The organism is Pseudomonas sp. 10-1B, from assembly GCF_000935045.1.
In the GTDB taxonomy this organism is placed as follows: Bacteria; Pseudomonadota; Gammaproteobacteria; order Pseudomonadales; family Pseudomonadaceae; genus Aquipseudomonas.
The window spans coordinates 1-55573 of sequence record NZ_JYKS01000052.1; the positions used below are offsets into that span (position 1 = coordinate 1).

The 55573-nt window shown below is 63.6% G+C and carries 58 protein-coding genes (1 of these 58 cut by a window edge); 14 read left to right on the forward strand and 44 right to left on the reverse strand.

Annotation, left to right across the window (positions count from 1 at the left end):
- Positions 1 to 191 precede the first annotated feature (191 nt).
- The gene (locus TZ03_RS23610) at positions 192 to 632 is read right to left on the reverse strand and encodes a GlcG/HbpS family heme-binding protein (protein ID WP_051100774.1); all 441 of its coding nucleotides are present in this window, start codon (positions 630 to 632) and stop codon (positions 192 to 194) included.
- Positions 633 to 889: 257 nt separating this feature from the next.
- On the opposite strand from TZ03_RS23610, the gene gcl reads away from it, so the two are divergent.
- The 6 genes from gcl to TZ03_RS23640 all read left to right on the forward strand — a co-directional run bounded on the left by gcl (position 890) and on the right by TZ03_RS23640 (position 8424).
- A complete protein-coding gene (gene gcl / locus TZ03_RS23615; protein ID WP_051100775.1) occupies positions 890 to 2665 on the forward strand; it encodes a glyoxylate carboligase in 1776 nt (591 codons plus the stop codon).
- 54 nt (positions 2666 to 2719) lie between these two features.
- Positions 2720 to 3502, forward strand: coding sequence for a hydroxypyruvate isomerase (hyi, locus tag TZ03_RS23620; RefSeq protein ID WP_051100776.1), 783 nt, complete (start codon positions 2720 to 2722; stop codon positions 3500 to 3502).
- Between the two features lie 158 nt (positions 3503 to 3660).
- Positions 3661 to 4551, forward strand: coding sequence for a 2-hydroxy-3-oxopropionate reductase (locus TZ03_RS23625; RefSeq protein ID WP_051100777.1), 891 nt, complete (start codon positions 3661 to 3663; stop codon positions 4549 to 4551).
- 154 nt (positions 4552 to 4705) lie between these two features.
- Positions 4706 to 5980, forward strand: coding sequence for a glycerate kinase (locus tag TZ03_RS23630; protein ID WP_051100778.1), 1275 nt, complete (start codon positions 4706 to 4708; stop codon positions 5978 to 5980).
- A complete protein-coding gene (gene pyk / locus TZ03_RS23635) occupies positions 5977 to 7392 on the forward strand; it encodes a pyruvate kinase (protein WP_051100779.1) in 1416 nt (471 codons plus the stop codon). Before TZ03_RS23630 ends, pyk begins: the two co-directional genes overlap by 4 nt.
- 150 nt (positions 7393 to 7542) lie before the next feature.
- Positions 7543 to 8424: an urea transporter gene (locus tag TZ03_RS23640; protein ID WP_051100780.1), complete on the forward strand. Its 882-nt coding sequence runs from the start codon at positions 7543 to 7545 to the stop codon at positions 8422 to 8424.
- Here TZ03_RS23640 and TZ03_RS32075 read toward each other — a convergent pair.
- Positions 8336 to 9079: an RHS repeat-associated core domain-containing protein gene (locus TZ03_RS32075; RefSeq protein WP_082056712.1), complete on the reverse strand. Its 744-nt coding sequence runs from the start codon at positions 9077 to 9079 to the stop codon at positions 8336 to 8338. The two genes, TZ03_RS23640 and TZ03_RS32075, sit on opposite strands and share 89 nt — an antisense overlap.
- A 358-nt stretch (positions 9080 to 9437) precedes the next feature.
- On the opposite strand from TZ03_RS32075, the gene TZ03_RS23645 reads away from it, so the two are divergent.
- The gene (locus TZ03_RS23645; RefSeq protein ID WP_051100781.1) at positions 9438 to 10436 is read left to right on the forward strand and encodes a sulfate ABC transporter substrate-binding protein; all 999 of its coding nucleotides are present in this window, start codon (positions 9438 to 9440) and stop codon (positions 10434 to 10436) included.
- Between the two features lie 190 nt (positions 10437 to 10626).
- Entirely contained in the window at positions 10627 to 12651 is a 2025-nt protein-coding gene (locus TZ03_RS23650) for a mechanosensitive ion channel family protein (protein WP_051100782.1), read from the forward strand.
- A 120-nt stretch (positions 12652 to 12771) separates the two neighbouring features.
- Here TZ03_RS23650 and TZ03_RS23655 read toward each other — a convergent pair whose 3' ends face one another.
- Complete coding sequence (locus tag TZ03_RS23655; protein WP_414860320.1) at positions 12772 to 13698, reverse strand: class I SAM-dependent methyltransferase; 927 nt, start codon at positions 13696 to 13698, stop codon at positions 12772 to 12774.
- Between the two features lie 155 nt (positions 13699 to 13853).
- Positions 13854 to 14753, reverse strand: a complete 900-nt coding sequence (locus tag TZ03_RS23660; RefSeq protein ID WP_051100784.1) for a DMT family transporter — start codon at positions 14751 to 14753, stop codon at positions 13854 to 13856.
- 133 nt (positions 14754 to 14886) lie between these two features.
- On the opposite strand from TZ03_RS23660, the gene TZ03_RS23665 reads away from it, so the two are divergent.
- From TZ03_RS23665 to TZ03_RS23675, 3 genes are all read left to right on the forward strand, one after another.
- Positions 14887 to 15324 carry an Lrp/AsnC family transcriptional regulator gene (locus TZ03_RS23665; RefSeq protein WP_051100785.1) on the forward strand — a complete coding sequence of 146 codons (438 nt, stop codon included), beginning with the start codon at positions 14887 to 14889 and terminating at the stop codon, positions 15322 to 15324.
- Between the two features lie 562 nt (positions 15325 to 15886).
- Complete coding sequence (locus tag TZ03_RS23670; protein WP_051100786.1) at positions 15887 to 17419, forward strand: NCS1 family nucleobase:cation symporter-1; 1533 nt, start codon at positions 15887 to 15889, stop codon at positions 17417 to 17419.
- A 16-nt stretch (positions 17420 to 17435) separates the two neighbouring features.
- Complete coding sequence (locus TZ03_RS23675) at positions 17436 to 18164, forward strand: aspartate/glutamate racemase family protein (protein WP_051100787.1); 729 nt, start codon at positions 17436 to 17438, stop codon at positions 18162 to 18164.
- Positions 18165 to 18284: 120 nt separating this feature from the next.
- On the opposite strand, the gene TZ03_RS23680 is transcribed toward TZ03_RS23675, so the two are convergent.
- The 5 genes from TZ03_RS23680 to TZ03_RS23700 all read right to left on the reverse strand — a co-directional run bounded on the left by TZ03_RS23680 (position 18285) and on the right by TZ03_RS23700 (position 22534).
- Entirely contained in the window at positions 18285 to 19478 is a 1194-nt protein-coding gene (locus tag TZ03_RS23680) for a D-amino acid dehydrogenase (RefSeq protein ID WP_051100788.1), read from the reverse strand.
- Positions 19479 to 19522: 44 nt separating this feature from the next.
- A complete protein-coding gene (locus tag TZ03_RS23685; protein ID WP_051100789.1) occupies positions 19523 to 20185 on the reverse strand; it encodes a hypothetical protein in 663 nt (220 codons plus the stop codon).
- A gap of 323 nt (positions 20186 to 20508) precedes the next feature.
- Positions 20509 to 20925: a hypothetical protein gene (locus TZ03_RS23690; RefSeq protein WP_236692890.1), complete on the reverse strand. Its 417-nt coding sequence runs from the start codon at positions 20923 to 20925 to the stop codon at positions 20509 to 20511.
- 289 nt (positions 20926 to 21214) lie between these two features.
- Positions 21215 to 21553, reverse strand: a complete 339-nt coding sequence (locus tag TZ03_RS23695) for an FKBP-type peptidyl-prolyl cis-trans isomerase (RefSeq protein WP_051100790.1) — start codon at positions 21551 to 21553, stop codon at positions 21215 to 21217.
- A 39-nt stretch (positions 21554 to 21592) separates the two neighbouring features.
- Complete coding sequence (locus TZ03_RS23700) at positions 21593 to 22534, reverse strand: DMT family transporter (RefSeq protein ID WP_051100791.1); 942 nt, start codon at positions 22532 to 22534, stop codon at positions 21593 to 21595.
- Positions 22535 to 22698: 164 nt separating this feature from the next.
- On the opposite strand from TZ03_RS23700, the gene TZ03_RS23705 reads away from it, so the two are divergent.
- The gene (locus TZ03_RS23705) at positions 22699 to 23592 is read left to right on the forward strand and encodes a LysR substrate-binding domain-containing protein (protein ID WP_051100792.1); all 894 of its coding nucleotides are present in this window, start codon (positions 22699 to 22701) and stop codon (positions 23590 to 23592) included.
- Position 23593: 1 nt separating this feature from the next.
- Here the strand turns inward: TZ03_RS23705 and TZ03_RS23710 are convergent, their stop codons facing one another.
- The 13 genes from TZ03_RS23710 to ccmA form a co-directional block, all read right to left on the reverse strand.
- On the reverse strand, positions 23594 to 24001 hold the full coding sequence (locus tag TZ03_RS23710) for a GFA family protein (RefSeq protein WP_051100793.1): 408 nt from the start codon (positions 23999 to 24001) through the stop codon (positions 23594 to 23596).
- A 184-nt stretch (positions 24002 to 24185) separates the two neighbouring features.
- Entirely contained in the window at positions 24186 to 24974 is a 789-nt protein-coding gene (locus tag TZ03_RS23715; protein WP_051100794.1) for a PhzF family phenazine biosynthesis protein, read from the reverse strand.
- Positions 24975 to 25025: 51 nt separating this feature from the next.
- Entirely contained in the window at positions 25026 to 25964 is a 939-nt protein-coding gene (locus TZ03_RS23720; RefSeq protein ID WP_051100795.1) for a 2-hydroxyacid dehydrogenase, read from the reverse strand.
- A gap of 211 nt (positions 25965 to 26175) precedes the next feature.
- A complete protein-coding gene (locus tag TZ03_RS23725) occupies positions 26176 to 26592 on the reverse strand; it encodes a hypothetical protein (RefSeq protein WP_051100796.1) in 417 nt (138 codons plus the stop codon).
- A gap of 12 nt (positions 26593 to 26604) precedes the next feature.
- Entirely contained in the window at positions 26605 to 27801 is a 1197-nt protein-coding gene (gene ccmI / locus TZ03_RS23730) for a c-type cytochrome biogenesis protein CcmI (protein ID WP_051100797.1), read from the reverse strand.
- Complete coding sequence (locus TZ03_RS23735; RefSeq protein ID WP_051100798.1) at positions 27794 to 28270, reverse strand: cytochrome c-type biogenesis protein; 477 nt, start codon at positions 28268 to 28270, stop codon at positions 27794 to 27796. The genes ccmI and TZ03_RS23735 overlap by 8 nt, the downstream gene beginning before the upstream one ends.
- On the reverse strand, positions 28267 to 28803 hold the full coding sequence (locus TZ03_RS23740; RefSeq protein ID WP_051100799.1) for a DsbE family thiol:disulfide interchange protein: 537 nt from the start codon (positions 28801 to 28803) through the stop codon (positions 28267 to 28269). The genes TZ03_RS23735 and TZ03_RS23740 overlap by 4 nt, the downstream gene beginning before the upstream one ends.
- Positions 28800 to 30788: a heme lyase CcmF/NrfE family subunit gene (locus tag TZ03_RS23745; protein ID WP_051100800.1), complete on the reverse strand. Its 1989-nt coding sequence runs from the start codon at positions 30786 to 30788 to the stop codon at positions 28800 to 28802. Before TZ03_RS23745 ends, TZ03_RS23740 begins: the two co-directional genes overlap by 4 nt.
- Positions 30785 to 31240, reverse strand: coding sequence for a cytochrome c maturation protein CcmE (gene ccmE / locus TZ03_RS23750; RefSeq protein ID WP_051100801.1), 456 nt, complete (start codon positions 31238 to 31240; stop codon positions 30785 to 30787). The genes TZ03_RS23745 and ccmE overlap by 4 nt, the downstream gene beginning before the upstream one ends.
- The gene (ccmD, locus tag TZ03_RS23755; protein ID WP_051100802.1) at positions 31237 to 31413 is read right to left on the reverse strand and encodes a heme exporter protein CcmD; all 177 of its coding nucleotides are present in this window, start codon (positions 31411 to 31413) and stop codon (positions 31237 to 31239) included. Before ccmD ends, ccmE begins: the two co-directional genes overlap by 4 nt.
- Entirely contained in the window at positions 31410 to 32177 is a 768-nt protein-coding gene (locus TZ03_RS23760; protein ID WP_051100803.1) for a heme ABC transporter permease, read from the reverse strand. The genes ccmD and TZ03_RS23760 overlap by 4 nt, the downstream gene beginning before the upstream one ends.
- 46 nt (positions 32178 to 32223) lie before the next feature.
- Positions 32224 to 32901: a heme exporter protein CcmB gene (gene ccmB, locus TZ03_RS23765; RefSeq protein WP_013973563.1), complete on the reverse strand. Its 678-nt coding sequence runs from the start codon at positions 32899 to 32901 to the stop codon at positions 32224 to 32226.
- A complete protein-coding gene (gene ccmA, locus TZ03_RS23770; protein ID WP_051100804.1) occupies positions 32889 to 33521 on the reverse strand; it encodes a cytochrome c biogenesis heme-transporting ATPase CcmA in 633 nt (210 codons plus the stop codon). Before ccmA ends, ccmB begins: the two co-directional genes overlap by 13 nt.
- Before the next feature lie 265 nt (positions 33522 to 33786).
- Between ccmA and TZ03_RS23775 the strand changes: the two genes are divergently transcribed.
- Together TZ03_RS23775 and TZ03_RS23780 are read left to right on the forward strand one after the other, a co-directional pair.
- Entirely contained in the window at positions 33787 to 35343 is a 1557-nt protein-coding gene (locus tag TZ03_RS23775) for a flagellar hook-length control protein FliK (RefSeq protein WP_051100805.1), read from the forward strand.
- Positions 35340 to 35681 carry an EscU/YscU/HrcU family type III secretion system export apparatus switch protein gene (locus TZ03_RS23780; protein ID WP_051100806.1) on the forward strand — a complete coding sequence of 114 codons (342 nt, stop codon included), beginning with the start codon at positions 35340 to 35342 and terminating at the stop codon, positions 35679 to 35681. The genes TZ03_RS23775 and TZ03_RS23780 overlap by 4 nt, the downstream gene beginning before the upstream one ends.
- Before the next feature lie 4 nt (positions 35682 to 35685).
- On the opposite strand, the gene TZ03_RS23785 is transcribed toward TZ03_RS23780, so the two are convergent.
- From TZ03_RS23785 to fliL, 22 genes are all read right to left on the reverse strand, one after another.
- Positions 35686 to 36081: a DUF2802 domain-containing protein gene (locus tag TZ03_RS23785; protein ID WP_051100807.1), complete on the reverse strand. Its 396-nt coding sequence runs from the start codon at positions 36079 to 36081 to the stop codon at positions 35686 to 35688.
- A 1-nt stretch (position 36082) separates the two neighbouring features.
- The gene (locus TZ03_RS23790; RefSeq protein WP_003254393.1) at positions 36083 to 36562 is read right to left on the reverse strand and encodes a chemotaxis protein CheW; all 480 of its coding nucleotides are present in this window, start codon (positions 36560 to 36562) and stop codon (positions 36083 to 36085) included.
- A gap of 42 nt (positions 36563 to 36604) precedes the next feature.
- Positions 36605 to 37498, reverse strand: a complete 894-nt coding sequence (locus TZ03_RS23795) for a CheW domain-containing protein (RefSeq protein ID WP_051100808.1) — start codon at positions 37496 to 37498, stop codon at positions 36605 to 36607.
- Entirely contained in the window at positions 37498 to 38286 is a 789-nt protein-coding gene (locus TZ03_RS23800) for a ParA family protein (protein WP_051100809.1), read from the reverse strand. Before TZ03_RS23800 ends, TZ03_RS23795 begins: the two co-directional genes overlap by 1 nt.
- Before the next feature lie 182 nt (positions 38287 to 38468).
- The gene (gene motD / locus TZ03_RS23805; protein WP_051100810.1) at positions 38469 to 39326 is read right to left on the reverse strand and encodes a flagellar motor protein MotD; all 858 of its coding nucleotides are present in this window, start codon (positions 39324 to 39326) and stop codon (positions 38469 to 38471) included.
- 3 nt (positions 39327 to 39329) lie between these two features.
- Positions 39330 to 40070, reverse strand: a complete 741-nt coding sequence (locus TZ03_RS23810; RefSeq protein WP_051100811.1) for a flagellar motor protein — start codon at positions 40068 to 40070, stop codon at positions 39330 to 39332.
- Positions 40070 to 41194 carry a protein-glutamate methylesterase/protein-glutamine glutaminase gene (locus TZ03_RS23815; protein WP_051100812.1) on the reverse strand — a complete coding sequence of 375 codons (1125 nt, stop codon included), beginning with the start codon at positions 41192 to 41194 and terminating at the stop codon, positions 40070 to 40072. Before TZ03_RS23815 ends, TZ03_RS23810 begins: the two co-directional genes overlap by 1 nt.
- 46 nt (positions 41195 to 41240) lie before the next feature.
- A complete protein-coding gene (locus TZ03_RS23820; RefSeq protein ID WP_051100813.1) occupies positions 41241 to 43478 on the reverse strand; it encodes a chemotaxis protein CheA in 2238 nt (745 codons plus the stop codon).
- A gap of 12 nt (positions 43479 to 43490) precedes the next feature.
- Positions 43491 to 44279, reverse strand: coding sequence for a protein phosphatase CheZ (locus tag TZ03_RS23825; RefSeq protein WP_051100814.1), 789 nt, complete (start codon positions 44277 to 44279; stop codon positions 43491 to 43493).
- 20 nt (positions 44280 to 44299) lie between these two features.
- Positions 44300 to 44674 carry a chemotaxis response regulator CheY gene (locus TZ03_RS23830; protein WP_010955070.1) on the reverse strand — a complete coding sequence of 125 codons (375 nt, stop codon included), beginning with the start codon at positions 44672 to 44674 and terminating at the stop codon, positions 44300 to 44302.
- Positions 44675 to 44792: 118 nt separating this feature from the next.
- Positions 44793 to 45533 (reverse strand): RNA polymerase sigma factor FliA, encoded by a 741-nt coding sequence (gene fliA, locus TZ03_RS23835; protein ID WP_012273491.1) that lies wholly within the window; start codon positions 45531 to 45533, stop codon positions 44793 to 44795.
- Complete coding sequence (fleN, locus tag TZ03_RS23840; RefSeq protein WP_003254408.1) at positions 45530 to 46363, reverse strand: flagellar synthesis regulator FleN; 834 nt, start codon at positions 46361 to 46363, stop codon at positions 45530 to 45532. The genes fliA and fleN overlap by 4 nt, the downstream gene beginning before the upstream one ends.
- Before the next feature lie 93 nt (positions 46364 to 46456).
- On the reverse strand, positions 46457 to 47767 hold the full coding sequence (gene flhF, locus TZ03_RS23845; RefSeq protein WP_051100815.1) for a flagellar biosynthesis protein FlhF: 1311 nt from the start codon (positions 47765 to 47767) through the stop codon (positions 46457 to 46459).
- A gap of 11 nt (positions 47768 to 47778) precedes the next feature.
- Complete coding sequence (gene flhA, locus TZ03_RS23850) at positions 47779 to 49908, reverse strand: flagellar biosynthesis protein FlhA (RefSeq protein WP_051100816.1); 2130 nt, start codon at positions 49906 to 49908, stop codon at positions 47779 to 47781.
- A 400-nt stretch (positions 49909 to 50308) separates the two neighbouring features.
- Complete coding sequence (gene flhB / locus TZ03_RS23855) at positions 50309 to 51451, reverse strand: flagellar biosynthesis protein FlhB (RefSeq protein ID WP_051100817.1); 1143 nt, start codon at positions 51449 to 51451, stop codon at positions 50309 to 50311.
- 2 nt (positions 51452 to 51453) lie between these two features.
- Entirely contained in the window at positions 51454 to 52230 is a 777-nt protein-coding gene (gene fliR, locus TZ03_RS23860) for a flagellar biosynthetic protein FliR (RefSeq protein ID WP_041505734.1), read from the reverse strand.
- A 7-nt stretch (positions 52231 to 52237) separates the two neighbouring features.
- The gene (gene fliQ / locus TZ03_RS23865; protein WP_051100818.1) at positions 52238 to 52507 is read right to left on the reverse strand and encodes a flagellar biosynthesis protein FliQ; all 270 of its coding nucleotides are present in this window, start codon (positions 52505 to 52507) and stop codon (positions 52238 to 52240) included.
- Positions 52508 to 52528: 21 nt separating this feature from the next.
- A complete protein-coding gene (gene fliP / locus TZ03_RS23870) occupies positions 52529 to 53296 on the reverse strand; it encodes a flagellar type III secretion system pore protein FliP (protein ID WP_051100819.1) in 768 nt (255 codons plus the stop codon).
- Complete coding sequence (gene fliO / locus TZ03_RS23875) at positions 53296 to 53730, reverse strand: flagellar biosynthetic protein FliO (RefSeq protein ID WP_051100836.1); 435 nt, start codon at positions 53728 to 53730, stop codon at positions 53296 to 53298. The genes fliP and fliO overlap by 1 nt, the downstream gene beginning before the upstream one ends.
- Before the next feature lie 12 nt (positions 53731 to 53742).
- Positions 53743 to 54210 carry a flagellar motor switch protein FliN gene (gene fliN, locus TZ03_RS23880; protein ID WP_041506422.1) on the reverse strand — a complete coding sequence of 156 codons (468 nt, stop codon included), beginning with the start codon at positions 54208 to 54210 and terminating at the stop codon, positions 53743 to 53745.
- Between the two features lie 47 nt (positions 54211 to 54257).
- A complete protein-coding gene (gene fliM, locus TZ03_RS23885) occupies positions 54258 to 55226 on the reverse strand; it encodes a flagellar motor switch protein FliM (protein WP_051100820.1) in 969 nt (322 codons plus the stop codon).
- Between the two features lie 9 nt (positions 55227 to 55235).
- On the reverse strand, positions 55236 to 55573 hold the 3' portion of the coding sequence (gene fliL, locus TZ03_RS23890) for a flagellar basal body-associated protein FliL (RefSeq protein ID WP_051100821.1). It continues 160 nt past the right edge of the window; only the last 338 of its 498 coding nucleotides appear in the window; its start codon lies off the right edge, out of view; the stop codon is at positions 55236 to 55238.

A 55573-nucleotide genomic window follows, 5' to 3' on the forward strand; every position in this document is an offset into this window, starting at 1 on the left:
CCCACAGGACCTCCACAGATCCTGAACGCTGTGGTTTACCTGTGGCAACTGCCCTGACAGGGCTAGGTGGGCTGCTCTGCAGCCCATCGCTGGCAAGCCAGCTTTCACAGGACCTCCACAGATCTTGAATACTGTGGTGTACCTGTGGGAGCTGGCTTGCCGGCGATGAGGCCAGAACAGGCAATAAAGATTTAGGCTGCTACCCCGGCATCCGCCCGCAACCCCACCTCCTCGATCGCACTGATCGCACACTGCTCGTCGATATCCGACGTATCCCCGCTGATCCCGACAGCACCCAGCACCATACCGTCCTGATCACGAATCAGCACACCACCGGGTGCCGGCACCACCGGCCGCTCCCCCATCCCGTTCAGCGCGGCAAAAAACGCCGGCCGCTGCTGCGCATCCAGCGCCAGCAGGCGCGAGCCCTTGCCCAGGGCAATCGCGCCCCAGGCCTTGCCTGTGGCCACCTCCGGCCGGATCAGGCTGGCGCCATCCTCGCGTTGCAGCGCCAGCAAGTGCCCGCCAGCATCCAGCACCGCCACGGTCAATGGCGCGGCATTGATCTTGCGGCCCGCTGCCAGCGCGGCATTCACCAGGCTGACCGCGACTTTCAGGTTCAAAACGTTCATGGAAAGGTCCTCTTCTTGTTGTGAGAAGCCCTGAGGGCAGTTGAAAACCGATAGAACAAATAGAACACAACGAAATGTATTTTTGTATACAATATTTTGAAACGATCGTATGCGACAGCGCAAAACCCCGTTTTCACTGGCGCCCTGATGAAAGCCAGATCAACCGATGAAAACCCATTGACCTGAGCCGCCAGGCGTGAATACACTCTGTCGCAAAGCAAGTTGTATACAATTACAAAATCGATGAGGCACAAACCATGAGCAAAATGAGAGCAATCGATGCAGCCGTTCTGGTCATGCGCCGTGAAGGTGTAGATACCGCGTTCGGCATCCCAGGGGCTGCCATCAACCCGTTGTACTCGGCCCTGAAGAAAGTCGGTGGCATCGATCACGTCCTCGCTCGTCACGTCGAAGGTGCCTCGCACATGGCAGAGGGCTACACCCGCGCCAACCCGGGCAACATCGGCGTGTGCATCGGCACCTCCGGCCCCGCCGGCACCGACATGGTCACCGGCCTGTACAGTGCCTCGGCCGACTCCATTCCGATTCTGTGCATCACCGGCCAGGCGCCACGTGCCCGCCTGCACAAGGAAGACTTCCAGGCTGTCGACATCACCAACATCGTCAAGCCGGTGACCAAGTGGGCGACCACCGTTCTGGAACCAGGCCAGGTGCCTTACGCCTTCCAGAAAGCCTTCTATGAAATGCGCACCGGCCGCCCTGGCCCAGTGCTGATCGACCTGCCGTTCGACGTGCAGATGGCCGAAATCGAATTCGACATCGACGCCTACGAGCCACTGGCAATCAACAAGCCGTCCGCTACCCGCGTACAGGCGGAAAAAGCCCTGGCCCTGCTCAATGACGCCGAGCGCCCATTGCTGGTGGCCGGTGGTGGCATCATCAACGCCGACGCCAGCGACAAGCTGGTCGAGTTCGCCGAGCTGACCGGCGTACCGGTGATCCCGACCCTGATGGGCTGGGGCACCATCCCGGACGACCACGCACAAATGGTCGGCATGGTCGGCCTGCAGACTTCGCATCGCTACGGCAACGCCACCCTGCTGAAATCCGACCTGGTGTTCGGCATCGGTAACCGCTGGGCCAACCGCCACACCGGTTCGGTCGACGTGTACACCGAAGGCCGCAAGTTCGTGCACGTGGACATCGAACCGACCCAGATCGGCCGCGTGTTCACCCCGGACCTGGGTATCGTTTCCGACGCCGGCAAGGCACTGGACGTGTTCCTCGAAGTGGCCCGCGAGTGGAAGGCCGCTGGCAAGCTGAAGTGCCGCAAGGCCTGGCTGGAAGACTGCCAGCAGCGTAAATCGAGCCTGCAGCGCAAGACCCACTTCGACAACGTGCCGGTCAAGCCGCAGCGCGTATACGAAGAAATGAACCAGGTATTCGGCAAGGACACCTGCTACGTCAGCACCATCGGCCTGTCGCAGATCGCCGGCGCGCAGTTCCTGCACGTGTACAAGCCTCGCCACTGGATCAACTGCGGCCAGGCCGGCCCGCTGGGCTGGACCATCCCTGCCGCGCTGGGCGTGGTAAAGGCCGATCCGAAGCGCAAGGTCGTCGCACTGTCGGGTGACTACGACTTCCAGTTCATGATCGAAGAACTGGCCGTGGGCGCGCAGTTCAACCTGCCATACGTCCACGTGCTGGTGAACAACGCCTACCTGGGCCTGATCCGCCAGGCGCAACGTGGCTTCGACATGGATTACTGTGTACAACTGGCGTTCGAGAACATCAACGCCACCGACGCTGCCACCTACGGTGTCGATCACGTCGCCGTGGTCGAAGGCCTGGGCTGCAAGGCCATCCGTGTGTTCGAGCCGGCCGAGATCGCCCCTGCCCTGCTCAAGGCACAGAAAATGGCCGAAGAGTTCCGCGTACCGGTGGTGGTCGAAGTGATTCTCGAACGTGTGACCAACATTTCCATGGGCACCGAGATCAACGCGGTCAACGAATTCGAAGACCTGGCCCTGGTCGGCAACGACGCGCCAACCGCCATCTCGCTGCTGGACTGACCGCCTGACGCCCCCAGGCATACCCTGGGGGCCTTCATCGCAAGGAGACAACTCATGCCTCGCTTCGCTGCCAACCTGTCCATGCTGTTCACCGAACAGGACTTTCTGGCCCGCTTCAAGGCTGCTGCCGACGCTGGCTTCAGCGGTGTCGAATACCTCTTCCCGTACGACTTCAGCGCTGCCGAGATCAAGCAGCAACTGGAGGCCAACGGCCTGACCCAGGTGCTGTTCAACCTGCCCGCTGGCGACTGGGCCAAAGGTGAGCGCGGGATCACCTGCCACCCCGACCGCATCGAAGAATTCCGTGCTGGTGTCGACAAGGCCATCGAATACGCCAAGGTGCTGGGCAACACCCAGGTCAACGCCCTGGCCGGTATCCGCCCCCAGGGGCTGGACTGCGCGACCGTACGCAAGACCTTCGTCGACAACCTGAAGTACGCCGCCGACAAGCTCAAGGCCGCCGGGATCCGCCTGGTCATGGAAATGATCAACACCCGTGACATCCCCGGCTTCTACCTGAACACCACCAAGCAGGCCCTGGAGATCCAGGCCGAAGTGGGCAGCGACAACCTGTTCCTGCAGTACGACATCTACCACATGCAGATCATGGAAGGTGACCTGGCCCGCACCATGGAAGCCAACCTGCAACTGATCAACCACATCCAGCTGGCCGACAACCCTGGCCGCAACGAACCAGGCACCGGCGAGATCAACTACCGCTTCCTGTTCGAGCACCTGGACCGCATCGGCTACCAGGGCTGGGTGGGCGCGGAGTACAAGCCACTGACCACCACCGAAGCAGGCCTGGGCTGGCTGAAGACCCATAACGCAATCTGAACGGCTGAACGCTAGCTCCCTGTGAAACACGAAACCCTGTGGGAGCGGGCATGCCCGCGAACACCGGCATAGCCGGTGCCATCCACCGAGTCGCCTGTTTCGCGGGCATGCCCGCTCCCACAGCTTGAGACATCACAAATACAAAGAGGCATATTCTCATGGCTAAAATCGGTTTCATCGGCACCGGCATCATGGGCAAGCCCATGGCTCAGAACCTGCAGAAAGCAGGTCACAGCATCTTCGTTTCCACCCACCACGACGCAGCTCCCGCTGACCTGATCGCCGCCGGTGCCGTAGCCCTGGCCAACCCGAAAGAAGTTGCCCAGGAAGCCGAGTTCATCATCGTCATGGTCCCCGACACCCCGCAGGTCGAAAGCGTCCTGTTCGGTGAAAACGGCGTGGCCGAAGGCGTCGGCCCGAACAAGGTGGTGATCGACATGAGCTCGATCTCGCCTACCGCCACCAAAGTGTTCGCCGAGAAAATCAAGGCCACCGGTGCCGCCTACCTGGACGCCCCGGTGTCCGGCGGTGAAGTGGGTGCCAAGGCTGCGACCCTGAGCATCATGGTCGGTGGCTGCCCGAAAGCCTTCGAGCGCACCCTGCCGCTGTTCGAAGCCATGGGCAAGAACATCACCCGCGTCGGTGGCAACGGCGACGGCCAGACCGCCAAGGTCGCCAACCAGATCATCGTCGCCCTGAATATCCAGGCCGTTGCCGAAGCGCTGCTGTTCGCCGCCAAGAACGGCGCCGACCCGGCCAAGGTGCGTGAAGCACTGATGGGCGGCTTCGCCTCGTCGAAGATCCTCGAAGTACACGCCGAGCGCATGATCAAGGGCACCTTCGACCCAGGCTTCCGCATCAACCTGCACCAGAAAGACCTGAACCTGGCCCTGCAAGGCGCCAAGGAGCTGGGCATCAACCTGCCCAACACCTCCAATGCCCAGCAAGTGTTCAACACCTGCCAGGCCTTGGGCGGCGGTAACTGGGACCACTCGGCGCTGATCAAAGGCCTGGAGCACATGGCCAACTTCTCGATCCGCGACCTGTAGGAGCGGGCTTGCCCGCGATGAAGCATACGCTGTCTGACCTGCGACCACAGGTCAGGTAGTGACCAGAGCAACACCCGCCCCTGGTTCGGCCTGCACGGAGGCAGTTCCAGGGGCGTTTTCGATTCTGCAGAACAACAATAATTGGGAGCCTGCCATGTCGGTCGATCCGCAAAAACTTCTCCGCGAGCTGTTCGACACAGCCATCGCCGCCGCCCACCCCCGTCAAGTCCTCGAACCCTACCTGCCCGCCGACCGTAGCGGCCGGGTCATCGTCATCGGCGCCGGCAAGGCCGCAGCCGCCATGGCCGAAGTAGTCGAGAAGAGCTGGCAGGGCGAAGTCTCCGGCCTGGTCGTCACCCGCTACGGCCATGGCGCCAACTGCCAGAAGATCGAGGTGGTCGAAGCCGCCCACCCGGTCCCCGATGCCGCCGGCCTGGCCGTGGCCAAGCGCGTGCTGGAACTGGTCAGCAACCTCACTGAAGACGACCGTGTCATCTTCCTGCTCTCCGGCGGCGGCTCTGCCCTGCTGGCCCTGCCCGCCGAGGGCCTGACCCTGGCCGACAAGCAGCAGATCAACAAGGCACTGCTGAAATCCGGCGCCACCATCGGCGAGATGAACTGCGTGCGCAAGCACCTCTCGGCGATCAAGGGCGGCCGCCTGGCCAAGGCCTGCTGGCCGGCCACGGTCTACACCTATGCCATTTCCGATGTACCGGGCGACCTCGCCACGGTGATCGCTTCCGGCCCCACCGTGGCCGACCCGAGCACCTCGGCCGATGCCCTGGCCATCCTCAAGCGCTACAACATCGAAGCACCCAAAGCGGTCATCGACTGGCTCCACAACCCAGCCTCGGAAACCGTGAAGGCCGACGACCCAGCCCTGGCCCGCAGCCACTTCCAGCTGATCGCCAAGCCTCAGCAGTCGCTCGAAGCCGCCGCGGTCAAAGCCCGCCAGGCCGGTTTCAGCCCGCTGATCCTCGGTGACCTGGAGGGCGAATCGCGCGAGGTCGCCAAGGTGCACGCCGGTATCGCCCGGCAGATCGTCCTGCACGGCCAGCCGCTGAAGGCGCCCTGCGTGATCCTCTCTGGCGGCGAGACCACCGTGACCGTGCGCGGCAATGGCCGTGGCGGGCGCAACGCCGAGTTCCTGCTCAGCCTCACCGAAAGCCTCAAGGGCCTGCCGGGCGTGTACGCCCTGGCCGGTGACACCGACGGCATCGATGGCTCGGAAGAAAACGCCGGCGCCTTCATGACCCCGCACAGCTACGCCCGCGCCGAAGCCTTGGGCCTGTCGGCCAGCGACGAGCTGGACAACAACAACGGCTATGGCTACTTCGCCGCGCTGGATGCGCTGATCGTCACCGAGCCGACCCGCACCAACGTCAACGACTTCCGTGCCATCCTGATCCTCGAGACTGCCCAATCATGACGCCTGATAAAAAAGTCAAAATCCTCGCCACCCTTGGCCCTGCGATCAAAGGCATCGACGACATCCGCCAGCTGGTCGAAGCCGGGGTGAACATCTTCCGCCTCAACTTCAGCCACGGCGAGCATGCCGACCATGCCCTGCGCTACCAGTGGATCCGCGAAGTCGAGCAGCAGCTGAACTACCCGCTGGGCATCCTCATGGACCTGCAAGGGCCAAAGCTGCGCGTAGGCCGTTTTGCCGACGGCAAGGTGCAATTGCAACGCGGCCAGGCCCTGCGCCTGGACCTGGACAAAACCCCGGGCGACAGCCAGCGGGTCAACCTGCCGCACCCGGAAATCATCGCCGCCCTCGAACCCGGCATGGACCTGCTGCTGGACGATGGCAAGCTGCGCCTGCGCGTCACCGCCAAGCACAGCGATGCCATCGACACCGAAGTGCTGAACGGTGGCGAGCTGTCCGACCGCAAGGGTGTCAACGTGCCCCAGGCCGTGCTCGACCTGTCCCCGCTCACCGAGAAAGACCGCCGCGACCTGGCCTTTGGCCTGGAGCTGGGCGTGGACTGGGTGGCCCTGTCGTTCGTACAGCGCCCGGAGGACATCGTCGAGGCCCGCCAACTGATCGGTGACCGTGCCTACCTGATGGCCAAGATCGAAAAACCATCGGCAGTCGAACAACTGCAAGCCATCGCCGAACTGGCGGATGCGATCATGGTGGCCCGTGGCGACCTGGGCGTGGAAGTGCCGGCCGAAAGCGTGCCGCAAATCCAGAAACGCATCATCGGCACCTGCCGCCAGTTGGGCAAGCCGGTGGTGGTGGCCACGCAGATGCTCGAATCCATGCGTTTCTCGCCGGCGCCAACCCGTGCCGAAGTCACCGACGTGGCCAACGCCGTGGCCGAAGGAGCCGATGCGGTGATGCTGTCGGCCGAAACCGCCTCGGGTGACTATCCACTGGAAGCCGTGCAGATGATGAGCAAGATCATCCGCCAGGTGGAGAACGGCCCGGACTACCAGGCCCAGCTCGACGTTGGCCGGCCGAAAGCCGAGGCTACCGTGTCGGACGCCATCAGCTGCGCCATCCGCCGTATCAGCGGCATCCTGCCAGTAGCGGTACTGGTCAACTACAGCGAGTCGGGCAACTCGACACTGCGCGCGGCACGCGAACGGCCACGGGCACCGATCCTCAACCTGACCCCCAACCTGACCACCGCGCGCCGCCTGAGCGTGGCCTGGGGTGTGCACTCGGTGGTCAACGATCGCTTGCGCCAGGTCGACGAGGTGGTTTCCACCGCGCTGGAAATCGCCCAGGCGCAGGGCATGGCCAGCCGTGGCGACACCCTGCTGATCACGGCCGGTGTGCCTTTCGGCAAGCCGGGGTCGACTAACACGCTGCGGATCGAGACTTTGCTCTGAGATTGCCGGGGGCGCTTTGCGCCCCTGTGGGAGCTGGCTTGCCGGCGAATGGAGGGCAAAGCCCTCCCCCAGCACTGAAATACCAGACCTGCGGAAAACCCGAGGCCCAAAGAGGCCCACCGCTTCCCCATCCACCTCACTGACTGCCCCATGTACACCAAAGATTTCGTCAACCCGTGCCCCGACTGGGCCACGGCGCTGCTCAACGGCTTCAGCCAGGTGCTGCTGCTGCGCAACCCCCTGTGCGGCCTGTGCTGCCTGCTGGCCATCCTGCTGACCGCGCCCAACCTGGTCGGCGGCGCCCTGCTCGGCGCCCTGGCCGGCCTGCTCACCGCGCAACGCCGCGGCTACGACCGTACCGACCGCCAGGCCGGGCTGTACTGCTACAACGGCGTACTCATCGGCATCCTGATCAGCGCCGTGCTGCCCTGGTCGGCCATCCTGCCCCCACTGATCATCGCCGCCGGCGGCTTGTCCAGCATCATCACCCACCAATGGCGCAAGCGCGGCGGCAAGCTGCTGATCGCCTACACCGCCCCCTTCGTCATGCTGGGCTGGGCCACACTGCTAATCGCCAGCCCCTCGCCCAGCGGCTTCGTCGAAGCCGACCCGCTGTATGCCCTGGCCCGCGGCATAGGCCAGATCTTCCTGCTTGACCAGCCCTTGGCCGGATTGCTGATCATCGTCGGCATGTTCATTGCCAACCCCTACGCGGCAATGTGGGCGGTGATCGGCTCGGCCATCGGTGGCGGCGTGGCGCTACTCGTCGATCAGGCGCAGGCAGCATGGCTGGGCCTGTATGGTTTCAACGCCGCGCTGGCGGCGCTGGCCTTCAGCAGGCAAGGCGAAAAGCCCTGGGTGACGCTGCTGGCCATCGCCCTGGCCTTACTGCTGCAACCACTGTTCAAGCTGCTGCCAGTGGCCGGCCTGACCGCCCCCTTCGTCACCGCCTGCTGGCTGATGCACCTTGGGGTACACCTGAAAAACCAGCACCACGGTCGCCTAGGCGCACGCCCCCAACAACGGAACTGAGTGGACGCTCTATGTAGTTGTTCTCCGGAGCAAAAGTCCGTCGCGGCCCTTCCAAGGTCACATCAGGAAGCTCGGAGACTTTGTACACTTTGAAACCCGTTGTGATTGTTATCGCGGTGCTTTCAACCCCTTCCCTCCAAGGAATATAGAGATCTTTTCTGGCCAAATATTCACCTGGTGCCAAATGCTCGCGCCAAGCCACAGATGAAGAGACATCTACAGAAAATCCGGTAGCAGTCCTCTTGCCCTTGAAGGTGGTGGCGCCTTGTCCTTCAACGCGGATGACCGTAAATGAGTTGTTTTCCTTAAGCATCTTGAAAAACGGCTTGAGATGCTTCTTTGGAAGCCTGTGCTGCTTAAGCAGTGCCGTTAATCCAGTGCCCGCTCTGCCGCTTGAGTCCACCTTGTTCACTGGATCGCCATTGCAATACATATACGCATTGATTCCACCCTCCGCGAATGGGCTCAGCTCATCAGGGCTATTGAAGCGCATCAACCGCGTGTTTAGCTGGCGATAGCCATTGCCCAATGGATAATCGTGTTCGCAGACATCGCGCCAATATCCGCAGAACCCGAGCAGACGGCTAGAGCCACCCGATCGCTCATACCCGTAAGGACCATACACAACTGTCTCTACTCGAACGCGCGTGCTCATAAAGCCTCCTTTGTGCGAATGGCCAATTGTTGGAGAGTTTTTGGCCCCACAGTACTGGCAATTCTGTCAGGTGCTCTCCACTGCTCTCTCTCGTATGGCTATGGCTCAAGCAGGCCAATTAGCTGTTTCCCAAACAGTGATGTTGCCTGTTCTGGCCCTATCGCCGGCAAGCCAGCTCCCACAGGTACTGCACAAGCTTCAAGACCTGTGGCGTACCTGTGGGAGCTGGCTTGCCGGCGATAGGGCCAGAACAGGCAGCGGCATAACCAAAGTGCTTTTTGTTCTTTAACCCACGCAAACCCTCCCGCTATAGTCGCAGGCAAACTGCCAACACCCTTCTCGATAACAAGGAAGCAACGTGAAAAAACTCTTCACCGCCTCGCTGCTCGCCGCAGGCCTGGCCTTGGGCAACTTCGCCCAGGCCGCCCCCACCTTGCTCAACGTCTCCTACGACGTGATGCGCGACTTCTACAAGGACTACAACCCAGCCTTCCAGAAGCACTGGGAAGCCGAGCACAAAGAAAAGGTCAATGTGCAGATGTCCTTCGGCGGCTCCAGCAAGCAGGCCCGGGCAGTGATCGATGGCCTGCCGGCCGATGTCATCACCATGAACATGGCCACCGACATCAACGCCCTTGCCGACAATGGCAAGCTGGTGCCGGACAACTGGGTCACCCGCCTGCCGAACAACAGCGCGCCGTTCACCTCGGCCACCGTGTTCATCGTGCGCAAGGGCAACCCGAAAGCCCTGAAAGACTGGCCAGACCTGCTCAAGGACGGTGTGCAGGTGATCGTGCCCAACCCGAAAACCTCGGGTAACGGCCGCTACACCTACCTGTCGGCCTGGGGCTATGTGCTCAAGCAGGGCGGTGACGAAACCAAGGCTCGTGATTTCGTCGGCAAGCTGTTCAAGCAGGCACCGGTACTCGACACCGGTGGCCGTGCCGCTACCACCACCTTCATGACCAACCAGATTGGCGACGTGCTCGTCACCTTCGAGAACGAAGCCGAGATGATCGCCCGCGAGTTTGGCCGCGACCAGTTCGAAGTGGTCTACCCGAGCGTGTCGGCCGAAGCCGAGCCGCCGGTGAGTGTGGTCGACAAGGTAGTGGCCAGGAAGGGCACCCAGGCCGTGGCCGAGGAATACCTGAAGTACCTGTGGTCGCCAGCGGCCCAAGAGATCGCCGCCAATAACTACCTGCGCCCGCGTGACGCGACAGTGCTGGCCAAGTACACCGACCGCTTCCCGAAAGTGGACTTCCTGTCGGTGGAGAAGACCTTCGGTGACTGGCGAACCGTGCAGAAGACCCACTTCAATGATGGTGGGGTGTTTGACCAGATCTACACCAATCAGTAATTGATTCACGCAGGTCCGGCCTCTTCGCGGGTAAACCCGCTCCTACAAGCATGGCGTTGTACTTTGTAGGAGCGGGTTTACCCGCGAAGAGGCCGGACCAGGCAACACACCAATCGAACTTTCCCCACCCTTCAGCCATCAGTTCCTTGAGTAACCCTGCCCCGCTCACCCCGGCCCAAGGAGTACTCCAGTGCTGCGCTTTCTCTCTACCCTGCTGCTCGGCTGCCTGCTGAGCACCCATCTGCTGGCTGCCGAGCCTGCCCCCGCCGAAGAACAACCCGCCGAACCCGAACCGGTGCTGCAAGGTGGCCTGCTTGGCGCACTGGCCGACGGCCTGGACAGCGCCGCCCAGGAGCTGGACCTTGACGCCCATCTGGTCGATGCCTGGCGCCTGCGCACCGACCGTGCCACCAAAGAGATCGAACGCCTGGTCGATCGCCACTCGGTCGGCGACACCCCGCAACTGGCCGGCAACTTCCTTTTGCTTACCCTCGCCTGGGCCGCCAGCTTCGCCCTGCTCACCAGCCTCGGCCGTTGGGTCGCCAAACGCACCTCAGGCAGCCCCTGGCTGCGCACCCGCAAACGCGCCAGCAGCCTGCTCGGCTACCTGCTGCCCTATACCCTGCCGGCCCTGGCCAGCCTGCCGCTGACCCTCTACGTCAGCCGCTTCCTCGAGCCATCGGTGGCCCGCGCACTGGGCCTGAGCCTGGCCTACGCCACCAGCAGCGGCCTGTTCTCGACCTCGATCGTCCTCTGCTTGATCACTCTGTTCGACGCTGGCCACAAGCGCCCGGCCGTGGCCGTGATCAAGCGCCTGGCGCCGCACCCGCTGTTCCTGATCGGCTTTCTCGCGGCCTGGAGCGATGCCCTGACCAGCCCGCAGATCGCCCGCCAGCTGGGTGGCAACATCACTGCCAGCGTCGCCGTGATCACCGGCCTCGCCGCCACCTTCATCTTCGCCAGCCTGGTCATCCGCCTGCGCCGCCCGGTGGCCCACTTGATCCGCAACCGCGACTTCAGCGACCGCATCCAGCACCGAGCAGTGCAAGAAACCCTGCGAATCTTCTCGGCGGTGTGGTACCTGCCGATCCTGCTGATGATCCTGGTGTCGGCAATCCACCTGGTGGGTGCCGGTGAAGAAAGCCAGAAAGCCCTGCAGAAAGCCTTGCTGACCACCGTGCTGCTGGTCTCGACCGTGTTCCTCAGCACCTTGCTGCAACACCTGCTGGCCCCGCGTGAAACGGACCCGGCACAGCGTATACGGCCCTACAAGGAACTGCTGCGCAGCCTCAGCCATGCCCTGCTGCGTATCGCCATGGCGGTCGCCTTCATCGAACTGCTGGGGCGTATCTGGGGCTTCTCGGTGATCGGCTTCGCCCTGAGCAACAGCCTGGGCCAGGCCATCAGCAACTCGCTGTCGAGCATCGGCCTGATCCTGCTGGTTACCTGGCTACTGTGGGTGGTACTCGACACTGCCATCCAGGAAACGCTCAAGCCCGCCGTCGGCCGCCGCGCCGCGCGCCAGCCGAGTACCCGGGTGCGAACCATCCTGCCCATGCTGCGCAACGCGACCAAAGTGATCCTGATCGTCATCTGCACCATCACCACCATGGCCAACCTGGGCATCAATGTCGCGCCACTGCTGGCCGGTGCCGGGGTGATCGGCCTGGCCATCGGCTTCGGCTCGCAGCAGTTGGTGCAGGACGTGATCACCGGGTTGTTCATCCTCATCGAAGACACCATCTCCATCGGCGACTGGGTGGTGCTCGATTCCGGCCATGCCGGTACCGTCGAAAGCCTGACCATCCGTACCTTGCGCCTGCGCGATGGCAAAGGCTTCGTGCACTCGGTGCCGTTCGGCCAGATCAAGGCGGTTACCAACCAGTCGCGGCAGTTTGCCTATGCGTTCTTTTCGGTGCAGTTCACCTATGACAGTGACGTGGATGAGTCACTGGCGCTGATTCACGAAGTGGGCAAGTCGATCAGCGAAGACCCGCTGCTGCGCATCAACCTGCAGGGGCCGCTGCAGGTGTTCGGGGTGGATCGCATGGACTTGAACGGCTTTGTGCTGACGGCGCAGTTCCGCACCGTTTCCGGCGGGCAGTATGCGGTTAGCCGGGCGTTCAACGAGCGGCTGAAGAAGCGCGTGGACCAGACCGATAAAGTGAGTTTTGCCCAGGTTTATCCGCTACCGGTGCAGGCTCTGGGGGCTTGATGTTACCTGTACCGGCCTCTTCGCGGGCACGCCCGCTCCCACAGGTACTCCACAGCATTCAGACTTGTGGCGATCCCTGTGGGAGCGGGCGTGCCCGCGAAGAGGCCGGCAAGGGCAACATCACATCGGGCGGAATACCAAGGCCTTGAGCCCCCCCGCCGGATCCACATCCGGAAACTCCGGCGGGTTTTCCAACCGCTCGACAAACCCCAGCGAAGGCGCCTGCTCGGCCATCCCTTCGATCAGGAACTCCGGCCCGATCCCCGGATCGTTGACACACGCCAGCACCGTCCCGCCTTCGCTCAACAACTCCGGCAAACGCCGCAGGATCTTCGCGTAATCCTGGGTCAGCACGAAGCTGCCACGCTGGAAAGTTGGTGGATCGATGATGATCAGGTCGTAAGGCCCGTACTTGCGCACCTTGCCCCACGACTTGAACAGCTCGTGTCCCAGGTACGCCACCCGCGACGCATCGTGGCCGTTCAGGCGGTGGTTATCCCGGCCCCGGGACAACGCCGACTTGGCCATGTCCAGATTCACCACCTGCTCGGCACCACCGGCAATCGCCGCCACCGAAAACCCGCAGGTATAGGCGAACAGGTTCAACACCCGCTTGCCCGCCGCCTGCTCGCGCACCCAACGCCGGCCATAACGCATGTCGAGGAACAGGCCGTTGTTCTGCCGCACGCCCAGGTCCAGCAGGTAGGTCAGGCCGTCTTCGACCACCTCGCGCTGCTGGCACGGCTCGCCCAGCAGCCACTGGCCCGGGCTGTCTGGCAGGTAGCGGTGCTGGATGAGGATGGCCTGGCCGCTCCACTGTGGGCGTTCAGCCAAGGTGCGTAGCATGGCTTCCAGTTCGGCCAGCTGGCCTTCGCCTGGCTCGCGGAACAGGGCGACCGACAGCACGCCTTGCAGCCAGTCGACGGTGACCTGCTCCAGGCCCGGCCAGCAACGGCCACGGCCGTGGAACAGGCGGCGGGTTTCCTGCGGGGCAGGGTCGAGGGCGGCGAGCAGGCGTTGCTCAAGGGTGTGGATCGGCGAGGTCATGGTGGGTCGCAGGCTGGCAAAGAGCGGCATTCTACCCCCTGAGGGCGCTTTGCGCCCTATCGCCGGCAAGCCAGCTCCCACAGGTACTGCACAGGCCTCGAAACTTGCGCAAAACCTGTGGGAGCTGGCTTGCCGGCGATAGGCGCAACGCGGTCTCAATGGCCCTCGACCGTTATCGCTTTGGACCGGAACCACCACCCCTGCTGCATCCCCGCTGCCGCCAGCAAAATCAACCCCACCCCCAGCCACTGCAGCGGCACCAGGCGGTGCCCGAACGCCACCCAGTCCACCAGGATCGCCGCAATTGGGTAGATGAACGACAGTGCCCCGGTCAACGCCGTGGGCAGGCGCTGGATGGCACTGTACAACAGCACATACATCAGGCCGGTGTGCACCATGCCCAAGGTGAGCAGGCTGGCCAGTGCCGGCACTTCACCCGGCAACCCGCCAAGCTTGACCCACGGCGCCAGCAACAGCACACCAGTGCTCACCTGGATCAGTGCGATCAGGTGCGGTGGCGTGCCGCTCAGGCGCTTGATGATCAACGCGGCGATGGCATACAACAACGCTGCCCCCAGCGCCAGCGCAATCCCCAACAGATAATCCTCACCACTGCCCTGCCCCGCACCATGGGCACTGACGATGGCCAGCATGCCAAGGAACGCCACGCTCAGCCAGGTAACCTTGGCCAGGGTGATCTTCTCGCCCAGGAACAGCGCCGCCAGCCCCACCAGCATGAACGGCTGCACGTTGTACACCGCCGTGCCGATGGCAATCGAGGCCCGCGAGTACGAGGCAAACAACAGCAGCCAGTTGCCAACGATGGCCACGCCACTGGCAATTGCCAGCAGAAACGCCGTGCGGCTGATCACACCCGGCCGCAGAAAACCGAAAGCGGCGCAAATCGCCAGCAAGGTCACCGCACCGAACACGCAGCGCCAGAACACCACCTCAAGCACCGGCTGGCCGGACACCAGCACGAACCAGCCGATGGTCCCGGAAATCAGCATGGCGGCGACCATTTCCAGCGAGCCACGACGCAATGAACTGTCCATCTCACACCTCCTGTCGACGATGGACACAGTATGCAAAGGTTGCTGCAGCGCCTTCCAGCGGATAACGAAGGTAGATCTGTTCATTTGCCTTTACTATCAAGGCAAATAGAGCCAACTACCTGATGAGGTACCCATGACCGATGCCATCGACCAATTGCTGATCAACGCACTGATGGATGACTCGCGCCGCTCGCTCAAGGCCCTGGCGCAGATCAGCGGGCTGTCCGCGCCCAGCGTCAGCGAGCGCCTGCGCCGCCTGGAAGAGCGTGGTGTGCTCCGCGGTTACACGGTGGAGGTCGACCCGCGCGCCTTTGGTTACCAACTACAAGCGATCGTGCGCATCCGCCCGCTGCCTGGGCAGTTGCAGGAGGTGGAGCGGCAGATCATTGCCATTCCCGAGTTCACCGAATGCGACAAGGTCACCGGCGAGGACTGCTTCATTGCACGTTTGCATGTGCGCTCGATGGAACAACTGGACACCCTGCTCGACCGCATCAATGTGCTGGCCGAGACCAATACCGCGATCATCAAGAAAAGCCCGGTGAAACGGCGGTTGCCGCCGATGGACTGAGTGTTGCCTGGACCGGCCCTATCGCCGGCAAGCCAGGCTCCCACAAAGACCTCCATCATTCTTGAAACCTGTGGAGTACCTGTGGGAGCTGGCTTGCCGGCGATAGGGCCGGAACAGGGAAAAGCTGACTAATTCTTGTACACAAGAATGTCACCTTAGGTGCCATTTTTGTGTGCACTTTCTTCAGTAATGCCCCAATACGTTACACCCCACTCGCAACTAATTTTGACCATTTGATCAACTAATTAACCAACTAAAAATTTAAACCTGTTCATTGGGTCAACTTATATCCCCTGCATTTCATTAACTTACCTTTCAACAACATAGATTCAAAATGCTGGCCACTTGGCAGTTGATTTTTCCTTGGCATGGAACTGGCTTTTGTGTGTTCGTGTTTTGTATACAAACCGAACAAAACATAAATACACAAGAACCCGCGACGCCAGCCCAAAAGCCGGCCGCCGCGCCCAGAACCCTGTGATGCCAACGCTGCACCGACGAGATGGCGAGCCCGTGCGCATGCCCGCTCATCGCAGTCCATGTGCATCAGGAGCCCGCCGGAATGAGTAGCAGCCTCGACCTTGCCCCTGAACTATCCGTCGCCAGCACCCACGCCAATTCCACTCTCAGCGGCCATCAGCCGGAACTTGTCCTGAGCCCGCGCCTGCATAACCGCGACCTCGCGCCCACCCGTATCGAGGGCCGTCGCTGGGGTGGCTACAGCATCTTCGCGCTGTGGACAAACGATGTGCACAATATCGCCAACTATTCGTTCGCCATGGGCTTGTTCGCCCTCGGCCTGGGTGGCTGGCAAATTCTGTTGTCACTGGCCATCGGTGCGGCGCTGGTGTACTTCTTCATGAACCTGTCCGGCTACATGGGGCAGAAAACCGGGGTACCGTTCCCGGTCATCAGCCGCATCGCCTTCGGCATCCACGGCGCGCAGATCCCGGCGCTGATCCGTGCGGTCATCGCCATCGCCTGGTTCGGCATCCAGACCTACCTGGCCTCGGTGGTGCTGCGCGTGCTGCTCACCGCCGTGTGGCCGCAACTGGCAGCCTACGACCTCGACAGCATCCTCGGCCTGTCGAGCCTGGGCTGGGTATGCTTCGTGGCGATCTGGCTGGTGCAACTGGTGATCCTTGCCTATGGCATGGAGATGGTGCGCCGCTATGAGGCCTTCGCCGGCCCGGTGATCCTGCTGACCGTCGCTGCCCTGGCGGTATTCATGTACTTCAAGGCCGACGCGCGCATCGCCTGGTCGGTGGCCGAGCCGCTGACCGGCTACGAGATGTGGCGCAACATCTTCGCCGGCGGCGCGCTGTGGCTGGCTATCTACGGCACCCTGGTGCTGAACTTCTGTGACTTCGCCCGCTCCTCGCCGTGCCGCAAGACCATTCGCGTCGGCAACTTCTGGGGCCTGCCGGTGAACATCCTGGTGTTCGCCGTGATCACCGTGGTGCTGTGCGGCGCACAGTTCCAGATCAACGGCCAGGTCATCGACAGCCCGACGCAGATCGTCGCCGCCATCCCCAGCACGCCATTCCTGGTGCTTGGCTGCCTGGCCTTCCTGATCGTCACCGTGGCAGTGAACATCATGGCCAACTTCGTGGCCCCGGCCTTCGTCCTCAGCAACCTGGCACCGCGCCACCTGAACTTCCGCCGTGCCGGGTTGATCAGCGCCACCCTGGCGGTGCTGATCCTGCCGTGGAACCTGTACAACAGCCCGTTGGTGATCGTGTACTTCCTGTCTGGCCTGGGCGCCCTGCTCGGCCCGCTGTACGGGGTGATCATGTCCGACTACTGGTTGCTGCGCAAAGGCTGCATCAACGTGCCGCAGCTGTACAGCGAGGACCCGGCCGGCGCCTACCACTACACCAAGGGTATCAACCTGCGCGCCGTAGCGGCCTTCGTACCGGCCGCACTGCTGGCCATCGTCCTGGCCCTGGTACCCAACTTCCAAAGCGTGGCGCCGTTCTCCTGGCTGATCGGTGCCGGTATCGCCGCCGCCCTGTACCTGCTGATCGCGCCACGCAACCGCCAATACCACGATGTCAGCGGCGAGTGCATCGCCGTCGACCACAGCAGCCATTGATCAGGGAGGACTGCCCATGCGTATTCTGATCGCCAACGTCAACACCACCGAAGCCATCACCGAAGCCATTGCCGAGCAGGCTCGTGCAGTGGCCGCGCCCGGTACCGAAATCGTCGGGCTCACCCCGTGGTTCGGCGCCGAGTCGGTGGAAGGCAACTTCGAAAGCTACCTGGCCGCCATCGCCGTAATGGACCGGGTGCTGGCCTACGATGGCCCCTACGACGCCGTGATCCAGGCCGGTTATGGCGAGCACGGCCGCGAAGGCCTGCAGGAACTGCTGAACGTGCCGGTGGTGGACATTACCGATGCCGCCGCCAGCACGGCGATGTACCTTGGCCACGCCTACTCGGTGGTCACGACCCTGGACCGCACAGTGCCGCTGATCGAGGACCGCCTGAAGCTCTCAGGCCTGTACGAGCGCTGCGCCTCGGTGCGGGCCAGCGGGCTGGCGGTGCTGGAGCTGGAAGCCGACCCGCAACGCGCCGTGGAAGCGATTGTCGAGCAGGCCGAACGTGCCGTGCGTGACGACAAGGCCGAGGTGATCTGCCTGGGTTGCGGCGGCATGGCCGGGCTGGACGAGCAAATTCGCCAGCGCACCGGCGTGCCGGTGGTGGATGGCGTGAGTGCGGCGGTGACCATTGCCGAGGCGCTGGTGCGCATGGGCCTGAGCACCTCCAAGGTACGCACCTATGCCACGCCGCGGGCGAAGAAAGTGGTGGGGTGGCCGATGCGTTTCGGCCGCTAGCCTTCTATTTACCTGTACCGGCCCTATCGCCGGCAAGCCAGCTCCCACAGGTACCGCGCAGGTCTCAAGCTTTGCGCAGTCCCTGTGGGAGCTGGCTTGCCGGCGATAGGGCCGGTCCTGCTAACCCATCATCCTGGCCAGGCGCTGCGCACTGCCACAGGCCAATGTGAACCCCAAGGCCCCATGCCCCAGGTTCAGCCACAAATTGCGATACACCGTGCCAGCTATGATCGGCACCCCGGTCGGCGTCGCCGGCCGCATCCCCGCCCACTCCACCGCCTGGCCATAATCCGCTGCCTTGGGCAAGGTCTCCAGCGCCAGCCGCCGCATGCTCTGCAGCCTATGCTTTTCCACCGAGTCGTCGAAGCCAACGATGTCTACCATCGCCGCCACCCGCAACTGCTGCCCCAGGCGGGCATAGACGATCTTGCGCTCATAGTCGGTAAGGCTCACCTCCGGCGCTCGGTGCCCGGCACCGATCGGCGCTGTCAGGCTGTACCCCTTCAACGGGTAGACCGGTAATCGCACCCCTGGCAATGCCAGGCCAGGGCCACGATGCCCGGCACTCAGCACCAGTTGCTCCACGTCCAACTGCTCGTCACCCAGCTGCAGCGCTACCACCTGATCCTGGTACCGAAGCAGTTGCGTCACTGGCCGGCCAAGCAGAAAACGGCATTGCCCGGAAGCGCGCAACAGTGCCTCCAGGCGCTTGCAGAACAAGTGGCAATCGCCAACCTCTTCATCCGCGGTGAACACGCCGCCAACAAACGGTACGCCATCCAGGGCAGGTTCCAGCGCGCGCAGCTCCGCTGCCGCCAGTACCTGCTGGCTATCCGGGTCCGTCAACTGCTGGCGGCCATGGGCAAAGGCACGCTCGCTGCGAAAGGCCACCAGCTTGCCGTTGCGCCGCCAGGCAAAATCGCCAAGGTCTTGGTCCTCGCGCCATTGCGCCAGAACCGCCTGGCTATGCAGCGCCAGCTCCAGCAATTGCCCGGCATTACGGCGATTGACACTGCGCCGGCAAGCCAGGATGAATGCCAGCAGCCAGCGCCACTGCGCCGGGTCCAGGCGCAAGCGCAGGCGCAGCGGCGACTCGCCCTGCAACAGCCAGCCCAGCGCCTGCCACGGCACCCCGGCGTCGGCCAGCGGCGCCACATAGCGGTAGGACAACTGTCCGCCATTGGCAAAGCTGGTGGCAGACGCCAGGCTGTCGCGGGCCTCGATCACATCAACCGACCACCCTTCACAAACAAGGGCGTAGGCCGTCGCCAGGCCAACCACCCCGCCACCGATTACCGTTACCCGCTGCTTCATCGCTCATCCCTGTTCCGGCTTGCTGGCCAAACAGTACCAGCGGATCAGGTCGGGCAGCTATGCGCACCATTGTTCAGCCCCTGGCGCACGTTGCGGCTGAGCAGGCTGGGCTTGCCATCGTGCCAGGTCAGGGTCAGGACGTAGAGGGTGTCGAAGTCATCGCCGCTCCAGTCCTCGGTGATCACCTGCTCTTCACCCAAAGCCTTGCCGGCTACGGTATTGATCAGTTCCGGCAGGTAGCCGTGGGACCAGGCAGTGTAGATGGTCGAATTGCGGTATTTGTCGCTCAGCAACTCATCGGCCAGTTCGTCGGTATCGTTGGCGCCGTAGTCGATGTTCACCGGCAGGCCCAGACGGATGGCGCTGGGGCTGATGGTCATCAACGGGCGAATGTAGCTGTAGCTTTCGTCCTTGCTGCCTTCCTCGACATGCCGCGAGGGGTTGGCAGCAAACACGTAGTCGGCTTTGCCAAAGCGCTCGGGCAGCACAGTGGCCAGGTCCAGCGCACGGTTGAGGCCCTGGCAGTTCAACTGGCCCAGCCCCTCGCCCGGTTTTTCAGCGTGGCGCAGGAACACCAGAGTCTGGGTGCCATCCACCGGTTGCGCCCGGCTTTCCACAGCCTCCAGCGCCAGCGGTACAGCAACGGCTGTGAGCACCAGGCCCAGCAGCAAGTGACGGCGACGGTGGAAGAATGTTGGCAACTTCATCAAGGCTGGCTCACGTGGCGGAGATAATCGGGTTTACCCGCCACATCGCCCGGGCAGTTACAGGGGCGCCCTTGTAGTGAATGCCGTCCTTGGCAACGAGTGAGGGTCAGAGTGCCCTGAACCCGTTTGGTTCCTCCCTGGAGGTGGATGCCGTTCCCTAGGCAAGGCCTACATTAAGGGATGGGTATTGCTGAATTGTGTCCGTTCGTTACTTGTCGCTCTCGCCAGTGACCGCTACGGTGCCCCTGGTGCTTCCGCCGGAGAGACCGAGTCGATAATGGTTACATCGAATACCTGTTCAATGACCTGCTTCGGGCCTTGATTCAAACTCCAGGTGAAGAACACCAGAAAACCCAGCAAGAATACGAAGAGGATTGAGCCCACGAGACTTTGCGCCACCCCAACCAGAATCCAGGCTTGGCTTGCCTGATTTCGCGGCTTGCCTTATCGGAATAATGCTGCTCAAGTTCCACAACCTGTGCCGCGATCGAAGCATCAAGAAATCCTTGAGCAAGCTGGCTGGCCTGATTGCGGTAACCTTCGATCTGCGAGGGGCTGTTGCTGACATCATGGAAAGGAGCCAAGTCTTCATCTCTCGGCTCCCGGTCATGCTTTTCCTTGAATGCCTGGATAAACTCGGTTTTTTGCCTCTTGTACAACGAATAGGCAATGATACCGAGCGTATCCTGCTCATTCTCCACGAGCACCGAGTAGATGTGGTTGTAACAGCCGTCGGCCATCAGGTTCTCACGCCTTGCGTAAGCGGGAGTACGCAGCAGCGAAAGCTGCCTTCAATTCCGAGCGGGTTTTCCGGGTATTGGTAACCACGCTCGCCAGTTCACGTGGTAACGAGATCTCCATTCGCGCGCCTGATGCCACCAGCAACGCGTTCGCTTCGCGAACCACGCGAGATGAAAAATGCGATTTCATGGGTAGCCTACCCTGTTCTCTCATTGACTCTGCAAGGTTAGCCGACCCTGGATAGCACCTCAATCAGACATCGGTCGACCGTGTGTGTAGTCCTTTTCCTCAATCATCCCGCGTCAGCACTTCCAGCAGTTCGATCTCGAAGGTCAGGTCCGAATTCGGCGGAATCGCCCCCACGCTGCGCTCGCCATAGCCCAGGTGCGCAGGCACCAGCAGCTTGCGCTTGCCACCAACGCGCATACCCATAAGTCCTTGATCCCAGCCTTTGATCACCCGGCCGGTGCCGATCACGCACTGGAATGGCTTGCCGCGCGACCAGGACGAATCGAACTCGCTGCCGTCGGCCAGCCAGCCGGTGTACTGGGTAGTGATCAAGGCGCCTTTGACGGCGGCTTTGCCGTCACCCTCGACTAGCTCGATGATCTGAAGTTCTTGGCTCACGGGCACACTCCAACGCAGAAAAACAAAGCCGCCCTTTTCTCAGGAATGCACCGGTTTGGCAAGTTCGCGTGGTGTTTCATGCTGACGCATCGACCACAGCACGCCGCCAATCACCAGCACGATTGCCGCCGCTTCCAGCAGGCTTGGCCCGGTCTGCCGCCAGAGGAAGGCGTACAACAGCGCGAAGAGGGTCTCGAACACGATCAGTTGCCCACTCAACGTCAACGGCAGCCGCTTGGACGCGGCATTCCACAACGCCATGGCCAGCCACGAACCGAGCACCGCACAGGCCAGGCAGACCGCCCAGAACAACCACCAACGCGCCATCGGTGCCTGCACTTGCAATTGCTGCGGCTGCCACAGCGCCAGGCCGGCGACCATCAACAGGCTGGCCAGGCCGGTCATGATCCCGCACAGCACCGACCACTGGTGGCTGTCGAAATGCCCGCTCTGCTTCAGGTAGCGGCTGTTCTGCACGGCGTACCAAGTCCAGCAGGCCAGGGCAGCCAATGCGCAGCACAGGCCCATCAGCTTGTCGCCGATGTCGCCGGGGGCGAAAGCAAAGGTTTCCAGGTTGATGCACAACATGCCAGCGAGAATCAGCGCCAGCGGGCCGACCAGCCGCGCCAGGGGCACCGCGCCACTGTCGTTGCGGCCATACAAGGTGATCGTCAACGGCATCACGCCGACGATCAACGAGGCCGGGGCTACACCCAGGCGCTGGATCGCCGCCACCAGGAACACGAAGTACACCAGGTTGCCGATCACCGCCAGGCGCAGCAGCATCCACACATCGCTCGCGGTCAACTGGCGCAACCGGCGGGCCATAGGCAAAGCCAGCAGCAGCGAAATCACCCCCACCATCAGGTAGCGCACGCTGCTAAGCAGCATCGGGTTGAACTCGGGCAGCAGCTCGGGAACCATCAGCACCATGCCCCATAACGCGCCGGCCATGCCGGCATACATCACACCGCGTTTCACGTGTCTGCTCCTGTTCGTAGATAAGCGCAGGCTACCGGTGCGCGGGGTGGCGGGCAAAAGATGAATTTGCATGCTGGCATTCCTTGGAGGAATGGCTCAGGGCAAATATGATGTTGCTCTTGCCGCCCCTTTCGCGGGCAAGCCCGCGCCTACAGGAAAGCCCCATGAGCCGCTACAGCCGCCACCTGCCCCCACTCGATACCCTGATCGCCTTCGAGGCCGTGGCCCGCACTGGCAGCTTCACCCGTGCCGCCGGCGAGCTGTACCTGACCCAGAGCGCGGTGTCCAAGCAGATTCGCCTGCTCGAAGACCAGCTCGGCACCCAGCTGTTCGAGCGCCGCGCCCGTGGTATTGCGCTGACCACCGCCGGCGAGCACTTCCATGGCTTTGTCGAGCCGATGCTGGACAAGCTGCTGGCCAACGTCCAGCGCCTGAAAAGCGGCCATGGCAGCCGCCATGTCAGTGTCATCTGCACCCATGCGGTAGCCCAGTACTGGCTGTTCCCGCGCCTGCTGCGCTTCAACGAGCAGCACCCCGGGCTGACGGTGAACATCCATGCCAGCAACGACATCAACGAGAGCCTGGTTGCCGACTACGACTTCGGTATTCTCTACGGGCATGGCCGCTGGCGTTCGTTGCAGGCCAGCAAGCTGTTCGACGAAGTGATCTACCCGATTGCCAGCAGCAGTTGGGACCTCAGCCAGGTCGACAGCCTGGCGGCGCTGCAGGCGCTGCCACTGATCCAGCTGGACGCCTCGGCCTGGAACTGCCTGGACTGGCACGACTGGTTCGCCCATTTTGGCGTGCGCTACCAAGCGCCAGCCGATGCGCTTACCTTCAACCAGGTCAACCTGGTGTTCGACGCGGTGATGCAGGGCATGGGGGTGGGGCTTGGCTGGGAATCCATGGCCCGTGACCGCATCAACAGCGGCCTGATCCGCCAGGTGTGCGATTTCGAGGTGCGCACCGGCCAGGCCGACTACCTGGTGCACGACCGCCAGACCCTGCCCTCACCCGCCGCTCAGGTGTTTGCCGAGTGGCTGCTGGGGCAGGCCTGAATCAGCTGTTCTGCTCGAACACCTGTTGGCCGGTCAGTTCCTTGGTCTGGTTGGCGAAGCAATACCAGGCTGGCTTTTCTTCGACGAAGATCTGCAGGTCGAAATCCCATTCCTGGTCGCCGTCGAGCAGGCCGACCGGCACGGCATGAAAATTATTGGCCTTGAGCCGGTAGTACAGATGCGTGCCGCACTGGCCACAGAAAGCGCGCTGAGCCCAGTCAGACGAGTCATATACGCTGGGCGCCCGCCCTTCGATTACCGGCGGCGCGCTGCAATCAACCACCAGCAGCGGACCACCGGTCCACTTGCGGCACATGCTGCAATGGCAGGCGCTGATATGGGTGTTATCGACGGTGACCGTGAGCCGGGTGGCACCGCACAGGCAGGTGCCGTGTTTTTCCAGGGCCATGGCTGGCTCCTTGAACAGGGGGTGGGCCAGCAATTATAGATGTGCGCTGTTTTGTGGGAGCGGCCTTGTGTCGCGATAGGGCCGCAAAGCGGCCCCAGGACTTAAGCGACAACGCTGAATCCGGGGGCTGCTTCGCAGCCCATCGCGACGCAAGGCCGCTCCCACAAGGGGTGGTGCCGACCTGTCAGATGTACACGGTTCCGCGCAGGTACAACGCCGCCCGCCCACTGATGATCACCCGGCCATTACCCGGTACCTGGCACTGCAGCTGACCTTTACGTGCCCCACCCTGCTCGCAGTCCAGCACCTGCTTGCCCAGGCGCTCGGCCCACATCGGTGCCAGCGAGGTGTGCGCCGAGCCGGTCACCGGGTCCTCGTTCACGCCGACCCGGGGGCCGAACCAGCGGGTGACGAAATCGAAGCCACGGCCTGCCGCAGTCACGGCGATGCCACGCACGTCGAAAGCCGACAGCGCAACGAAGTCTGGCTTCAGCGTGTCGAGCAGCAATGCATCATCAACCACCACCACATAATCATCACTGCGATACAGCGCCTGCGCCTGGCCCAGGCCCAGCGCTTGCAGCAGGCCCGCCGGGATATCCATAGCGACCGGCTGCTTGGCCGGGAAGTCCATCGCCAGCAGGCCATCAGCGTTGCGGCTGACGCGCAGCTCGCCACTGCGGGTGTTGAAGCGCAGCACCTGCGCTTGCTCGCCCAACTGCTCGAACAGTACATACGCCGAGGCCAGGGTGGCATGGCCGCACAGGTCGACCTCCACGGTCGGGGTGAACCAGCGCAGGTCGAAGGTTTCGCCATTGCGCACGAAGTAGGCGGTTTCCGACAGGTTGTTCTCTTCGGCGATGCGCTGCAGCACATCGTCCGCCAGCCAGCTTTGCAGCGGGATCACTGCCGCAGGGTTGCCACCGAACGGTTCAGCGGAAAAGGCATCGACCTGGAAGATTTCGAGTTGCATGCACACACTCCTTGTTGCCCGGGTGCTGCCGGGCAGATGTCTGGAAAACGGTTACGCGCGTACCGGGGTCAGCACCGGTTCACCGGCAAAGAACGCCTGCAGGTTGCGCAGCACCAGGGCCACCGTGTCGCGCGCAGCTTCTGGCGACTGACCGGCCACGTGGGGCGTAAGTACGGTGTTGGCCAAGGCCTTGAGGGCATCGGGCACTGCCGGTTCGTCGTCGAACACGTCCAACGCAGCGCCCGCCAGCTGGCCACGCTGCAGTGCGGCAATCAACGCCTGGGTGTCGACCACGCTGGCACGGGCGATGTTCACCAGGTAGCCCTCGCCCCCCTGGGCGTCGAGCACCTGGGCATCGACCAGATGGCGGGTGTTGGCACCACCGGGGGTGGCCACCACCAGGATGTCGACGGCATCGGCCAGGTGCAGCGGGCTGTCGTACCAGGTGTAGGGCACGTTCTGGCGCGGTGTACGGCTGTGGTAGCTGACGGGCATGTCAAAGCCCAGGTGCGCACGCTTGGCAATCGCCAGGCCCACGGCACCAAGGCCGAGAATACCCAGGCGCTTGCCGCTCACCGAGGGGCTGATCACCCGGTTCCACTCACCGCGCCGGGTGCTGGCATCGGCACGGGGAATGTCGCGCAGCAGTGCCAGCAGCAAGGCCAGGGTGTGGTCGGCGACCGCGTCGGCGTTGGCCCCGGCGCCGTTGGTGACGGTGATGCCGCGGGCTGCGGCGGCGGCCAGGTCTACTTGCTCGTAGCCGGCGCCGATCACGCAGATGATCTTCAGCTGGGGCAATGCGTCGATTTCGGCTGCAGTCAGGCCCAGCGGGCCACGGGTGAGCACGGCGTCGATTTCATCGGCATGGCGTTGGATGGCATCGGCCCGCAGCTGCGGCGAGGGGGCACGGATCAGACGGTAACCGGCCTGCTCCAGCAGGGGCAGGTAATCGTCGACGGTTTCCACCAGTACCAGGACTGTCTTGCGCATGCCACCTCCTTAGTTTGAAGCGGCATTATGCGGAGTTACCGTGCGGTACAGTCAATTGGTAATTGCGGGGGAAACTGTACTGTATTGGTTGTCTGTCCCGGCCCAATCGCCGGCAAGCCGGCTCCCACAGGTTGGACCACGGTCCTGAAGCAGTAGGTGCCCCCTGTGGGAGCCGGCTTGCCGGCGATAGGGCCGCGCAGGAAAATATCACCTACTGCCCGAACGCACGCCCCAAACCGCCCGGCACACCGCTGCTGTCAGTTTCCTGCCATGGCCCATTCGGGCTCAGCGACCAGCTCCAACCATTGTCGAACCGGTAGTAAGTACGCTGCCGGTAAAAGGTATTCGGCTGCTTCTCAAGTACATACACCCCCAGCTTCGGGTCCCAGTGGCTCGCCCCGCCAGGCGGTGGTGCAAAGCTGGCCGAGGTCCGCGGCATGGGCTTGGGAATCGCCGCCGGCTTGCTCGGCTGGGTGGCAGGCTGCCCGCCCGGCAAGGGCTTGACCACCGGCCCCTGCGGCGGCACGCGCTCGATCGGTGGCGCCGGCTGCTCGTATGGCTCATGCACCGTACACGCAGACAAACCCAGGGCCAGGGTGATCAGGGTCAGGCGGACGGTGCTGTGCATGGCATTGTTCTCTTACGGGTCGGGGCTGTCGATGGTCAGGTGCTGGGTGGCCTGGGTGGCGCTGGGCAACGGCTTGCCTTGGCCAATCCACTCGCCATGGGTCGGCTGGCCAGCGCGCGAGACACGTGCAACCAGTTGGACTTCGGCAAAGTCGGACAGTTTCATCTGCGGCAGCATTGCATCAGCATCGGACAATTCCACCTCGATCGGCAACTGCGCCACCGTCACCCGCTTGGCCGCCAGCGGCATAGGCGGGCCATTGCTGGCGCGCGCGAAGATGAACACCGTGTCGTCCGGCTTGACCTTGTCCTGCAACGCCGCCGCCAGCTCCACCCGCACCTTCAAACGGGCAGCCACCGGTGCGGGCGCGGCAGCCTGCGCTGACGCGCCACCCAGGCGCTCGGCGGCGCGATCGATACCACCCTGCAGGGCCGCACGCGATGCATCGCCTTCCGGCAACTGCGCCAGCAGGCGCTTCCAGTAATCGATGGCTTCCTGGTAACGCTCACCCTCGAAGGCGGCAATACCGCGCAGGCCCAGGCTGGTGACTTCGTTGGGGTCAGCTTTCAGCGCTTCGTCAGTCAGCGCCTGCACCTGCGGGCTCCACTGCTTGTCGGCGGCAAAGTACAGCGCCTGGGCCCACTGCCCGAGCAATTCGGGCTGGCGACCGGCCAAGGCCACGGCGCGTTCGAAGGTACGCGCGGCATCCGCCGGGCGCTGCTCGGCCATGTAGGCACGGCCAAGGAAGTACAGGGCCTCGGCCGAGTCCGGCTGGGCCTGCACCACGCGCTCCAGGCGCGTGGTCATTTCTTCCATCGACTTCGGCGCCTGGGCAAACTCCTGGGTCATGGCAACCTTGTCGGCCGCACCAAAATGCAGGTACAACCCCAGCGCCATCAGCGGCACCAGCACTGCCGCCAGCAACGGCAGGGCCTTGCCCAAATGGCCCTGGCGCGCGGCCTCGGCACCTTCGGTATCGGCCAGCAGCTCGCGGGCAGCCTCGTCGCGGCCCTTGGCCATCTGCGCCTCGTCGAGCACCCCGGCGGCCTGCTGGCCAGCCAGTTCGGCGATGCGCTCCTGGTACAGGGCCACGTTCAGGGCAGTGCGGTCTTCTTCCTGCTGGCGACGACGGCCACGCAGGATCGGGATCAGCAAAAAGCTGAGGGCAGCGAGCAATAGCAGGCCCGCGCTAAGCCAGAATTCAATCATGGGTCTGTTCTTTTTCCAGCAGTTTGGCGAGACGCTCGCGTTCTTCGGCAGACAACTCATTGGCGCCCTGTACAGCTGTAGCCCGGCGCCGGCGCACGATCACCGCCAATACCACGAAGCCACCGGCCAGCAGGATCCCCGGGCCAAACCAGAGCAGCCAGGTACGCCCGCTGAGCGCCGGCTTGTAGCGCACGAAGTCGCCATAGCGGTCGACCATGAAGTCGATGATCTGCTGGTTGCTCTGGCCTTCACCGAGCATGCGGAAGATCTCCCGGCGCAGGTCGGCAGCAATCGGCGCGTTGGAGTCGGCGATGTCCTGGTTCTGGCACTTGGGGCAGCGCAGCTCCTTGGTCAACTGCTGGTAACGCTCGCGCTCGGCCTCGTCGCGAAACTGGTAGGTGTCGATGGCCGCCTTGGCCACGCCGACCAGGCTCATGCCCAGCACGGCGGCTGCCAGCCAACGCTTCATGGCTGGGCCTCGTCGACCAGGCCCTGGTACAGCGGCGCCAGCTGCTCACGCCACACAGTGGCATCGACAATGCCCACATGCTTGTAGCGGATGATGCCCTTGGCATCGATCAGGAAGGTTTCCGGCGCGCCATACACGCCCAGGTCCAGGCCCAGGCTACCCTGCTCGTCACGGATGTCCAGCTGGTAGGGGTTGTGGAACTCGGCCAGCCACTTCTGTGCGGCAGCGTTGTCGTCCTTGTAGTTGACCCCGTGGATCACCACACCCTGCCGGGCCAGCTGGTTCAGGTACGGGTGCTCGACCTTGCACGATGGGCACCAGGTAGCCCACACATTGACCAGCGCCGGGCGACCGTGCAAGTCGGCCTGGGTCAGGGTACGGTCACCTTGGGTCGAAGCCAGGGAAAACGCCGGGAACGGCTTGCCGATCATTGCCGAGGGCAGCTCGTCGGGCTTGAGGAACAACCCCTTGTAAAGGAACACCGCCATCAGCAGGAACACCGCCAGGGGTACCACCATGATCCAACGCTTCATGCAGCTGCTCCAGACACGCCCAGGGCATCACGCACCCGGGTCTTGACCTTGACGCGGTAGCGCCGGTCGAAGGCCGCCAGCAACCCGCCCAGGCCAGTCAGCAGACCACCCAGCCAGATCCAGCGGACGTAAGGCTTGATATGCACGCGCACCGCCCAGGCGCCGTTTGCCAGCGGTTCGCCGAGGGCAACGTACAGGTCGCGGGTAAAGCCGGCGTCGATGCCGGCTTCGGTCATCATCGACTGCTGCACGGTGTACAGGCGCTTCTCCGGGTGCAAGGTGGTCACTTCACGGCCATTGCGGCTGACCACGATGGTGCCCTTGTCGGAGATGAAGTTCGGCCCTTCGAAGTGCTTGGCGCCCTGGAACAGGAAGTGGTAGCCGCCCAGCTCCACGCTTTCACCCGGGGCCATGCGCAGGTCGCGTTCGGCGCTGTTGTTGCTCGACAGCACCACGCCCAGCGCACACACCGCCAGGCCCAGGTGCGCCAGTTGCATGCCCCAGTAGCTGCGGCCCAGGCCAGGCAGGCCCTTGGCCAGGCCTTTGTGGCGGGTTTTATCGAGAATATCGCGCAGCCCGCTGAGTACCACCCAGGCAGCCAGGGCGAAGGCGGTCAGGGTCGGCCAGTCGAAATCGTCGACGATAAAGCCCGCGACCGGGGCCAGGATGGCGCTGCCGAGCAGCACCGGGGTCAGCATGCTGGCCAGCCATTTGCCCGGGGTGTCCTTCCAGCGCACCACCACGCCCACGCCCAGCACCACCATCAGCAGCGCCATCAGCGGCAGGAACAAGGCATCGAAGTACGGCGGGCCGACCGACAGCTTGGCCCCGGTCAAGGCATCGAGCACCAGCGGGTACAGCGTGCCGAGCAGAATCATCGCGGCCGCCACCACCAGCACCAGGTTGTTGGCCAGCAGCAGCGTCTCGCGTGACCACAGGGCAAAGCCCACCTGGCTCTTGACCACCGGGGCGCGCAGGGCGAACAGCGCCAGCGAACCGCCGACCACGAACAACAGGAAAATCAGGATGAACACGCCACGCGACGGGTCGGCGGCAAAGGCATGCACCGAGGTCAGCACGCCGGAACGCACCAGGAAGGTACCCAGCAGGCTCAGCGAGAACGCGGCAATCGCCAGCAGCACGGTCCAGCTCTTGAACACCCCACGCTTCTCGGTCACCGCCAGCGAGTGGATCAGCGCCGTACCCACCAGCCAGGGCATGAACGAGGCGTTCTCCACCGGGTCCCAGAACCACCAGCCCCCCCAGCCCAGCTCGTAGTAGGCCCACCACGAGCCCAGGGTGATGCCCACACCGAGAAAGGCCCAGGCGACGATGGTCCAGGGCCGCGACCAGCGCGCCCAGGCGGCGTCCAGGCGGCCACCGAGCAAGGCGGCGATGGCGAAGGCGAAGGCTACCGAAAAGCCCACATAGCCCATGTACAGCATCGGCGGGTGGACGATCAGGCCAAAGTCCTGCAGCAGCGGGTTAAGGTCGCGACCATCGGTCGGCACCTGCGGCAGCAAGCGCTGGAACGGGTTGGAGGTGATGATCAGGAAGCTCAGGAAGCCCACGCTGATCATGCCCATCACCGCCAGCACGCGGGCCAGCATCACCTGCGGCAACTGCCGCGAGAACACCGACACGGCGAAGGTCCAGCCACCGAGGATCAGCGCCCAGAGCAGCAACGAACCTTCGTGGGCGCCCCACACCGCACTGAACTTGTAGTACCAAGGCAAGGCGCTGTTGGAGTTGCTGGCCACGTAGGCGACCGAGAAGTTGTCGGTCATGAAGGCATGGGTCAGGCAGGCGAAGGCAAACGCCAGGAAGGCGAACTGCCCCCACGCCGCCGGCCTTGCCAGGCTCATCCACAGGCTGTCGCCACGCCAGGCGCCGAGCAGCGGCACACTGGCCTGCACGGCGGCAAAGCAAATGGCCAAAATCATCGCCAACTGGCCCAGTTCGGGGATTACCAGTGCCGCGTTCATGGCTTGGCCTCCCCGCCAGCAGCGGCCTGGCCGCTTTCCTTCAGGGCCTTGGTGACCTCGGGCGGCATGTATTTCTCATCGTGCTTGGCCAGCACTTCATCGGCCACCACCACGCCTTCGGCGTTGAGCTTGCCAAGGGCGACGATGCCCTGCCCTTCGCGGAACAGGTCGGGGAGGATGCCACGGTAGGTGATCGGCACCGACTTGTTGAAGTCGGTGACCACGAAGCGCACGTCCAGCGAGTCGGACGAGCGCTGTACCGAGCCTTTCTCGACCATGCCGCCAGCGCGGATGCGCGTGTCCAGCGGCGCTTCGCCATTGGCGATCTGGGTCGGTGTGTAGAACAGGTTGATGTTCTGCTGCAATGCGCTCAAGGCAAAGCCGACGGCAACCCCGACGCCGACCAGCAGGCCGACGATGAGCAACAGGCGTTTCTTGCGCTGCGGATTCACTGGTTGTTCTCCCGGCGCAAACGGCGCGCCTCTTCTTGCAGGTAGCGACGGCGGGCCAGCAGCGGTGCGGCGACATTCAGCGCCAGCACGGTCAGGCAGATACCATAGGCCGACCACACGTACAGGCCGTGATGGCCCATGGCGAGAAAGTCACCGAAGGTGGCAAAACTCATTGTGCGGCCCTCCGCCCCAGGCTGTTCAACACTTCGTCCTTGACCCAACTGGCGCGCGCCTCGCGCTTGAGCACTTCAAGGCGCATGCGCAGCAGCAGCACGGCACCGAAGAAGCAGTAGAAGCCCAGCGCCGTGCACAGCAGCGGCAGCCACATTTCCGCGGGCATCGCCGGTTTTTCGGTAAGGGTGAAGGTGGCGCCCTGGTGCAGGGTGTTCCACCACTCCACCGAATACTTGATGATCGGGATGTTCACCACCCCGACAATCGCCAGCACCGCACAGGCCTTGGCCGCACTGTCACGATTACTGATCGCCTGGCCCAGCGCAATGATGCCGAAGTACAGGAACAGCAGGATGAGCATGGACGTAAGGCGGGCATCCCAGACCCACCAACTGCCCCAGGTCGGCTTGCCCCAGATGGCGCCGGTGACCAGCGCCACGGCGGTCATCCAGGCGCCGATCGGCGCGGCGCATTGCAAGGCGACATCGGCCAGTTTCATCTTCCACACCAGCCCCACCACCCCGGCCACCGCCAGCAGCACATAGCAGGACTGGGCCAGCATCGCCGCCGGCACGTGGATATAGATGATGCGGAAGCTGTTGCCTTGCTGGTAGTCCTGGGGGGCGAAGGCCAGGCCCCAGGTGATGCCGACCAGCAGCAGGAGCACGGCAGCGATGGCCAGCCACGGCAGCATGCGGCCGCTGATGGCATAGAACCATTTCGGGGAGCCCAGCTTGTGGAACCACGTCCAGCTTATTTTCATCAGGGTACATCCAGGGTCTTTGCCGGGCTTGAGAGCCCGGGACTCGTTATTCGCCGACGCTGATCTTCAGGCCGGCCGCTATCGCAAAGGGTGCCAGGGTCACGGCCAGGGCCGTCAGGCTGGCGAGCCAGAGCAGGTGACCGGTTGCCGGCATATTCTGCAACGCCGCTTGCAACGCACCACTGCCCAGGATCAATACAGGGATATACAACGGCAGTATCAGCAATGCCAGCAGCAAACCACCGCGTTTCAGACCGACCGTCAGCGCCGCGCCCACCGCACCCAGCAGGCTCAGCACCGGCGTGCCCAGCAGCAGGGAGCCGAGCAGCACCGGCAGGCAATGGCTCGGCAGCCCCAGCATCAGCGCCAGCAGCGGCGCCAACAATACCAGCGCCAGCCCGGAAAAGATCCAGTGCGCCAGCACCTTGGCCAGTACCAGTAGCGCCAGTGGGTGAGGCGACAATACCCACTGCTCCAGCGAGCCATCCTCGAAATCGCTGCGGAACAGGCCGTCCAGCGACAGCAGCACCGCCAGCAGCGCCGCCACCCAGACCAGGCCCGGCGACAAGGTTTGCAACAATTGACTCTCCGGGCCAACCGCCAGCGGGAACAATGCGACGACGATGGCGAAGAACACCAGCGGGTTGGCCAGCTCGGCCGGGCGGCGGAACAGCAGGCGCGCTTCGCGGCGCAACAACAGGATGAATACGCTCATGCCGCCCATTGCCCCAGGTTCAGTTCACGGTAACCGGAGGGCTTGCGTTCCAGCGTGTGGTGGGTGGTCAGCACCACCGTGCCGCCCTGCTCGCAGTGGGCTGCCAGGTGCGCTTCGAGCTGCACCACGCCTTGCTTGTCGAGGGCGGTGAACGGTTCGTCGAGAATCCACAGCGGCGGGCTGGCCAGGTACAGCCGCGCTAAAGCCACGCGGCGCTGCTGGCCGGCGGACAGGGTGTGGCAGGGCACGTCTTCGAAACCGCGCAGGCCTACCGCCGCCAATGCCGCCCAGATCGCCTCGCGGTCGGCCGGCTGGTGCAGGGCGCACAGCCAGGTGAGGTTCTCCTCGGCGGTGAGCAGGTCCTTGATGCCGGCGGCATGGCCAATCCACAGCAGGATGCTGGCCAGCGCATGACGTTGCTCGCCCAATGGCTGGCCACCCAGCAGGATCTGCCCGGCTGTCGGTTGCATCAGCCCGGCCAGCAGGCGCAGCAGGCTGGTCTTGCCGCTGCCGTTGGGGCCGCTGATCTGCAGCATGTCGCCGGGCCGCAGCTCGAAAGCGAGGTGCTCGAACAGCAGGCGCCAGTCGCGCTCGCAGGCCAGGCCCGCGGCTTGGAGGTGAAGGGTCACGGTTTCGCCTTATCTTTGTAGGGCTTGAGGGCAGTGTCGCCTGCTTCGCGGGCTTGCCCGCTCCCACAGGTTTTGCGCAGGTTTGAAGATCTGCGCCCTACCTGTGGGAGCGGGCAAGCCCGCGAAGCAGGCGACACCGGCCTCAAGCCCTTGTGTCTCAAGTCGCCCCGCGCGCTGCCGTTATACTGGCAACGACGGACGGCCGGCATTATTACACGCACCGCCGCGCTGCCAAGAGGCCGGGTCCAACAGGTTGTATACAATCATGACTGAAATCAATAGTCTCAGCGCACAAACCGCGATCAACAGCCAAGCCATGAAGGCAGCCATGACCGGCGAATTGCTGCGCCTGATCGAGGCGCGGCCCGGTCTGCTGGCCTCGGGCGAGACCGCGCAGGCCGAAGTCGTGTCGTTGCGCCAGACGGGCCAGGAGTTTCAGCTGGTGCTGCGGTTGATGCAGGCCAACGGCGTGCAGACCCAGCTACAGGCCAGCGCCAGCCAACCCCTGCCCCAGGGTAGCCAGGTCACCGTCAGCCAGACTGAAAGCAACCGCCTGGCGGTCATGCTGCAACAGGCCAATGCCAGCCAGATCGCCACCCTCACTCGCCTGGATACCAGCAAGGTACCGGTCGGTACCCTGCTACAAGGCAAGGTGCTGACCAACCAGGCGCTGGCCCAGGCGCCGGGCCAGCCCGCTGCCTATCGGGCGCTGATCAGCCTGCTCAACAGTGCGCAGGCTGGCGCCACCCTGACCATCGACAGCCCGCGCCCGCTGACCGTCGGCAGCCTGCTCAGCGCGCTGGTGCAAGGCGACCAGTCGCTGCGCTTCGTGCCGCTCAGCGGCAGGCAGGACCAGCTCAGCATTGCCCAGCAGCTGCTGACCCAGCAAAGCCGCCAGGCCTCGCTGCCCGGCCTGCTCAACACCTTGCAACAGCTCGCCCGCGACCCCAATGCCGATGGCGACCTGCGCGCCAGCGCCGAACGCCTGCTGGCCGGCCTGCCGGACGCTCGGCAACTGGGCGATGCCAAGGGCGTAGCCCAGGCCCTGAACAATAGCGGTGCCTTCCTCGAAGCGAAACTGCTGGGCGGCTTCCCTGCCAGCGTCGCCACCGACCTCAAGGCACACCTGCTGCGGTTGATGCCCCTGGTCCCGGCAAACACGCCTGGCGCGCCCAACCTGGCCCCCAGCAGCCTGTCCGTGACCATGCCAATGCTGGCCCGCAGCGCGCTGGGCATGCTCGAACGGGTCAGCCCCAAACCGCAGCCTGGGGCATTTCCACTGCCGTCGCGCCTGCTCAAGGCCCTGGAAGACGAAGGCGACCTGCAACAGCTGCTGCGCCTGGCCGCGGCTGCCATTTCACGCCTGCAAAGCCACGCCATGAGCAGCCTGCAACAAACCGGCACGCTGGAAAACGGCAACCTGCAGACCACCTGGCAAACCGAAGTGCCGATCCGCCACGGCCAGGAATTCATCCCGCTGCAGGTCAAACTGCAGCGCGAGGAAACCCCTCAACAGCAGGCCGACCGCCAACATGAAGCGCAAGACCCGCTGCAAGCCCTGTGGCGCATCGAACTGGCCTTCGACCTGTCGCCCCTCGGCCCTTTGCAGGTACAAGCGCAACTAAGCCAGGGCCGCCTGAGCGGCCAGCTGTGGGCAGAGCGCGAACAAACCGCCAGGCTGATCGACGCCCAGCTCGGCGCCCTGCGCGAACGCCTGCTGGCGCGCGGCCTGGATGTTGGCGACCTGGAATGTCACCCCGGCACACCGCCACAGGGGCCGCGCACGCGGGTAGAACAACGCTGGGTGGATGAAAACGCATGACTCAAAAGCCCATACGCCAGGCCATTGCCCTGAGCTACGACGGCCAGCAGGCCCCTACCCTCAGCGCCAAGGGTGACGATGCGCTGGCCGAAGCCATCCTGGCCCTAGCCCGCGAACACGAGGTGCCGATTTACGAGAACGCCGAGCTGGTGCGCCTGCTGGCACGCCTGGAGCTGGGCGAGCAGATCCCGGAGGCGCTGTATCTGGCCATCGCCGAAATCATTGCCTTCGCCTGGCAATTGCGCGGCAAGGTGCCCGCCGGCTTCAGTGACGAGCCCAGCGCAGCGCGGGACGTTACCCCGGTAACTGCCCTGCTGCCACCTGGAGCCAACCGCTAATTAATCACCCGCCGCGATGCAACTTGCTCATCAGCTCCGCCTCGGCCTGGGTCAGCCCGCAGCTTTCGGTCAGTTCAGCAATGCTGGCCCCCATCCCCACCAGCTTGGCCGCCTGGGTGAAGGTAACGTTATGGGGGTCGCGCTGCTCCAACTGCTGGATCTTCTCCGGCAATGGGGCAACCGCCACGCTCAGCTCGTGCAGCGCCTCGCCCATGCGCACGGAGCCGTTCTGGTAGTCGTCCAGACGCTTGGCCAGGTCCTTGATGCGTTGGTCACGCAGGGCATCGCCCTCGGCCTGCTGCGCGGCCAGCTCCCGCTGGCGCTTGCTGTAGTTGAGGAAAAACCACAGGCTCAGCGCCCAGACCAACGCCAGGAAGATGACAGCAACCTCTAGGATCAACTCAGATGTTCTCCAGCTCGGACCACTCTTCCTCGGTCATCATCTTGTCCAGCTCGACCAGGATCAGCAGCTCGCCATTCTTGTTGCACACGCCCTGAATGAACTTGGCCGACTCTTCGTTACCCACATTCGGCGCGGTCTCGATCTCGGACTGGCGCAGGTACACCACTTCGGCCACGCTGTCGACCAGGATGCCGACCACTTGCTTGTCCGCCTCGATGATGACGATACGGGTGTTGTCGGTCACCTCGGTCGGCATCAGGCCAAAGCGCTGACGGGTGTCGATCACGGTCACCACGTTGCCACGCAGGTTGATGATGCCCAACACGTAACTTGGCGCACCCGGCACCGGGGCGATCTCCGTGTAGCGCAGCACTTCCTGCACCTGCATCACATTGATGCCGTAGGACTCGTTGTCCAGACGGAAGGTAACCCACTGCAGGATCGGATCTTCAGAACCTTGTGCAGACGACTTTTTCATTCCCCTACCCCTCAAAATCCGCCATTGGCGGTGTGTTCGGTGTCATTTCTGTTTGGCGTGCATCTGCTTGACCGCGCCGCTGGCGATCAACTCGGCCAGTGCGGCGACGTCGAGCAGTGCACACATGTGTTCGATTACGGTACCGGCCAGCCACGGGCGCTGGCCACGCTGGCTGCGCCACTTGATCTCGGACGGGTCCAGGCGCAACGAGCGGCTGACCTGGTGCACCGCCAGCCCCCATTCGTAGCCCTGCACGGAAATCACGTATTGCAGGCCCTGGCGAAAATCATCGCGGTAGCGGTCGGGCATCACCCAACGCGCGGTGTCCAGCACCTTCAGGTTGCCGGCCTGGCAGGTGAGGATGCCGAGGAACCAGTCGGGCTGGCCGAACAGCGGCGTCAGCTCCTGGCCGGCCAGGGTGTAGATCGAGCCCAGGCATACCAACGGCACGGCCAGGGTCAGGCCGGCCACGTCGAACAGCAGGCATTCGAAAGGCTCGGCGGCCCACGCCGGACGACCGTCGATGGTGGCCGGTGGTACAGGCAAGTCGGGGGCAGGCAGGTGCACATCGACCAGCGGCATGGCCGGCTCGACCGCTGGCTCTTCGACAAGCACCGGAATGGCAGCCTCGGCCACCACATTTCGCTCGATCACCGTCACCACCGGCGCTTCCACCGGCATCACACGGGGCAGTACCGCCTGCCTGGGCTCGGCGAATGGCCGCGGGGCAAAGCTGGCAACGGCTTCGACGGGCTCAGGCCGGGCCGGCTGGCGGGCGTCACGCGCCTGCTCCTCGCGCACGGCTTCGGCGAACTCGTCTGCCGTTGCCGTGGGCTCACCCAGGTCATCGGCCTCGGTGGCCTCCTGCAGCAGGCCATCGAGGTACGATTGCAGGGCCATCTGTGGCCGGGTGCTGGTTGCTCGGGTCTGGGTCATCAGGCCACCTGCGCCGCGGTCTTGTAGGTCAGCAGGTGCTTGAGCAGCGCCCGGTAGGCGATCAGCCCGCGGCTCTTGCTGTCGAACTGCGAGGGCGTGACGCCCTTGCGGCTGGCATCGCGCAGGCGCGTGTCGACGGGGATGTAACCCTGCCACACATGCTGGCCGTAGGTATCACGCAGCAGCTTCAGCGTGCCGAGGGAAGCCTGGGTACGGCGGTCGAACAGGGTCGGCACGATCTGGTAAGGCAGCGCCTGCTTGCGCGAGCGGTTGACCATGGCCAGGGTACCGACCATGCGCTCCAGGCCCTTGACCGCCAGAAACTCGGTTTGTACCGGGATCACCAGTTGCTGGCTCGCGGCCAAGGCATTGACCATCAGCACGCCCAGCAAGGGTGGGCTGTCGATCAGGGCATAGTCGAAATCCTGCCACAGCTGCGCCAGACTCTTGGCGATCACCAGGCCCAGGCCATTCTGCCCAGGCGACTGGCGCTCCAGCACCGCCAAGGCAGTGCTCGATGGCAGCAGCGAAATGCGCTCGTCACTGGTGGGCAACAGCAATTGCCCAGGCAAGCCCTCCGGCACCACGCCCTTGTGCAGGAACAGGTCGTAGCAGCTGTGCTCCAGGGCATCGGGGTTATGCCCGAAATAGCTGGTCATCGAGCCGTGCGGGTCGAGGTCGACGACGACCACGCGCTTGCCGGCGTCGGCCAGCAGGCCAGCCAGAGCGATGGTAGTGGTGGTCTTGCCGACGCCACCTTTTTGATTGGCTACTGCCCAGACTCTCATCAAGCAAACTCTATGTATTGATTTGAAAGCTCGTGCGATCAATGTGGGAGCGGGCGAGCCCGCGAACACCGGCGAAGCCGGTGCCAATCACCGCGTCGCCTGCTTCGCGGGCTCGCCCGCTCCCACAGGGGACGGCGTCACATTCAAAATTGTGCTTGTAGCAGTGCCGGAGAATTGACGAATCACTGCCCCGCCACCGTTGCTGACGTTGCCGGTGCACTTTGTGTGCCAGCCCGGCGCAATGCGGCATCCGGCGTGGCATTGGCGCTGCCCGAGCCGGTCAGGCTGCGGCGCACTTCGAGGTTACGCGAAATCACCAGCACCACCCGGCGGTTGCGCGCACGGCCTTCGGCGGTGTCGTTGCTGGCCACCGGCTGGTACTCGCCATAACCCACCGAAGCCATGCGCGCCGGGTTGACCCCTTCCATGGCCAGCAGGCGCACGATGCTTGCCGCCCGCGCCGACGACAGCTCCCAGTTGGTCGGGTACTGCGCGGTGCGGATCGGCAGGTTGTCGGTGAAGCCTTCGACGTGCACCGGGTTGGCGAACGGCTTGAGGATGGCGGCCACCTTCTCGATGATGGCAAACGCCTGGTCGCTGGGCATGGCATCGCCACTGCCGAACAACAACGACGAGTTGAGCTCGATTTCCACCCACAGCTCATTACCCCGCACGGTCATCTGGTCGCTGCTGATCAGGTCGCCAAAGGCATCGCGCACGTCATCACTGATGGTTTTCAGCGGGTCGACATTGGTCGCCGCCAGGCCCGCTTCGGTCTGCTCGCTGTCTTTGACCAGCGGCTCGGCCGGGCGCACGCTCAGCGGCCGCTCTTCACCGATGGGGATCGGCTTCATGCTGCGCTCAGGGTCGTTGAACACCCCGAGCAAGGCCTGGGAAATGACCTTGTACTTGCCCTCGTTGATCGAGGAAATCGAGTACATCACCACGAAAAACGCGAACAGCAAGGTAATGAAGTCGGCGTACGACACCAGCCAGCGCTCGTGGTTTTCGTGTTCCTCGGTATGACGACGGCGACGCATGGGTTACTCCATGAAGCCTTGCAGCTTCAACTCGATCGAGCGCGGGTTCTCACCCTCGGCAATCGACAGCAGGCCTTCGAGCAGCATCTCGCGGTAGCGCGACTGGCGCATGACCACGGCCTTGAGCTTGTTGGCGATCGGCAGCAGCACCAGGTTGGCACTGGCCACACCGTAGATGGTGGCGACGAAGGCCACGGCAATGCCATTGCCCAGCTGCGACGGGTCGGCCAGGTTGCCCATCACGTGGATCAGGCCCATGACCGCACCGATGATGCCGATGGTCGGCGCGTAGCCGCCCATGCTCTCGAACACCTTGGCAGCCTGGATGTCACGGTTTTCCTGGGTCAGGAAATCGACTTCGAGAATGCTGCGGATGGCTTCCGGCTCGGCGCCGTCCACCAGCAGTTGCAAGCCCTTGCGCGCATAAGGGTCGGGTTCGGCGTCGGCCACCCCTTCCAGGCCCAGCAGGCCTTCCTTGCGCGCCGTCAGGCTCCAGTTCACCACACGGTCGATGCCACCCGCCAGGTCGACCCGTGGCGGGAAGAGGATCCAGCGCAGAATCTGCAAGGCGCGCTTGAAGGCCGACAGTGGCGCTTGCAGCAGCGCCGCCGCCAGGGTCCCGCCCAGCACGATCAGCGCCGCCGGACCATTGACCAGGGCACCGACATGGCCACCTTCGAGGAAGTTGCCACCGACGATGGCGACAAAGGCGAGGATCAGGCCGATCAGGCTGAGCACGTCCATCAGACGCACGCCTCCACCAGGTGTTTGCCGATTTCGTCCAGGCTGTACACCGCATCGGCCAGGTTGGCCTTGACGATGGCCATGGGCATGCCATAGATCACACAGCTGGCCTCATCCTGGGCCCACACCGTGCTGCCACCCTGCTTGAGCAGGCGCGCGCCTTCGCGACCATCGGCGCCCATGCCGGTGAGCACCACCGACAGCACCTTGTCGCCATACGACTTGGCCGCCGAGCCGAAGGTGATGTCCACGCACGGCTTGTAGTTCAGGCGCTCGTCACCGGGCAGGATCTTCACCGCGCCACGGCCATCGATCATCATCTGCTTGCCACCGGGCGCCAGCAGGGCCAGGCCCGGGCGCAGCATGTCGCCGTCCTCGGCTTCCTTGACGCTGATCCGGCACAGTTTGTCCAGGCGTTCGGCAAAGGCCTTGGTGAACGCCGCCGGCATGTGCTGGATCAGCACGATCGGCGCCGGGAAGTTGGCCGGCAGCTGGGTCAGCACCCGCTGCAGGGCGACCGGGCCACCCGTGGAGGTGCCAATCGCCACCAGCTTGTAAGGCTTGCGCTTTGGCGCCGGCGAATGCGCTGCCGCTGGCGCCGCTACACGGGCAGGTGCAGCAGGGCGTGTCTGCGCCGGGCTGGCAAAACTGCCGGCAGGCGCGTGGCTGCTGGCTGGCGCGGGCGCGGCGACCGCTGCCGGGCTGGCATAGCTGCCGAAACGGCGGTTGCTGCGGGAAATGGTATGCACCTTCTCGCACAGCAACTGCTTGACCTTGTCGGGGTTGCGCGAAATGTCCTCGAAGTTCTTCGGCAGGTAATCCACCGCGCCGGCATCCAGCGCGTCGAGGGTGACGCGGGCGCCTTCGTGGGTCAGCGACGAGAACATCAATACCGGCGTCGGGCAGCGCTGCATGATGTGCCGCACCGCGGTGATGCCATCCATCATGGGCATTTCGTAGTCCATGGTGATGACATCGGGCTTGAGCGCCAGCGCCTGGTCGATCGCTTCCCTGCCGTTGGTCGCGGTACCCACTACCTGAATCGTCGGATCCGCCGAGAGGATTTCCGAGACGCGGCGGCGGAAGAAACCGGAATCATCCACCACCAGGACCTTGACTGCCATAAACACTCCATTAGGCGGCGCAACCCGCCAGGGTGCGCCACCGAAATCAAATACGCCGCGCGGCGTAACGCTTGAGCATGCTCGGGACGTCGAGAATCAACGCAATGCGCCCGTCGCCGGTGATGGTGGCCCCGGACATCCCCGGTGTGCCCTGCAGCATCTTGCCCAGCGGCTTGATTACCACTTCTTCCTGGCCGACCAGTTGATCGACGACAAAGCCGATGCGCTGGGTGCCGACCGACAGGATCACCACGTGGCCCTCATGCTGCTCTTCATGCACCTGGCCCTGGACCAGCCAGCGCTTGAGGTAGAACAGCGGCAGCGCCTTGTCGCGCACGATCACCACTTCCTGGCCGTCGACCACGTTGGTCCGCGACAGGTCGAGGTGGAAGATCTCGTTGACGTTGACCAGCGGGAAGGCGAACGCCTGGTTGCCCAGCATCACCATCAGGGTGGGCATGATCGCCAGGGTCAGCGGCACCTTGATGACGATCTTCGAGCCCTGGCCCTTGGCCGAGAAGATGTTGATCGAGCCGTTGAGCTGGGAAATCTTGGTCTTCACCACGTCCATGCCCACGCCACGGCCAGACACGTCGGAAATCTCGGTCTTGGTCGAGAAGCCCGGGGCGAAGATCAGGTTGTAGCAGTCCGATTCGCTCAGGCGCTCGGCGGCGTCCTTGTCCATCAGGCCCTTTTCCACGGCCTTGGCGCGCAGGATGTTGGGGTCCATGCCCTTGCCGTCGTCAGAGATCGACAGCAGGATGTGGTCGCCTTCCTGTTCGGCCGACAGCACCACCCGGCCGGTACGCGCCTTGCCGGAGGCTTCACGCTCATCGGGCATCTCGATGCCGTGGTCGACCGCGTTGCGCACCAAGTGCACCAGCGGGTCGGCCAGGGCCTCGACCAGGTTCTTGTCGAGGTCGGTCTCTTCACCGACCAACTCCAGGTTGATCTCTTTCTTCAGCTGGCGAGCCAGGTCGCGGACCAGGCGCGGGAAGCGGCCGAAGACTTTCTTGATCGGCTGCATGCGGGTTTTCATCACCGCGGTCTGCAGGTCGGCGGTGACCACGTCGAGGTTGGACACGGCCTTGGACATGGCCTCGTCGCCGCTGTTCAGGCCCAGGCGCACCAGGCGGTTACGCACCAGCACCAGCTCGCCGACCATGTTCATGATCTCGTCCAGGCGCGCGGTGTCGACCCGCACGGTGGTTTCCGCTTCGCTGACTGCATGCTTGTCGGCGGCTGGCGCCGGCGCCCGTGGTGCCGGGGCAGGCTTGCTGGCAGGCGCCGGTGCCGGCGCCGCAACTGGCTTGGCGACCGGCTGGCTGTCGGCCTTGGCCGCGGCAGGTGCTGGCGCCTTGGCAACAGCGGGGGCGTCGACAGCGGCAACGTCGCCACCGAACTTGCCCTTGCCATGCAACTGGTCCAGCAAGGCCTCGAACTCGTGCTCGCTGATCTCGTCGCTGGTTGCGCTGCTGTCAGCCGCAGCCGGGGCCGCCACCTTGGCGGCGGGCAAGGCATCGGCCTGGAACGTGCCCTTGCCATGCAACTGGTCGAGCAGCGATTCGAATTCTTCGTCGGTAATTTCGTCGCTGGCCGCTTCGGCGCCAGCGGCGACGGGTTGCACGGCGATCTCGGCAGCGAACTGGCCTTTGCCGTGCAACTGGTCGAGCAGCGACTCGAACTCGGCATCGGTGATTTCATCACCTTCGCCGCTGACGGCCTCATCCTGCATCTGCTCGTCGGCCGCGGCTTGTGCCTTGACCGCATCGAGCGAATCGAGCAGTTGTTCGAACTCGCTGTCGGTGATGTCCTGCTGCAGGTCCTCGGCAGCTGCCGGGGCCGCAACCGGCGCCTCGGCAACCGGCTCTGGCGCCGCAGCGGCTTCGGCGCCGCCAGGTTCGGCCAGGCGCGCCAACGCCGCCAGCAGCTCGGGGGTGGCTGGGGTCACTTCAGCGCGCTCACGCACCTGGCCAAACATGCTGTTGACCGTATCCAGTGCCTCGAGCACCACATCCATCAGTTCCGCGTCGACCCTGCGCTCACCTTTGCGCAGGACGTCGAACACGTTCTCGGCGATATGGCAGCATTCCACCAGCTCGTTCAGCTGAAGGAAGCCGGCGCCCCCTTTTACAGTGTGGAAACCGCGAAAGATCGCATTGAGCAGGTCGGCATCATCGGGCCGGCTTTCCAGCTCGACCAGTTGCTCGGACAGTTGCTCAAGAATTTCGCCGGCTTCTACCAGGAAATCCTGGAGGATTTCTTCATCGGCGCCGAAGCTCATCAAACGTGCTCCTTAAAAACCCAGGCTGGACAGCAGATCATCGACATCGTCCTGACCGGACACTACGTCTTCACGCTTATCGGCATGAATCTGCGGACCTTCACCCCGAGTCGGATGTTTTTCTAGATCTTTTTCTGCACGCAATTGATCGTGGTCATGTTTTATGCCCGCGAAACGGTCGACCTGGCTGGCCATCAGCACCAACTTGAGCAGGTTGCTTTCCACCTCGGTGACCAGGCTGGTGACGCGCTTGATCACCTGGCCGGTCAGGTCTTGATAGTCCTGGGCCAGCAGAATGTCGTTGAGGTGGCCGGCGACCTTGCGGTTACCTTCGGCACTGTGCGTCAGGAAACTGTCGACGCGCTTGACCAGGTCGCGGAACTCTGGCGCAGCCACTTCGCGGCGCATGAAACGCTGCCAGTCGGTGCTCAGGGCCTGGGCCTCGCTGGCCAGGTCGTTGAGCACCGGGGTGCTTTCCTCGACCAGGTCCATGGTGCGGTTGGCCGCGCCTTCGGTAAGCTTGACCACGTACGACAGGCGCTCGGTGGCGTCGGTTATCTGCGACACCTCCTCGGCCTGCGGCATGGTCGGGTCGATCTGGAAACTGACGATGGCACTGTGCAGCTCGCGGGTCAGCTTGCCGACTTCCTGGTACAGGCCGCGATCGCGGGTCTGGTTCAGCTCGTGAATCAGCTGTACCGCCTCACCGAAACGACCCCGCTCCAGGCTTTCGACCAGCTCCTGGGCATGCTTCTTCAGGGTCGATTCGAACTCGCCCAATGAGTTTTGTGATGAATCCATGGCGCGCCCCCTGACGTGACTCAGCCGTTGACGCGTTCGAAGATCTTCTCGATCTTTTCTTTGAGCACCTGAGCGGTGAACGGCTTGACCACGTAGCCATTGACGCCGGCCTGGGCCGCTTCGATGATCTGGTCGCGCTTGGCTTCGGCGGTCACCATCAGCACCGGCATGCTTTTCAGCTTGTCGCTGGCACGCACTTTACGCAGCAGGTCGATGCCGGACATGCCAGGCATGTTCCAGTCGGTTACCAGGAAGTCGTAATGGCCGTTTTCCAGCATCGGCAGCGCCGTGGTGCCATCGTCGGCTTCGTCGGTGTTGGTGAAGCCCAGGTCACGCAACAGATTCTTGATGATCCGCCGCATCGTCGAAAAGTCGTCAACGATGAGGATTTTCATGTCTTTGTTCAAGTAGACCTCCAAGCAGTCTCAAACGCGCTCGGCTGCGAGCGCGCATTCAATCAAATCGGTGCAACATGGAAAACGCACGTGGAAAACGACTGCAACGACAGCGGGCTCAACGCGCCCGCCATTCCCCCAGGCGGCTGCGCAGGCGCGCGGCACACTGGCTGTGCAACTGGCTGACCCGCGACTCGCTGACCCCCAGCACCTCACCGATTTCCTTGAGGTTCAGCTCTTCGTCGTAGTACAGCGCCAGTACCAGGCGCTCACGCTCCGGCAGGTTGGCGATGGCCTCGGTCAGCGCAACCTGGAAGCGCTCGTCCTCCAGGCCGCGTGCAGGTTCGACCTGGCCACTGGCGCCATCCTCATGCAGCCCTTCGTGCTCGCCGTCCTGCAACAGGTCGTCGAAACTGAACAGGCGGCTGCCCAGGGTATCGTTCAAGATCCCGTAGTAATCATCGAGACTCAATTGGAGTTCGGCAGCAACTTCATGATCTTTAGCGTCACGACCGGTTCTGGCTTCAACCGCACGCATCGCGTCACTGACCATACGGGTGTTGCGGTGCACCGAACGCGGTGCCCAGTCGCCTTTGCGCACCTCGTCCAGCATGGCCCCGCGGATGCGGATGCCAGCGTAGGTTTCAAAGCTGGCGCCCTTGCTGGCGTCGTACTTGTTGGCCACTTCCAGCAGGCCGATCATGCCGGCCTGGATCAGGTCCTCGACCTGCACGTTGGCCGGCAAGCGCGCCAACAGGTGGTAGGCGATACGCTTGACCAGCGGCGCGTAACGTTCGATCAGCTCGTACTGGGCGTCTTTCGCTGCCCGGCTGTACATCTTGAAACCGCTGGCGTTCATAGCACGGGGCCCGCACTGGTGGGCTGCACCAGACGCTCGACGAAGAACTCCAGGTGGCCGCGCGGGTTGGCTGGCAGCGGCCAGCTGTCGACCTTCTGGGCAATCGCCTTGAAGGCCAACGCGCACTTGGAGCGAGGGAAGGCTTCGTAGACGGCTCGCTGCTTCTGCACCGCCTTGCGCACGCACTCGTCGTACGGCACGGCGCCCACGTACTGCAGGGCAACGTCAAGGAAGCGGTCGGTGACCTTGGTCAGCTTGGCGAACAAGTTGCGCCCTTCCTGCGGGCTCTGCGCCATGTTGGCCAGCACGCGGAAACGGTTCATGCCGTAGTCGCGGTTGAGCAGTTTGATCAGCGCGTAGGCATCAGTGATCGAGGTAGGTTCGTCGCACACCACCAGCAGCACTTCCTGGGCCGCACGAACGAAGCTGACCACCGAGTCACCGATACCCGCAGCGGTATCGATCACCAGCACGTCGAGGTTGTCGCCAATTTCGCTGAACGCCTGGATCAGCCCGGCATGCTGGGCTGGGGCCAGGTGCACCATGCTCTGGGTGCCCGAGGCCGCCGGCACGATGCGCACGCCGCCAGGGCCTTGCAGCATCACGTCGCGCAGCTCGCAGCGCCCTTCGATGACGTCGGCCAGGGTACGTTTGGGGGTAAGGCCCAGCAACACGTCGACATTGGCCAGGCCCAGGTCAGCGTCCAGCAGCATGACCCTGCGGCCAAGCTCGGCCAGCGCCAGGGACAAGTTCACTGAAACGTTAGTCTTGCCGACGCCACCTTTGCCGCCGGTCACGGCGATCACCTGTACGGGATGCATGCTACCCATGTCTGCTCTTTACCTTGTCTAGCTGGGACTCAGGCCACACGTAGGGCAATTCTGCGTACCCTTTGGCATAGCTACTTTGCACACGTTTCATCGTCAACCCGCCCGCCGTGGGTTGTGATAGAGATCAGCGAACATGTCGGCCATGGCCTCTTCGCTGGGGTCGTCCTGCTGTTGCACATTGACCGCGCGGGTGACCAGCTGGTGCCCCCGCGGCAGGTGCAGGTCGTCAGGAATGCGCGGCCCATCGGTCAGGTAGGCCACTGGCAGTTCATGACTGATGGCAAGGCTCAGCACATCGCCAAGGCTTGCCGTTTCATCGAGTTTGGTCAGGATGCAGCCGGCCAGGCCACAGCGCTTGTAGCTGTGGTAGGCGGCGGTCAGCACCTGCTTCTGGCTGGTGGTGGCCAGCACCAGGTAATTCTTCGCGGCAATGCCACGCCCGGCCAGGGTTTCCAGCTGCATGCGCAGCGCCGGGTCGCTGGCCTGCAGGCCAGCGGTGTCGATCAGCACCACGCGCTTGCGCAGCAGCGGCTCCAGCGCCGCAGCCAGCGACTGGCCCGGGTCTACGTAGGTCACCGGCACATTGAGGATGCGGCCGAGGGTTTTGAGCTGTTCCTGGGCGCCGATGCGGAAGCTGTCCATGCTCACCAGCGCCAGGTTCTGCGCGCCGTACTTGAGTACGTAGCGCGCGGCCAGCTTGGCCAGGGTGGTGGTCTTGCCCATGCCGGCCGGGCCGACCATGGCGATCACCCCGCCCTCCTCGATCGGCTCGACCTCGGGGATCTCGATCATCCGCGCCAGGTGTGCCAACAGCATGCGCCAGGCATGGCGCGGCTCTTCGATCTCGGCGGTCAGGTCCAGCAGTTCGCGAGCGATCGGGCCAGACAGGCCGATGCGCTGCAGGCGCCGCCAGAGGTTGGCCTGCTGCGGCTTGCTGCCCTGCAACTGGGTCCAGGCCAACGAGCCGAGCTGCACTTCCAGCAGCTCGCGCAGGCCCGATAGTTCGGAGCGCATGGCATCGAACAGGCGCGGGTCGACCGGCGCCGCCGCAGGGGCTGCAGCAGTGGCCTGCGGTACATCCATGTGCGGTTCGATCAACGGCTCGGCGGCCGTCAGCGACTGCCCGGCGAACAATTGGCGGTTGTTGTCGCTGCTGTCCTGGCGGTGGTCCAGCTCGGCCTGGGCGCTGGCGATGCGCGTATGGGTCTTGCGCAGCTCTTCTTCCAGCTCGGCGTTGGGCACTCGCGGGGCCAGGGCAGACAGCTTGTAGTCCAGCGCGGCCGTCAGTTCGACACCTCCGGCAATGCGGCGGTTGCCAATGATCGCGGCATCGGCGCCCAGCTCATCGCGGACCAGCTTCATGGCCTGACGCATATCGGCGGCGAAAAATCGCTTAACTTGCATTATCCACTACCTCAGCCGTTAGGGCCCACGGTGGCAACGATGGTGACTTGCTTGTTGTCAGGTATTTCCTGATACGCCAGAACATGCAAATTCGGTACAGCCAGGCGACCGAAACGCGACAGCATGGCACGGATCGGGCCGGCGACCAGGAGAATGGCCGGCTGGCCCTGCATTTCCTGGCGCTGGGCCGCTTCGATCAGCGAACGCTGCAGCTTCTCGGCCATGCTCGGTTCCAGAAGAACACCGTCTTCCTGACCTTGCCCGGCCCTTTGCAGACTATTCAGCAAAATCTGTTCCAACCTTGGCTCCAGGGTAATCACTGGCAACTCCGACTCAACGCCGACAATGCTTTGCACGATGGCACGACACAATCCGACGCGCACTGCCGCCACCAGCGCGGCGGTATCTTGACTCTTGCCGGCATTGTTCGCGATGGCTTCGGCAATACTGCGAATATCGCGTACCGGCACCTGTTCCGACAACAGTGCTTGCAGCACCTTGAGCAGCCCCGACAAGGAAATGACACCCGGCACCAGCTCTTCGGCAAGTTTAGGCGATGCCTTGGCCAGCACCTGCAGAAGTTGCTGGACCTCTTCGTGGCCAATCAGCTCGTGGCAGTGCTTCTGCAGGATCTGGTTGAGGTGGGTGGCCACTACGGTGCTGGCGTCGACCACGGTGTAGCCCAGCGACTGCGCCTGCGAGCGCTGGCCAACGTCGATCCACACCGCCTCCAGGCCGAACGCCGGGTCGCGCGCGGCAATACCGTTGAGGGTACCGAACACCTGCCCCGGGTTGATCGCCAGCTCGCGGTCCGGGTAGATCTCCGCCTCGGCCAGGATCACCCCCATCAAGGTCAGGCGATAGGCGCTGGGCTGCAGGTCGAGGTTGTCGCGAATGTGCACGGTAGGCATGAGGAAGCCCAGGTCCTGCGACAGCTTCTTGCGCACGCCCTTGATCCGCGCCAGCAACTGGCCGCCCTGGTTGCGGTCGACCAGCGGGATCAGCCGGTAGCCGACTTCCAGGCCGATCATGTCGATCGGTGTCACGTCATCCCAGCCCAGTTCCTTGGTTTCCAGCGCACGCTGTGGCGAGGGCAGCAGGTCCTGCTGGCGTTGCGCTTCCTGCTGCTCCTGCAGCTTGGCCTTCTGCTGCTTCTTCCACACCAGGTAGGCACCGCCACCCGCCAGCAGGCCGAGGCTGAGGAAGGCCACGTGCGGCATGCCCGGCACCAGGCCCATGACGATCATCAGCGCGCCAGACACCGCCAGGGCCTTGGGCGAATCGAACATCTGCCGGTTGATCAGCTTGCCCATGTCCTCGGAGCCCGAGGCGCGGGTGACCATGATCGCGGCGGCGGTGGAAAGCAACAGTGATGGCAATTGCGCCACCAAACCGTCACCGATGGTCAGCAAGGCGTATACCTTGCCGGCATCGCCGAAGCTCATGCCGTGTTGCAGCATGCCGATCAGCATGCCGCCGATCAGGTTGATGAACAGGATCAGCAGGCCGGCAATGGCGTCACCGCGGACGAACTTACTGGCACCGTCCATCGAGCCATAGAACTCGGCCTCCTGCGCCACCTCGGCACGGCGGTGCTTGGCCTGGGCCTGGTCGATCAGGCCGGCGTTGAGGTCGGCGTCAATCGCCATCTGCTTGCCGGGCATGGCGTCGAGGGTGAAACGCGCGCTCACTTCCGAGATACGCCCGGCGCCCTTGGTCACCACCACGAAGTTGATGATCATGAGGATGGCGAAGACCACCGCACCGACCACGTAGTTGCCACCGATCACCACCTCGCCGAAGGCCTGGATCACTTTACCGGCGGCGCCGTGGCCTTCCTGGCCATGCAGCATGACTACCCGGGTGGACGCCACGTTCAGGGCCAGGCGCAACAGCGTGGCCACCAGCAGGATGGTGGGGAACGCGGCGAAGTCGAGTGGGCGCAGGGCGTACACGCAGACCAGCAGGACGACGATCGACAAGGCGATGTTGAAGGTGAAGAACACGTCGAGCAGGAACGGCGGTATCGGCAACATCATCATTGCCAACATCACCAGCAGCAACAGCGGCACACCCAGGTTGCCCCGGCCGAGCCCGGCCAGGTTGTTACGGGCGTTGCTGATTAACTGAGTGCGATCCACCGCGAGTCCTCTTGATGCAAAACTTTGACGCCCAGAGGGCGCCTGGCGCTGGCTTTGCAAGAAGCTTTCCAACTTTGCACATTCGGTGTGAGGCGGGTGTTCGCCTTCAGGGTTTTGTCGCCTGTGAGATCGAGCGCCGCCCGCGCGGCGCTTCGCGAGCTGGCGCTCGCTCCTACGTTTGTTTCGGGCCAATTATTCCTGTGGGATTTGCGCGCGAACGCTTTGGCACATGGCTCGATATCGCGTCGTACGTACAAGGCGGTCGCGCGGGCCTGTCACAGGCGTTACTGGCCCGAAACAAACGTAGGAGCGAGCGCCAGCTCGCGAAGCGCCGCGCGGGCGGCGCTCGATCTCATAGACAACAAAAACCCCAAGGCAAACACCCGCCACCTACCACCAATCAACTGTCGCGGCGCAAATCCGGCGGGATCGGCAGGTCGTCTTTCAACGGCTCCGGGCGCTTGCCCTTGCCAGCGCGGTACTGGCGAATCTGGAACACATAGGCCAGCACCTGCGCCACCGCCAGGTACAACCCTGCCGGGATCTCCTGCTCGAGCTCGGTGGAGTAATAGATCGCCCGCGCCAACGCCGGCGATTCGAGGATCTGGATCTTGTGCTCCGCGCCAATTTCGCGAATCTTCAAGGCAATGAAGTCGGTGCCCTTGGCCAGCAGCAACGGCGCCGCCCCGCCCTTCTCCGGGTCGTACTGCAAGGCCACGGCATAGTGCGTCGGGTTGGTGATGATCACGTCGGCCTCGGGCACCGCGGCCATCATGCGCCGTTGCGATACCTCTCGCTGTAGCTGGCGAATGCGCTGTTTGACCTCGGGCTTGCCCTCGCTGTCCTTGTACTCGTCGCGCACTTCCTGCTTGGTCATCTTCATTTTCTTGTGCGTCTGGTACAGCTGGAATGGCACGTCAGCCACGGCAATCAGCAATAGCCCTGCCGACATCCACAAGGCACTCCAGCCCACCACCTGCAGGCTATGGATGATCGCCTGCTCCAGCGGTTCGTTGGCAATCGACAGCAAGGCCTGGCGGTCGCTGGACAGCACCACCACCGCGACGATCAGGATCACGAAGAACTTGGCCAGCGCCTTGAGCAACTCGGTCAGGGCATTCACCGAGAACATGCGCTTGATCCCCGACAACGGGTTCATGCGGCTGAACTTGGGTTGCAGCAGGCTGCCTGAAAACAGGAAACCGCTGAGCGCAATGGGCGCCACGAAAGAAATCACGAACAACAGGATCAATACCGGCTGCACTGCCCATATCGCCATTTTCCCCGAGGCCAGCAGGAAAGCGCCCATGGCCCGCTCGTCGACGATGATCTCGCGGGTCAGGCTGAAGTTCATGCGCATCATGCTCAGCAACGTCTCGGCGAGATGGCCGCCAAACGCCAACAGGCTACCAGCGCCAGCCAGGGTCACCGCCACCGTATTCAGCTCCTTGGAGCGGGCGATCTCGCCTTTCTCGCGGGCATCTCGCTTGCGTTTGTCGGTGGGTTCTTCTGTCTTGTCCTGACCGCTCTCGCTTTCCGCCATGCTCAGCGCGCCCTCGCCAGTTCACGCAGCCATTGCAGCGCTTCGCTGGCCAATGCCTGGTAGTGGGACAACACATCGGCCAGGCCGATCCAGAAAACGAACATGCCCATGACCAGCGTCAGCGGGAAACCGATAGAGAAGATGTTCAACTGCGGCGCGGCGCGGGTCATCACGCCGAAGGCGATGTTCACCACCAGCAATGCGGCAATCACCGGCAAGATCAGCAACAGCCCGGCTGCGAATACCCAGCCCAGGCGCCCGGCCAGCTCCCAGAAGTGATTGACCATCAGCGCATTGCCCACCGGCAAGGTGGTGAAACTTTCGGTCAGCACCTCGAACACCACCAGGTGGCCGTTCATCAACAGGAACAGCACGCTCACCAGCATGGTCATGAACTGGCTGATCACCGCGACATTCACGCCGTTGGCCGGGTCGACCATCGAGGCGAAGGCCATACCCATCTGTATGGCAACGATCTGGCCAGCGATCACGAACGCCTGGAACAGCAGTTGCAGCGACAACCCGAACAACGCACCGACAATGATCTGCTCGGCACACAGCAGCAGGCCACGCAAGCTCAACGGGTCGAATTCGGGCAAGGGCGGCAGCGCTGGCACGATCACCACGGTAATCGCCACCGCCACGTACAGGCGCACCCGCGCCGGCAACATGCGGGTACCGAAGATCGGCATGGTCATCAGCACCGCCGTCACCCGGAACAACGGCAGGATGAAGGTGGCGACCCAGGTGCCGATCTGCGTGTCGGTCAGCTCTAGCATCGCCACGTCAACCGATGAGATGCGGGATGTTGGTGTAGAGGCTGGTGATGTACTCCATGAACTTCTGCACCAGCCACGGCCCGGCGACGATCAGCGTGACCAGCATCACCAACAGGCGCGGCAAGAAGCTCAGGGTCTGTTCGTTGATCTGCGTGGCGGCCTGGAACATCGCCACCATCAGGCCCACCAGCAGGCTCGGCACCACCAGCACGGCGACCATCAGGGTGGTCAGCCACAGGGCATCACGAAACAGGTCGACAGCTACTTCAGGTGTCATCGGCGGCTCTCCTTGACGGCGTCAGACGCCGCCGAAACTGCTGGCCAGGGTGCCCATTATCAGCGCCCAGCCATCGACCAGCACGAACAGCATGATCTTGAACGGCAGCGAGATGATCAGCGGCGACAGCATCATCATACCCATGGCCATCAGCACACTGGCCACCACCATGTCGATGATCAGGAACGGGATGAAGATCATGAAGCCGATCTGGAACGCGGTCTTGAGCTCCGAGGTGACGAACGCCGGCACCAGGATGGTCAGCGGCACCTGGTCGGGGCCAGCGATGTCGGTGCGCTTGGACAGGCGCATGAACAGGTCCAGGTCGCTTTGCCGGGTTTGCGCCAGCATGAAGTCCTTGAGCGGCACCTGAGCCTTGTCGATGGCCTGCTGGGCGGTCATCTGCTCCTTCAGGTACGGCTGCAGCGCATCCTGGTTCACCCGGTCGAACACCGGCGCCATGATGAACATGGTCAGAAACAGCGCCATGCCGGTAAGGATCTGGTTCGACGGCGTCTGCTGCAGGCCCAGGGCCTGGCGCAGGATCGAGAACACGATGATGATGCGGGTGAAGCTGGTCATCAGGATGACGAACGCCGGGATGAAGCTGAGCGCTGTCATGATCAGCAGGATCTGCAGGCTGACCGAATACTCCTGCTGCCCGTCCGCGGTATTGGACAGGGTAATGGCCGGGATCGACAGCGGGTCGGCGGCCAGGGCCAGTGGCGCAGCCAGCAGCAGCGCCACAGCCAATAACGAGCTCAACAACGTACGCAACGCGCCCCTCATCACTTCTTGTCCTTAGGGTCCTTGCCCATCAGCTCCATCAGCCGCTGGGCAAACTCCGGCGTCGCCTGGCGGGCGCTTTCTGGCACTTCCACGGGTTCGGCCAGTACATGCAGGGCCTCGATGCTGCCAGGGGTATGGCCGAGCAGGATCTGCTCCTTGCCCACCTGCACCAGCAACAAGCGGTCACGCGGGCCGATGGCGCGGCTGCCGATGATCTCGATCACCTGCCCGCCTTTCACCGCCACCCCCTGCATGCGCCGCAGCAGCCAGGCCAGGAAGAAGATCAGGCCGACCACCAGCAGCAGGCCGAAGACCATCTGTGCCAACTGCCCGCCCAGGCTGCCAGGCGCGGCCGCCGGGGCCGCCGCCGGCGTGGCTGCCGCCAGGCAGGCCTGGCTGGCGAGCAGCGCCGCGAACGCCGCGATGGCGCGCATCGAACCCTTCACTCAGCGCAGCTTCTTGATACGTTCGCTGGGGCTGATCACGTCGGTCAGGCGGATGCCGAACTTCTCGTTGACCACCACCACTTCGCCATGGGCGATCAGCGTGCCGTTGACCAGCACGTCGAGCGGCTCGCCGGCCAGGCGATCGAGCTCGATCACCGAGCCCTGGTTGAGCTGCAGCAGGTTACGGATGTTGATCTCGGTGCTGCCCACTTCCATGGAAATGTTCACCGGGATATCCAGGATCACATCCAGGTTCGGGCCTTCGAGACTGACGTTTTCGTTCGGCTTCGGCGAGCTGGCGAACTCTTCCATCGGCAGGCGGCCCGGGCCGCCGGTGCTGGCGGTATCGCCCCCCAGCAGGGCATCGATGTCGGCCTGGCCAGCTGCGCCGGTTTCTTCCAGTGCCGCGGCCCACTCGTCGGCCAGCGCCTGGTCCTCTGGGGAGGTGATCTCGTTTTCGTTAGCCATGGTTTCCTCGACAGGCATTCAATTCGTTATGAGCGACCGGCACACCGTCAGCGGCGTTCGATCGGGTCGATGATCTGCAGCGCCAGGTTGCCCTTGTGCGAACCCAGGCGCGCCTTGAACGACGGCACGCCGTTGGCGCGCAGCACCAGGTGCTCGGGCAGCTCCACCGGGATCACGTCGCCAGGCTGCATGTGCAGGATGTCGCGCAGCTTCAGCTGGCGCCGGGCAACCGTGGCGCTCAGCGGCACGGCCACGTCCAGCACGTCCTCGCGCAGGGCCTTGACCCAGCGCTCGTCCTGGTCGTCCAGGTCGGACTGGAAGCCAGCATCGAGCATTTCCCGCACTGGCTCGATCATCGAGTACGGCATGGTCACGTGCAGGTCGCCGCCACCGCCGTCCAGCTCGATGTGGAAGGTGGACACCACCACCGCCTCGCTGGGGCCGACGATGTTGGCCATGGCCGGGTTGACCTCGGAGTTCATGTACTCGAAGGTGACCGGCATGATCGCCTGCCAGGCTTCCTTGAGGTCGACGAAGCACTGGTCCAGCACCATGCGCACCACGCGCAGTTCGGTCGGGGTGAACTCGCGGCCTTCGATCTTGGCGTGGCGACCATCGCCGCCGAAGAAGTTGTCCACCAGCTTGAACACCAGCTTGGCGTCGAGGATGAACAGCGAAGTGCCGCGCAACGGCTTGATCTTGACCAGGTTGAGGCTGGTCGGCACGTACAGCGAGTGCACGTATTCGCCGAACTTCATCACCTGCACGCCCCCCACCGCCACGTCGGCGGAGCGACGCAGCAGGTTGAACATGCTGATACGGGTGTAACGGGCGAAGCGCTCGTTGATCATTTCCAGGGTCGGCATGCGACCCCGCACGATACGGTCCTGGCTGGTCAGGTCGTAGCTTTTGATGCTGCCAGGCTCGGATTCGCTCTCGGTCTGCACCAGCCCATCGTCGACGCCATGCAGCAGGGCATCGATCTCATCCTGGGACAGCAGGTCCTGTACGGCCATTGCGGACTCCTACTGCAATACGAAATTGGTGAACAGCAACTGGTCGATGACCGGCTTGCCGACTTCCTTCTGCGCCACTTCCTGGACCACCGCGGTGGCCTTCTGGCGCAGCATCTCCTGCCCTACCGCGCTGCTGGCCAGGGTGTCGAAGCCTTGCCCGGAGAACATCATCACCAGGTTGTTGCGGATCACCGGCATGTGCACCTTGAGCGCATCCAGGTCGGCCTGGTTGCGCGCTTGCAGGGTGATGCTCACCTGCATGTAGCGCTGGCGGCCGTTCTGATTGAAGTTGACCACGAAGGCCGGGGTCAGCGCCTCGTAGATGGCCGCAGGCTTGGCGTTGCCGG

Excerpts from the sequence above, each read along its gene's own strand:
- pyk (WP_051100779.1), top strand. The coding sequence starts at position 5,977 with ATGACGCCTGATAAAAAAGTCAAAATCCTCGCCACCCTTGGCCCTGCG.
- flhB (WP_051100817.1), bottom strand. The coding sequence starts at position 51,451 with ATGGCGGAAAGCGAGAGCGGTCAGGACAAGACAGAAGAACCCACCGAC.
- TZ03_RS23740 (WP_051100799.1), bottom strand. The coding sequence starts at position 28,803 with ATGAAGCGTTGGATCATGGTGGTACCCCTGGCGGTGTTCCTGCTGATG.
- TZ03_RS23625 (WP_051100777.1), top strand. The coding sequence starts at position 3,661 with ATGGCTAAAATCGGTTTCATCGGCACCGGCATCATGGGCAAGCCCATG.
- TZ03_RS23690 (WP_236692890.1), bottom strand. The coding sequence starts at position 20,925 with ATGGCCGACGGCTGTTACAACCACATCTACTCGGTGCTCGTGGAGAAT.
- TZ03_RS23790 (WP_003254393.1), bottom strand. The coding sequence starts at position 36,562 with ATGAAAAAGTCGTCTGCACAAGGTTCTGAAGATCCGATCCTGCAGTGG.
- fliM (WP_051100820.1), bottom strand. The coding sequence starts at position 55,226 with ATGGCCGTACAGGACCTGCTGTCCCAGGATGAGATCGATGCCCTGCTG.
- TZ03_RS23720 (WP_051100795.1), bottom strand. The coding sequence starts at position 25,964 with ATGCGCAAGACAGTCCTGGTACTGGTGGAAACCGTCGACGATTACCTG.
- flhF (WP_051100815.1), bottom strand. The coding sequence starts at position 47,767 with ATGCAAGTTAAGCGATTTTTCGCCGCCGATATGCGTCAGGCCATGAAG.
- TZ03_RS23675 (WP_051100787.1), top strand. The coding sequence starts at position 17,436 with ATGCGTATTCTGATCGCCAACGTCAACACCACCGAAGCCATCACCGAA.
- gcl (WP_051100775.1), top strand. The coding sequence starts at position 890 with ATGAGCAAAATGAGAGCAATCGATGCAGCCGTTCTGGTCATGCGCCGT.
- TZ03_RS23825 (WP_051100814.1), bottom strand. The coding sequence starts at position 44,279 with ATGGATTCATCACAAAACTCATTGGGCGAGTTCGAATCGACCCTGAAG.
- motD (WP_051100810.1), bottom strand. The coding sequence starts at position 39,326 with ATGCGTCGCCGTCGTCATACCGAGGAACACGAAAACCACGAGCGCTGG.
- TZ03_RS23760 (WP_051100803.1), bottom strand. The coding sequence starts at position 32,177 with ATGAAAATAAGCTGGACGTGGTTCCACAAGCTGGGCTCCCCGAAATGG.
- TZ03_RS23655 (WP_414860320.1), bottom strand. The coding sequence starts at position 13,698 with ATGACCTCGCCGATCCACACCCTTGAGCAACGCCTGCTCGCCGCCCTC.
- TZ03_RS23665 (WP_051100785.1), top strand. The coding sequence starts at position 14,887 with ATGACCGATGCCATCGACCAATTGCTGATCAACGCACTGATGGATGAC.
- TZ03_RS23610 (WP_051100774.1), bottom strand. The coding sequence starts at position 632 with ATGAACGTTTTGAACCTGAAAGTCGCGGTCAGCCTGGTGAATGCCGCG.
- TZ03_RS32075 (WP_082056712.1), bottom strand. The coding sequence starts at position 9,079 with ATGAGCACGCGCGTTCGAGTAGAGACAGTTGTGTATGGTCCTTACGGG.
- TZ03_RS23630 (WP_051100778.1), top strand. The coding sequence starts at position 4,706 with ATGTCGGTCGATCCGCAAAAACTTCTCCGCGAGCTGTTCGACACAGCC.
- fliA (WP_012273491.1), bottom strand. The coding sequence starts at position 45,533 with ATGAACGCCAGCGGTTTCAAGATGTACAGCCGGGCAGCGAAAGACGCC.
- TZ03_RS23775 (WP_051100805.1), top strand. The coding sequence starts at position 33,787 with ATGACTGAAATCAATAGTCTCAGCGCACAAACCGCGATCAACAGCCAA.
- ccmD (WP_051100802.1), bottom strand. The coding sequence starts at position 31,413 with ATGAGTTTTGCCACCTTCGGTGACTTTCTCGCCATGGGCCATCACGGC.
- ccmI (WP_051100797.1), bottom strand. The coding sequence starts at position 27,801 with ATGATTGAATTCTGGCTTAGCGCGGGCCTGCTATTGCTCGCTGCCCTC.
- fleN (WP_003254408.1), bottom strand. The coding sequence starts at position 46,363 with ATGGGTAGCATGCATCCCGTACAGGTGATCGCCGTGACCGGCGGCAAA.
- TZ03_RS23715 (WP_051100794.1), bottom strand. The coding sequence starts at position 24,974 with ATGCAACTCGAAATCTTCCAGGTCGATGCCTTTTCCGCTGAACCGTTC.
- hyi (WP_051100776.1), top strand. The coding sequence starts at position 2,720 with ATGCCTCGCTTCGCTGCCAACCTGTCCATGCTGTTCACCGAACAGGAC.
- TZ03_RS23795 (WP_051100808.1), bottom strand. The coding sequence starts at position 37,498 with ATGACCCAGACCCGAGCAACCAGCACCCGGCCACAGATGGCCCTGCAA.
- fliO (WP_051100836.1), bottom strand. The coding sequence starts at position 53,730 with ATGCGCGCCATCGCGGCGTTCGCGGCGCTGCTCGCCAGCCAGGCCTGC.
- TZ03_RS23660 (WP_051100784.1), bottom strand. The coding sequence starts at position 14,753 with ATGGACAGTTCATTGCGTCGTGGCTCGCTGGAAATGGTCGCCGCCATG.
- TZ03_RS23640 (WP_051100780.1), top strand. The coding sequence starts at position 7,543 with ATGTACACCAAAGATTTCGTCAACCCGTGCCCCGACTGGGCCACGGCG.
- TZ03_RS23725 (WP_051100796.1), bottom strand. The coding sequence starts at position 26,592 with ATGCACAGCACCGTCCGCCTGACCCTGATCACCCTGGCCCTGGGTTTG.
- TZ03_RS23810 (WP_051100811.1), bottom strand. The coding sequence starts at position 40,070 with ATGGACGTGCTCAGCCTGATCGGCCTGATCCTCGCCTTTGTCGCCATC.
- TZ03_RS23830 (WP_010955070.1), bottom strand. The coding sequence starts at position 44,674 with ATGAAAATCCTCATCGTTGACGACTTTTCGACGATGCGGCGGATCATC.
- TZ03_RS23685 (WP_051100789.1), bottom strand. The coding sequence starts at position 20,185 with ATGAAGTTGCCAACATTCTTCCACCGTCGCCGTCACTTGCTGCTGGGC.
- TZ03_RS23815 (WP_051100812.1), bottom strand. The coding sequence starts at position 41,194 with ATGGCAGTCAAGGTCCTGGTGGTGGATGATTCCGGTTTCTTCCGCCGC.
- TZ03_RS23670 (WP_051100786.1), top strand. The coding sequence starts at position 15,887 with ATGAGTAGCAGCCTCGACCTTGCCCCTGAACTATCCGTCGCCAGCACC.
- ccmB (WP_013973563.1), bottom strand. The coding sequence starts at position 32,901 with ATGGGCGGCATGAGCGTATTCATCCTGTTGTTGCGCCGCGAAGCGCGC.
- TZ03_RS23680 (WP_051100788.1), bottom strand. The coding sequence starts at position 19,478 with ATGAAGCAGCGGGTAACGGTAATCGGTGGCGGGGTGGTTGGCCTGGCG.
- TZ03_RS23745 (WP_051100800.1), bottom strand. The coding sequence starts at position 30,788 with ATGAACGCGGCACTGGTAATCCCCGAACTGGGCCAGTTGGCGATGATT.
- fliN (WP_041506422.1), bottom strand. The coding sequence starts at position 54,210 with ATGGCTAACGAAAACGAGATCACCTCCCCAGAGGACCAGGCGCTGGCC.
- TZ03_RS23780 (WP_051100806.1), top strand. The coding sequence starts at position 35,340 with ATGACTCAAAAGCCCATACGCCAGGCCATTGCCCTGAGCTACGACGGC.
- TZ03_RS23735 (WP_051100798.1), bottom strand. The coding sequence starts at position 28,270 with ATGAAGCGTTGGCTGGCAGCCGCCGTGCTGGGCATGAGCCTGGTCGGC.
- TZ03_RS23820 (WP_051100813.1), bottom strand. The coding sequence starts at position 43,478 with ATGAGCTTCGGCGCCGATGAAGAAATCCTCCAGGATTTCCTGGTAGAA.
- fliR (WP_041505734.1), bottom strand. The coding sequence starts at position 52,230 with ATGCTAGAGCTGACCGACACGCAGATCGGCACCTGGGTCGCCACCTTC.
- TZ03_RS23710 (WP_051100793.1), bottom strand. The coding sequence starts at position 24,001 with ATGGCCCTGGAAAAACACGGCACCTGCCTGTGCGGTGCCACCCGGCTC.
- fliQ (WP_051100818.1), bottom strand. The coding sequence starts at position 52,507 with ATGACACCTGAAGTAGCTGTCGACCTGTTTCGTGATGCCCTGTGGCTG.
- TZ03_RS23800 (WP_051100809.1), bottom strand. The coding sequence starts at position 38,286 with ATGAGAGTCTGGGCAGTAGCCAATCAAAAAGGTGGCGTCGGCAAGACC.
- fliP (WP_051100819.1), bottom strand. The coding sequence starts at position 53,296 with ATGAGGGGCGCGTTGCGTACGTTGTTGAGCTCGTTATTGGCTGTGGCG.
- TZ03_RS23705 (WP_051100792.1), top strand. The coding sequence starts at position 22,699 with ATGAGCCGCTACAGCCGCCACCTGCCCCCACTCGATACCCTGATCGCC.